The sequence below is a fragment of the Streptomyces sp. NPDC002776 genome (assembly GCF_053592195.1).
The window spans coordinates 1-55,532 of the sequence record NZ_JBSFVG010000027.1; the positions used below are offsets into that span (position 1 = coordinate 1).

Annotated in this window: 56 protein-coding genes and 2 pseudogenes (1 of these 58 running past the window's edge); 33 read left to right on the top strand and 25 right to left on the bottom strand. The window is 72.0% G+C overall.

Features of this window, described 5'->3' with window-relative positions; translation table 11 throughout:
- Both ACWD11_RS32920 and ACWD11_RS32925 read right to left on the bottom strand, forming a co-directional pair.
- Window positions 1-237, bottom strand: a pseudogene (locus ACWD11_RS32920) (hypothetical protein); the annotation flags it as partial.
- A gap of 67 nt (window positions 238-304) precedes the next feature.
- Complete coding sequence (locus ACWD11_RS32925) at window positions 305-757, bottom strand: flavodoxin family protein (RefSeq protein WP_389420329.1); 453 nt, start codon at window positions 755-757, stop codon at window positions 305-307.
- A gap of 254 nt (window positions 758-1,011) precedes the next feature.
- Here ACWD11_RS32925 and ACWD11_RS32930 point away from each other — a divergent pair, with 254 nt between their 5' ends.
- Window positions 1,012-2,154, top strand: coding sequence for an acyltransferase family protein (locus tag ACWD11_RS32930; RefSeq protein WP_451287564.1), 1,143 nt, complete (start codon window positions 1,012-1,014; stop codon window positions 2,152-2,154).
- Window positions 2,155-2,184: 30 nt separating this feature from the next.
- On the opposite strand, the gene ACWD11_RS32935 is transcribed toward ACWD11_RS32930, so the two are convergent.
- On the bottom strand, window positions 2,185-2,370 hold the full coding sequence (locus ACWD11_RS32935) for a CsbD family protein (protein ID WP_389420328.1): 186 nt from the start codon (window positions 2,368-2,370) through the stop codon (window positions 2,185-2,187).
- A gap of 76 nt (window positions 2,371-2,446) precedes the next feature.
- Window positions 2,447-3,133, bottom strand: a complete 687-nt coding sequence (locus ACWD11_RS32940; protein WP_389420327.1) for an ANTAR domain-containing protein — start codon at window positions 3,131-3,133, stop codon at window positions 2,447-2,449.
- A gap of 129 nt (window positions 3,134-3,262) precedes the next feature.
- On the opposite strand from ACWD11_RS32940, the gene ACWD11_RS32945 reads away from it, so the two are divergent.
- Window positions 3,263-3,613 carry a MarR family transcriptional regulator gene (locus tag ACWD11_RS32945; RefSeq protein WP_389420326.1) on the top strand — a complete coding sequence of 117 codons (351 nt, stop codon included), beginning with the start codon at window positions 3,263-3,265 and terminating at the stop codon, window positions 3,611-3,613.
- Here the strand turns inward: ACWD11_RS32945 and ACWD11_RS32950 are convergent.
- Entirely contained in the window at window positions 3,580-4,062 is a 483-nt protein-coding gene (locus ACWD11_RS32950; RefSeq protein ID WP_451287496.1) for an N-acetyltransferase family protein, read from the bottom strand. The genes ACWD11_RS32945 and ACWD11_RS32950 overlap by 34 nt on opposite strands.
- Window positions 4,059-4,577 carry a hypothetical protein gene (locus ACWD11_RS32955; RefSeq protein WP_389420324.1) on the bottom strand — a complete coding sequence of 173 codons (519 nt, stop codon included), beginning with the start codon at window positions 4,575-4,577 and terminating at the stop codon, window positions 4,059-4,061. Before ACWD11_RS32955 ends, ACWD11_RS32950 begins: the two co-directional genes overlap by 4 nt.
- A 102-nt stretch (window positions 4,578-4,679) precedes the next feature.
- Between ACWD11_RS32955 and ACWD11_RS32960 the strand changes: the two genes are divergently transcribed.
- From ACWD11_RS32960 to ACWD11_RS33005, 10 genes are all read left to right on the top strand, one after another.
- Window positions 4,680-5,324: a lipoprotein gene (locus ACWD11_RS32960; RefSeq protein ID WP_389420323.1), complete on the top strand. Its 645-nt coding sequence runs from the start codon at window positions 4,680-4,682 to the stop codon at window positions 5,322-5,324.
- A gap of 384 nt (window positions 5,325-5,708) precedes the next feature.
- On the top strand, window positions 5,709-7,832 hold the full coding sequence (locus ACWD11_RS32965; RefSeq protein ID WP_451287499.1) for a hypothetical protein: 2,124 nt from the start codon (window positions 5,709-5,711) through the stop codon (window positions 7,830-7,832).
- An 84-nt stretch (window positions 7,833-7,916) separates the two neighbouring features.
- On the top strand, window positions 7,917-9,407 hold the full coding sequence (gene pelF / locus ACWD11_RS32970; RefSeq protein ID WP_451287501.1) for a GT4 family glycosyltransferase PelF: 1,491 nt from the start codon (window positions 7,917-7,919) through the stop codon (window positions 9,405-9,407).
- Window positions 9,404-10,759, top strand: a complete 1,356-nt coding sequence (locus tag ACWD11_RS32975; RefSeq protein WP_389420320.1) for a hypothetical protein — start codon at window positions 9,404-9,406, stop codon at window positions 10,757-10,759. Before pelF ends, ACWD11_RS32975 begins: the two co-directional genes overlap by 4 nt.
- A 42-nt stretch (window positions 10,760-10,801) precedes the next feature.
- Window positions 10,802-11,803 (top strand): GDP-mannose 4,6-dehydratase, encoded by a 1,002-nt coding sequence (locus tag ACWD11_RS32980; RefSeq protein WP_451287503.1) that lies wholly within the window; start codon window positions 10,802-10,804, stop codon window positions 11,801-11,803.
- Window positions 11,804-11,841: 38 nt separating this feature from the next.
- Window positions 11,842-12,555 (top strand): nucleotidyltransferase family protein, encoded by a 714-nt coding sequence (locus ACWD11_RS32985; protein ID WP_451287505.1) that lies wholly within the window; start codon window positions 11,842-11,844, stop codon window positions 12,553-12,555.
- 7 nt (window positions 12,556-12,562) lie between these two features.
- Window positions 12,563-13,444, top strand: a complete 882-nt coding sequence (locus ACWD11_RS32990; RefSeq protein WP_451287507.1) for an NAD-dependent epimerase/dehydratase family protein — start codon at window positions 12,563-12,565, stop codon at window positions 13,442-13,444.
- A complete protein-coding gene (locus ACWD11_RS32995) occupies window positions 13,441-14,103 on the top strand; it encodes a spherulation-specific family 4 protein (protein ID WP_451287509.1) in 663 nt (220 codons plus the stop codon). The genes ACWD11_RS32990 and ACWD11_RS32995 overlap by 4 nt, the downstream gene beginning before the upstream one ends.
- Window positions 14,100-14,885 carry an endo alpha-1,4 polygalactosaminidase gene (locus ACWD11_RS33000; RefSeq protein ID WP_451287511.1) on the top strand — a complete coding sequence of 262 codons (786 nt, stop codon included), beginning with the start codon at window positions 14,100-14,102 and terminating at the stop codon, window positions 14,883-14,885. The genes ACWD11_RS32995 and ACWD11_RS33000 overlap by 4 nt, the downstream gene beginning before the upstream one ends.
- Before the next feature lie 28 nt (window positions 14,886-14,913).
- Window positions 14,914-15,402: a molybdenum cofactor biosysynthesis protein gene (locus ACWD11_RS33005; RefSeq protein WP_389420314.1), complete on the top strand. Its 489-nt coding sequence runs from the start codon at window positions 14,914-14,916 to the stop codon at window positions 15,400-15,402.
- A 41-nt stretch (window positions 15,403-15,443) separates the two neighbouring features.
- On the opposite strand, the gene ACWD11_RS33010 is transcribed toward ACWD11_RS33005, so the two are convergent.
- From ACWD11_RS33010 to ACWD11_RS33025, 4 genes are all read right to left on the bottom strand, one after another.
- Window positions 15,444-16,817, bottom strand: a complete 1,374-nt coding sequence (locus ACWD11_RS33010) for an endo-1,4-beta-xylanase (protein ID WP_451287513.1) — start codon at window positions 16,815-16,817, stop codon at window positions 15,444-15,446.
- A gap of 192 nt (window positions 16,818-17,009) precedes the next feature.
- On the bottom strand, window positions 17,010-17,654 hold the full coding sequence (locus tag ACWD11_RS33015; RefSeq protein WP_389420312.1) for an SRPBCC family protein: 645 nt from the start codon (window positions 17,652-17,654) through the stop codon (window positions 17,010-17,012).
- Entirely contained in the window at window positions 17,647-18,000 is a 354-nt protein-coding gene (locus ACWD11_RS33020) for an ArsR/SmtB family transcription factor (protein ID WP_389420311.1), read from the bottom strand. Before ACWD11_RS33020 ends, ACWD11_RS33015 begins: the two co-directional genes overlap by 8 nt.
- A 121-nt stretch (window positions 18,001-18,121) precedes the next feature.
- Window positions 18,122-18,358, bottom strand: coding sequence for a hypothetical protein (locus tag ACWD11_RS33025; protein WP_389420310.1), 237 nt, complete (start codon window positions 18,356-18,358; stop codon window positions 18,122-18,124).
- Between the two features lie 320 nt (window positions 18,359-18,678).
- On the opposite strand from ACWD11_RS33025, the gene ACWD11_RS33030 reads away from it, so the two are divergent.
- From ACWD11_RS33030 to ACWD11_RS33055, 6 genes are read left to right on the top strand one after another with little or no spacing between them, the layout of a single operon-like run.
- On the top strand, window positions 18,679-20,034 hold the full coding sequence (locus tag ACWD11_RS33030) for an ATP-binding protein (RefSeq protein ID WP_451287516.1): 1,356 nt from the start codon (window positions 18,679-18,681) through the stop codon (window positions 20,032-20,034).
- Window positions 20,031-20,453: a roadblock/LC7 domain-containing protein gene (locus tag ACWD11_RS33035; RefSeq protein WP_389420308.1), complete on the top strand. Its 423-nt coding sequence runs from the start codon at window positions 20,031-20,033 to the stop codon at window positions 20,451-20,453. The genes ACWD11_RS33030 and ACWD11_RS33035 overlap by 4 nt, the downstream gene beginning before the upstream one ends.
- Window positions 20,450-20,812, top strand: a complete 363-nt coding sequence (locus ACWD11_RS33040) for a DUF742 domain-containing protein (RefSeq protein ID WP_250076951.1) — start codon at window positions 20,450-20,452, stop codon at window positions 20,810-20,812. The genes ACWD11_RS33035 and ACWD11_RS33040 overlap by 4 nt, the downstream gene beginning before the upstream one ends.
- Entirely contained in the window at window positions 20,784-21,392 is a 609-nt protein-coding gene (locus ACWD11_RS33045; RefSeq protein WP_351985524.1) for a GTP-binding protein, read from the top strand. The genes ACWD11_RS33040 and ACWD11_RS33045 overlap by 29 nt, the downstream gene beginning before the upstream one ends.
- Window positions 21,389-22,627 (top strand): cytochrome P450 family protein, encoded by a 1,239-nt coding sequence (locus tag ACWD11_RS33050; RefSeq protein ID WP_389420307.1) that lies wholly within the window; start codon window positions 21,389-21,391, stop codon window positions 22,625-22,627. The genes ACWD11_RS33045 and ACWD11_RS33050 overlap by 4 nt, the downstream gene beginning before the upstream one ends.
- Window positions 22,624-23,859 (top strand): cytochrome P450 family protein, encoded by a 1,236-nt coding sequence (locus ACWD11_RS33055; RefSeq protein ID WP_389420306.1) that lies wholly within the window; start codon window positions 22,624-22,626, stop codon window positions 23,857-23,859. Before ACWD11_RS33050 ends, ACWD11_RS33055 begins: the two co-directional genes overlap by 4 nt.
- Window positions 23,860-23,987: 128 nt before the next feature.
- Here the strand turns inward: ACWD11_RS33055 and ACWD11_RS33060 are convergent, their stop codons facing one another.
- A complete protein-coding gene (locus ACWD11_RS33060) occupies window positions 23,988-25,496 on the bottom strand; it encodes a helix-turn-helix domain-containing protein (RefSeq protein WP_451287520.1) in 1,509 nt (502 codons plus the stop codon).
- A gap of 199 nt (window positions 25,497-25,695) precedes the next feature.
- Between ACWD11_RS33060 and ACWD11_RS33065 the strand changes: the two genes are divergently transcribed.
- The 3 genes from ACWD11_RS33065 (at window position 25,696) to ACWD11_RS33075 (ending at window position 28,081) form a co-directional block, all read left to right on the top strand.
- Window positions 25,696-26,316: an L-threonylcarbamoyladenylate synthase gene (locus tag ACWD11_RS33065; protein WP_389420304.1), complete on the top strand. Its 621-nt coding sequence runs from the start codon at window positions 25,696-25,698 to the stop codon at window positions 26,314-26,316.
- 111 nt (window positions 26,317-26,427) lie between these two features.
- Window positions 26,428-27,192, top strand: a complete 765-nt coding sequence (locus ACWD11_RS33070) for a dienelactone hydrolase family protein (protein ID WP_451287522.1) — start codon at window positions 26,428-26,430, stop codon at window positions 27,190-27,192.
- A 109-nt stretch (window positions 27,193-27,301) separates the two neighbouring features.
- Window positions 27,302-28,081 carry an SDR family NAD(P)-dependent oxidoreductase gene (locus ACWD11_RS33075; RefSeq protein WP_451287524.1) on the top strand — a complete coding sequence of 260 codons (780 nt, stop codon included), beginning with the start codon at window positions 27,302-27,304 and terminating at the stop codon, window positions 28,079-28,081.
- 4 nt (window positions 28,082-28,085) lie between these two features.
- Here the strand turns inward: ACWD11_RS33075 and ACWD11_RS33080 are convergent, their stop codons facing one another.
- Window positions 28,086-30,479, bottom strand: coding sequence for an ATP-binding cassette domain-containing protein (locus tag ACWD11_RS33080; protein WP_451287526.1), 2,394 nt, complete (start codon window positions 30,477-30,479; stop codon window positions 28,086-28,088).
- Between the two features lie 178 nt (window positions 30,480-30,657).
- A complete protein-coding gene (locus ACWD11_RS33085) occupies window positions 30,658-31,092 on the bottom strand; it encodes an Lrp/AsnC family transcriptional regulator (protein WP_389420300.1) in 435 nt (144 codons plus the stop codon).
- A 96-nt stretch (window positions 31,093-31,188) separates the two neighbouring features.
- Between ACWD11_RS33085 and ACWD11_RS33090 the strand changes: the two genes are divergently transcribed.
- Both ACWD11_RS33090 and nadE read left to right on the top strand, forming a co-directional pair.
- On the top strand, window positions 31,189-32,127 hold the full coding sequence (locus ACWD11_RS33090) for an SMP-30/gluconolactonase/LRE family protein (RefSeq protein WP_451287528.1): 939 nt from the start codon (window positions 31,189-31,191) through the stop codon (window positions 32,125-32,127).
- Entirely contained in the window at window positions 32,124-32,936 is an 813-nt protein-coding gene (gene nadE / locus ACWD11_RS33095) for an ammonia-dependent NAD(+) synthetase (RefSeq protein ID WP_451287530.1), read from the top strand. The genes ACWD11_RS33090 and nadE overlap by 4 nt, the downstream gene beginning before the upstream one ends.
- Here the strand turns inward: nadE and ACWD11_RS33100 are convergent, their stop codons facing one another.
- Window positions 32,937-33,878 carry a DMT family transporter gene (locus ACWD11_RS33100; RefSeq protein WP_451287532.1) on the bottom strand — a complete coding sequence of 314 codons (942 nt, stop codon included), beginning with the start codon at window positions 33,876-33,878 and terminating at the stop codon, window positions 32,937-32,939.
- A gap of 350 nt (window positions 33,879-34,228) precedes the next feature.
- Window positions 34,229-35,671: an argininosuccinate synthase gene (argG, locus tag ACWD11_RS33105; RefSeq protein ID WP_389420296.1), complete on the bottom strand. Its 1,443-nt coding sequence runs from the start codon at window positions 35,669-35,671 to the stop codon at window positions 34,229-34,231.
- 210 nt (window positions 35,672-35,881) lie between these two features.
- Here argG and ACWD11_RS33110 point away from each other — a divergent pair, with 210 nt between their 5' ends.
- Window positions 35,882-37,384, top strand: a complete 1,503-nt coding sequence (locus ACWD11_RS33110; RefSeq protein WP_389420295.1) for a metallophosphoesterase family protein — start codon at window positions 35,882-35,884, stop codon at window positions 37,382-37,384.
- A gap of 29 nt (window positions 37,385-37,413) precedes the next feature.
- On the opposite strand, the gene ACWD11_RS33115 is transcribed toward ACWD11_RS33110, so the two are convergent.
- Window positions 37,414-38,604: an erythromycin esterase family protein gene (locus ACWD11_RS33115; protein ID WP_451287535.1), complete on the bottom strand. Its 1,191-nt coding sequence runs from the start codon at window positions 38,602-38,604 to the stop codon at window positions 37,414-37,416.
- Window positions 38,605-38,662: 58 nt separating this feature from the next.
- Between ACWD11_RS33115 and ACWD11_RS33120 the strand changes: the two genes are divergently transcribed.
- Entirely contained in the window at window positions 38,663-39,391 is a 729-nt protein-coding gene (locus ACWD11_RS33120; protein WP_389420293.1) for a TioE family transcriptional regulator, read from the top strand.
- Between the two features lie 85 nt (window positions 39,392-39,476).
- On the opposite strand, the gene ACWD11_RS33125 is transcribed toward ACWD11_RS33120, so the two are convergent.
- Window positions 39,477-40,829: a phosphatase PAP2 family protein gene (locus tag ACWD11_RS33125; RefSeq protein WP_451287537.1), complete on the bottom strand. Its 1,353-nt coding sequence runs from the start codon at window positions 40,827-40,829 to the stop codon at window positions 39,477-39,479.
- A gap of 138 nt (window positions 40,830-40,967) precedes the next feature.
- The gene (locus ACWD11_RS33130; protein ID WP_451287539.1) at window positions 40,968-41,942 is read right to left on the bottom strand and encodes a TauD/TfdA dioxygenase family protein; all 975 of its coding nucleotides are present in this window, start codon (window positions 41,940-41,942) and stop codon (window positions 40,968-40,970) included.
- A 217-nt stretch (window positions 41,943-42,159) separates the two neighbouring features.
- Here ACWD11_RS33130 and ACWD11_RS33135 point away from each other — a divergent pair, with 217 nt between their 5' ends.
- The gene (locus ACWD11_RS33135) at window positions 42,160-42,600 is read left to right on the top strand and encodes a cupin domain-containing protein (protein WP_451287566.1); all 441 of its coding nucleotides are present in this window, start codon (window positions 42,160-42,162) and stop codon (window positions 42,598-42,600) included.
- A 6-nt stretch (window positions 42,601-42,606) separates the two neighbouring features.
- Here the strand turns inward: ACWD11_RS33135 and ACWD11_RS33140 are convergent, their stop codons facing one another.
- The gene (locus tag ACWD11_RS33140; protein ID WP_451287541.1) at window positions 42,607-43,074 is read right to left on the bottom strand and encodes a peroxiredoxin; all 468 of its coding nucleotides are present in this window, start codon (window positions 43,072-43,074) and stop codon (window positions 42,607-42,609) included.
- A gap of 92 nt (window positions 43,075-43,166) precedes the next feature.
- Window positions 43,167-43,413, bottom strand: a pseudogene (locus tag ACWD11_RS33145) (hypothetical protein); the annotation flags it as partial.
- 183 nt (window positions 43,414-43,596) lie between these two features.
- Here ACWD11_RS33145 and ACWD11_RS33150 point away from each other — a divergent pair.
- From ACWD11_RS33150 to ACWD11_RS33160, 3 genes are all read left to right on the top strand, one after another.
- On the top strand, window positions 43,597-44,577 hold the full coding sequence (locus ACWD11_RS33150) for an ATP-dependent DNA ligase (protein ID WP_451287543.1): 981 nt from the start codon (window positions 43,597-43,599) through the stop codon (window positions 44,575-44,577).
- A 130-nt stretch (window positions 44,578-44,707) separates the two neighbouring features.
- Window positions 44,708-45,484, top strand: coding sequence for an NPP1 family protein (locus tag ACWD11_RS33155; protein ID WP_451287545.1), 777 nt, complete (start codon window positions 44,708-44,710; stop codon window positions 45,482-45,484).
- A 93-nt stretch (window positions 45,485-45,577) separates the two neighbouring features.
- Window positions 45,578-46,597, top strand: a complete 1,020-nt coding sequence (locus ACWD11_RS33160) for a questin oxidase family protein (protein WP_451287547.1) — start codon at window positions 45,578-45,580, stop codon at window positions 46,595-46,597.
- Here the strand turns inward: ACWD11_RS33160 and ACWD11_RS33165 are convergent.
- Window positions 46,575-47,573, bottom strand: a complete 999-nt coding sequence (locus ACWD11_RS33165; protein ID WP_451287549.1) for a DUF5937 family protein — start codon at window positions 47,571-47,573, stop codon at window positions 46,575-46,577. The two genes, ACWD11_RS33160 and ACWD11_RS33165, sit on opposite strands and share 23 nt — an antisense overlap.
- A 74-nt stretch (window positions 47,574-47,647) precedes the next feature.
- Between ACWD11_RS33165 and ACWD11_RS33170 the strand changes: the two genes are divergently transcribed.
- Together ACWD11_RS33170 and hemC are read left to right on the top strand one after the other, a co-directional pair.
- On the top strand, window positions 47,648-48,835 hold the full coding sequence (locus tag ACWD11_RS33170; RefSeq protein WP_451287551.1) for an MFS transporter: 1,188 nt from the start codon (window positions 47,648-47,650) through the stop codon (window positions 48,833-48,835).
- A 124-nt stretch (window positions 48,836-48,959) separates the two neighbouring features.
- Window positions 48,960-49,895: a hydroxymethylbilane synthase gene (gene hemC, locus ACWD11_RS33175; protein ID WP_451287553.1), complete on the top strand. Its 936-nt coding sequence runs from the start codon at window positions 48,960-48,962 to the stop codon at window positions 49,893-49,895.
- A gap of 14 nt (window positions 49,896-49,909) precedes the next feature.
- Here the strand turns inward: hemC and ACWD11_RS33180 are convergent, their stop codons facing one another.
- Entirely contained in the window at window positions 49,910-50,425 is a 516-nt protein-coding gene (locus ACWD11_RS33180) for a hypothetical protein (RefSeq protein WP_451287555.1), read from the bottom strand.
- 426 nt (window positions 50,426-50,851) lie between these two features.
- Here ACWD11_RS33180 and ACWD11_RS33185 point away from each other — a divergent pair, with 426 nt between their 5' ends.
- Window positions 50,852-51,670: an RNA polymerase sigma factor SigF gene (locus tag ACWD11_RS33185; RefSeq protein WP_451287557.1), complete on the top strand. Its 819-nt coding sequence runs from the start codon at window positions 50,852-50,854 to the stop codon at window positions 51,668-51,670.
- On the opposite strand, the gene ACWD11_RS33190 is transcribed toward ACWD11_RS33185, so the two are convergent.
- Window positions 51,667-52,017, bottom strand: coding sequence for an ANTAR domain-containing protein (locus tag ACWD11_RS33190; protein WP_389420281.1), 351 nt, complete (start codon window positions 52,015-52,017; stop codon window positions 51,667-51,669). The genes ACWD11_RS33185 and ACWD11_RS33190 overlap by 4 nt on opposite strands.
- 165 nt (window positions 52,018-52,182) lie before the next feature.
- Between ACWD11_RS33190 and ACWD11_RS33195 the strand changes: the two genes are divergently transcribed.
- Entirely contained in the window at window positions 52,183-52,986 is an 804-nt protein-coding gene (locus ACWD11_RS33195; protein ID WP_389420280.1) for a VOC family protein, read from the top strand.
- On the opposite strand, the gene glgX is transcribed toward ACWD11_RS33195, so the two are convergent.
- Window positions 52,983-55,127, bottom strand: coding sequence for a glycogen debranching protein GlgX (gene glgX, locus ACWD11_RS33200; RefSeq protein ID WP_389420279.1), 2,145 nt, complete (start codon window positions 55,125-55,127; stop codon window positions 52,983-52,985). The two genes, ACWD11_RS33195 and glgX, sit on opposite strands and share 4 nt — an antisense overlap.
- On the bottom strand, window positions 55,124-55,532 hold the 3' portion of the coding sequence (locus ACWD11_RS33205; protein ID WP_451287560.1) for a pep a2. Its footprint extends 104 nt past the window's final position; only the last 409 of its 513 coding nucleotides appear in the window; its start codon lies off the right edge, out of view; it ends in the stop codon at window positions 55,124-55,126. Before ACWD11_RS33205 ends, glgX begins: the two co-directional genes overlap by 4 nt.

Genomic DNA, 55,532 nt, shown 5'->3' on the forward strand with positions numbered 1-55,532 from the left:
CTCGCCGCCGCCCTCCACGCCGGTGATCCAGTCCAGCCGGACCGAGCCCCCGGAGCCGGCCATGCCCGCCAGAGCGGCATCCGTCGGCGTCGGGAAGCGCAGCCAGGCCGCGACCGTCACGGCCTGGCGCGCCTGTACGTCGCAGAGGGCGGCGGCGAGCGCGCCGCCGTTGGGCGGGAAGGCGCTCGTCAGCCAGCGGGCGGTCGCCGCGATGAGCGAGGAGAAGTCCGAGAGCACGGGCAGGCCGTCCCAGGTCTACGCGAGGGGACAAGGGGTACCGCACACACGGTAGCTTCCCGCTTTGTCAGTCCATCAGTCCGGCGGCGAGCGTGGCAGCCAGCTCCCAGCACGCTTCGATGTCCTTTTTGGTCGGTTCGCCGGTTACCGTCACGGCCTCGGCGGCGCGCCGCCAGCCGAGCCCGGTGGTGACGGTCTCGATGGAGCGCACCGCGCCGGTGACGTCGTTGCCGCCGTGCACGTAGTAGCCGAAGGGCCGCCCGCGGGTGGCGTCCAGGCACGGGTAGTAGACCTGGTCGAAGAAGTGCTTGAGGGCGCCGGACATGTAGCCGAGGTTGGCCGGGGTGCCGAGCAGGAAGGCGTCGGCGTCCAGGACGTCGGAGGCAGTGGCGGACAGGGCCGCGCGCCGGACGACACGGACGTGCTCGATCTCGGGCGCGGTCGCCCCGGAGACGGCGGCCTCGAGCATCGCCTGGCAGTGCGGCGAGGGCGTGTGGTGCACGATCAGCAGAGTTGCCACCCGACCGACCCTGCCGTGCCGTCACGTACCCCCGCAACTTCGGAGGAGGTACGTCCGGTTATGCACCGGTGCACCTGTCCCGAAGTGGTGCGTTCACCTCACGCGGCCGGTGGTACCCGCACGACTGCGGCCGTAAAAGATACGGCGGTCACATCATGACCGTCCGGGTTTACGCGGCTGTGGTTGCGTGACTACGGTGTCCGGGGTGTCGGCACAAGGGCCACACAGGTAACTCTCCTAAGAGGTGTTTCGCTCTGTCTGGGTTCCGTCGGGATGGGATCGCGCAGCAAACGCTGCCCACGCGCAGCCTCGGACAGGCCCAGGCGCCACCGGACGGTGACGCCTCCGCGCCGACCGGACGGCCCGCTCGGTCGGTCAAGGAGCGGGACGCGTTCTTCGACAACGCCAAGTACCTGGCCATCGTGCTGGTGGCGATGGGGCACGCCTGGGAGCCGCTGCGGGACGACAGCCGGACGGTGACCGCGCTGTACATGGTGGTCTACGCCTTCCACATGCCGGCGTTCATCGTCATCTCCGGTTACTTCTCGCGGAACTTCGACGCGAGCCCGGGCCGTATCAAGCGGCTGGTGACCGGCGTTGCCGTCCCCTATGTCGTGTTCGAGGTGGCCTACACCTTCTTCACCAGGTGGACGGACAACGAGCCGGACCGCGACATCAGCCTGCTGAATCCGCTGTATCTGACGTGGTTCCTCGCCGCGTTGTTCATCTGGCGGCTGACCACGCCGTTCTGGCGGATCGTCCGGTGGCCGCTGCCGCTGGCGCTGGTGGTCGCGATGCTGGCCACGCTGTCGCCGTCCATCGGCAACGACCTCGACCTCCAGCGCGCGTTGCAGTTCCTGCCGTACTTCGTGCTGGGTCTGGTGCTGAAGCCGGAGCACTTCGCGCTGGTGCGCCGCCGCGAGGTGCGAATGCTGGCGGTGCCCGTGTTCCTGTGCGCGGTCGTGGTGGCGTACTGGGCGGTCCCGCGGATGAACTACGCGTGGTTCTTCCACCGCACCAGTGCCGAGGAACTGGCCGCGCCCGCCTGGTACGGGCCGGTGATGACGCTGGTGCTGTTCGCCTGCTCGGCGGTCCTGGTCACGTGCTTCCTGGCGCTGGTGCCCAGGCGCGGCATGTGGTTCACGGCCCTCGGCGCGGGCACGCTGTACGGCTATCTCCTGCACGGTTTCGTGATCCAGGCGGCCAATCACTGGCACTGGTCCCACATCGACGCGGTGCACGAGCCGCTCGGGAAGATCGCCGCGACGCTGGTCGCCGGGGCGGTCGTGACGGCCCTGTGCACGGCGCCGGTGCGGCGGGTGTTCCGGTTCGTGATGGAGCCGAAGATGGACTGGGCGTTCAAGCGTGATCCGGCGGAGGCCGCCCGGTCCCGCTGAGACCGGGCGGCCCGCCGCTCGCCGCGCCGATCAGTGGCGGGTGGCGTCCTTCGCGGCGTCCTTGACCTTCTCCTTGGCCTGGCGGGCGTCGCCCTTGGCCTGTGCCGCCTGGCCTTCGGCCGTCATCCGCTCATTGCCCACCGCGCGGCCTGCCGCTTCCTTGGCCTTGCCCTTGGCCTGCTCCATCTTGGCCTTGTTCTTCTGCTGTCGCGCCATGACGCGTCACCCCACACCGTGCTCGGGAAACTTCTGCTCCGCTACGGGTGAACCGGCACGGGCAACGTAAACCGGGCTACCGCGAAGCGGCCCCCGCGCGCTCGCCGACAGCGGCGACCGCGGCGGACACCTGCTTCTGCAGCGGTTCGCTCAGCGGCTCTCCGCCGACCGTGGCCACCAGGTCGCGGGCCAGGTGATGGAGCTTGGTGTTGGTGTTCTGGGAGGCCATGACCAGGACCTCCCAGGCATCCTCGGCCTTCAAGCCGAAGGTGGCCATCAGGATGCCCCGGGCGAGATCGATGGTGGGGCGGGTCTGCATGGCCCGCCTCAGCTGGACGACCTCGATCCGCAGATCTTGCAGCATGCTCTCGTCCTCGGTCTCGTGGTGCGACGGGGACGGCTCGAAGTCCTCGGCGTCCTCGTCCGCGGGGGCGAACAGCGACAGCATTCCGGTCAGGGTGAGGAGCCGTTCGGCGCTGCGTCCGGCGGAGCGCAGGACGACCGTCTTGCCCTCGCGCAACGCACGGTGCCGTATGCCGAGCATGATGTTGAGCGCGGAGCAGTCGCAGAACGGCACGCCGCTCAGGTCCAGGTCGATGCCGTGGATCGAGCGGGTGAGGGCCTCGCGCAGGGCACCCTCGAACGCCGGGGCGCCGTCGAGGTCCAGCTCGCCTCGGACGACCACCGTCATGCGGTCGCCGTCGGGGCGGAGATGGATCTCCGGCGAGTATGCCGACCGCACCGCCGACACCGCCTCTGCCATGACCGCCTCCCCGGTCATCACTGCCGTCTGTCGCTACCAGCGTCACCGGGAAGCGCTCACACGTCAAGCGATACATGAAATCCAGTTCGTGTTTTTGATTACGTGAATGCCCAACCGTACAATCGCGCCATGGAGGGAGTTCCGGAACCACACGCAGGATGGACGTTCCTGACCAATCACGCTCGGGTCCTGGCCACCATCGCCGACGACCGCAATGCCCGCATCCGCGATATCGCTGTGCGCTGCCGACTCACCGAGCGGGCCGTGCAGAAGATCATCGCCGACCTGGAGCAAGCGGGATATCTCTCGCACACCCGGGAGGGCCGCAGCAACACGTACCGCATCGATCCCAGCATGGTTCTGCGCCATCCGGCGGAGGCGGGCGTGACGGTGGCGTCGCTGCTCTCGCTGCTGGTCCAGGACGAGGCAGACCGTGCCGGGACGCCTCAGTCGGCCTCGACGTCCAGGAGCAGGGAGTAGCGCAGCTTCTCCGTGGCCCGGGCGCCGAGCCGGTCGTAGAACCTGATCGCGTCGGTGTTCCACGAGGGCGTCTGCCACTGGATCCGGTCGAGTCCCCGGGTCCGTGCGTCCGCGACCACGGCGGCCATGAGCATCGGGCCGATGCCCAGGCCGCGGTGGCCGGACCGGAGGAACAGGCAGTCCATGTGGAGGTACTCGTCGCCGTCCCAGGTGGACACCTCGGGGGCGCAGGAGGCGTACCCGACGAGGTCGTCGCCGAGTTCCGCGACGAACACGGACAGGCGCGGCGGATCCGCCTGCCCGAACAGCAGCTTCTCCAGCCGCTGGGGCAGGTCGGCGGGCGGCTCCACCGCCTTTTCGTAGGCGGCGTGTTCGGCCGCGAGGGCGGCGATGCCGGGCAGGTCCGCGGGCCGTGCGTGCCGCACGCGTGCGGAGGCGGTGGCGGTCAACGGACCTCGCCCGCCAGCACATCGGCGCGCCAGGCCGCCAGCCGGGCCTCGATGTCGTCCTCTCCGTCCAGCACGTGACGGCTGAAGGCGTCCCGCTCATGGGCCAGCACGGCGGCCTCCCACACGCAGGGCGCGAGGCCCGTACGGCCGGGCCGCAGCGCGTCGATGTCCCCGGCGGGGCCGGTGAAGACGGCGAGGTCGGACATGTGGCCCTCGATCCAGGTGTGCACGAGGACGTAGTCGCCGTCACCGCCGGCATGCAGCAGGAGCACGGACAGGCCCAGGGAGCCGCGCAGTTGTGCCGCCGCCAGATGACCGGCGGCGATCCGCAGCGCCGCGCGTGCGTCCTGTTCCGTCACCGCGCGTCCGGGCGCCTCGATCGCGTACGCCTTCACGGCGTGCCCGGCGACCTCGTGACTGCCCAGCGGGCGCACGGTGCGGGCGTGGTGGCCCTCGGCCAGGGCGAGCAACTCGGCCGCGTGGCCAGGGATCAGCTTTACATCGGTGTCCGTCACCACATCATCATGCCTTGCCTCTGGTCCCACCAGAAGTGGCCCGGTCAGTGGGGGTGCGGCCTCGGTTACTCTGTGCCGCCGGGCCGGTGAGGGGAGAGCGAAGTGGTGGGGCGTCGAGCGGTGTGTGCTGCGGTGCTGGCCGTGCTGGTGGCGGGTTGTTCGTCGGGGGCGGGGGACAACGGCTCGCGGCCGTCGGACGGTTCGTCCGCGACCCGGGCGGCGGCAGCCGCCGTGCGCAGCGGGGGCTCCGTCGGAGGTGCGGGTTCGCCCTGCGCGTTGCCGGTCACGTTCGACATCGCCGAGGAGTGGACGGCGGAGGCCGTCGGCGACGACGACGAGGTGTCGCAGGAGATCGCCGACGCGGTGCTGCGGCAGGGGCCGGTCGCCCTGGTCTGCGAGGTCGACGCCAAACCGGCGGGCAGCATCGGCTTCCTGCGGGCGTGGACCGGCGAACCCGGCGACGACGACGCCCGTACCGTCCTGGAGGCCTTCGTGGCCGCCCAGAGCGGGGTGAGCAAGGAGAAGTACGGCACCTTCACCGCGGGCGGTCTCGCCGGTGCGGAAGTGACGTACCGGTACAGCGACGAGTTCCTGGAGGAAAGCAAGGAGGAGAGGGCCCTTGCCGTCACCACCGCCCAGGGGCCGGTCGTCCTGCACCTCGGCGGGCTGGACACCGAGGAGCACCGGGCGATGCTGCCCGCTTACGAGCTGGCCAGGAAGACCCTGCGGCCGGGCCGGGCCGAGTAGGTCCCGCCCTGATGACCGGAACCGGTCTGCGCTCGACATCCCCGAGTGGTCCAGACCTCCGGCAGTGGCCCGGGCGGACCCGGTCGGCCCGCCGGAGTGCCGTGCAGGCCCCCGGCCAGCACTCGAGCCACTTCCCACCCCGGCAGCACCACTCCTCCAGCCACCCCCGGGGCGTCATAATCCGCTCGTTCGCGACCAGTTGGACACCTGCGCTTTTCCGTCATGTTTCGCAAGGCGACCGCTGAAGCTACACAGAGGCACCACCATGTGACGCGACGGATGCGTCGGCGACCGGCTACTGAGGGGGGCACGGCGTCGCGCAAGGGGGTGCGTCCGCTCCGTGCGAGCAGCACTCACCCCTGCCCGGGGAGGGGACAAAGCCGCATGAAGCGGATCTTATGCACCACCGTGGCGACGGTGGGCGCGCTCATCGCCGCGCTCGGCCCGCCGGCCGGAGCGGCCCACGCCGACAGCGCGCCCCGCGTCGATCTGCGGGTGCTGGTCGTCAGCGACGGCGGTCCGTCGACGGACGCGATCGCCGCCGAACTGGAGGTGTCGGGGACGCCGTACACCGAGATCGACCTGACCCGGGCGGACCGCCCGGTCATCGACGCGGACTTGCTCGCCGACACCGTCGACGGGCGGCCGCGGGCCAAGTTCCAGGCGGTCGTGCTGCCCAGCGACAACCCGTTCGCGGCCGGCTCCGCCGAGATGGCGGCGCTGGCCGCCTATGAGCGGACGTACCGCATTCCCCAGGTCGACGCCTACACCTACGCGCGTCCGGAGGCCGGTCTCCAGTACCCGGTCGAGGGCGGCTACGCCGGGAGCCTGGACGGGGTACGGGCGCAGGTCACGGACGCCGGGCGCGCTGGGCCCTTCGGCTATCTCGACGGCGCGGTACCCTTCGAGGACAACTCCCCCACCGTCGGGGAGAGTTACGCCTATCTCGCCACGCCCGTCGCGGGCGCCGACTTCACTCCGTACGTCGACGCGGCCATCCCCGGCACCTCCCGGCGCGGCTCCCTGGTGGGTGAGTACCGGCACGACGGGCGGCGCGAGCTCGTCGTCACCTTCGTCTACAACCAGCACCAGCAGCAGTTCCGGCTGCTGGCCCGCGGGATCGTGGAGTGGATGACGGGCGGGGTACACCTGGGCGCGTCGAAGCACTACTTCGCCGTGCACGTGGACGACGTGTTCGCCGCCGACGACCGCTGGAACACGGAGCTGAACTGCACGCCCGGGGACGTCGACTGTCCCGAAGGGGCGGGCACCCCCGATCCGATCCGGATGACCCCCGCGGACGTCACCCACGCCACCGACTGGCAGGACGGCCACGGCTTCACCCTGGACCTGGCCTACAACGGCGCCGGCAGCGTCGAGCACCGTGAGGACAACGGCGGCGCCGATCCGCTCACCGACCGGTTCCTCGCCGACCGCGCCCGGTTCCGCTGGATCAACCACACCTACACGCATGCCTTCCTCGGCTGCGAGCAGGACACCACGGTCGTGCCCTGGCGGTGCGCCACGGAGGCCGACGGCACCGTCCGCTGGGTCGGCCGCACCACCGTCGCCGACGAGATCGCCACCAACCGGGTCTGGGGCACCGGCGCCGGACTGCCCCTGGAGAACGGCGAGTTGGTGACCGGCGAGCACTCGGGGACGCGAGTGCTGCCGCAGCAGACCGCCGACAACCCCCACCTCGCGCCCGCCCTCGCCGACACCGGCGTCGCCTGGCTCGCCTCGGACAACTCCCGTGAGCCGCAGCAGCGGCAGGTCGGCCCGGCCGCCACCGTGCCCCGCCACCCGATGAACGTCTTCTACAACGCGGGCCGGACCACCGAGCAGGTCGACGAGTACAACTGGATCTACACCAGCCGCGCCCAGGGCGGCAGCGGCATGTGCGAGGACGATCCGGCGACGTCCACCTGCCTCACCGAGCCGCTGGACACGGCCACCGGTTACGCGCGGTACATCGTGCCGCTGGAGACCCGGACGGCCCTCGGCCATGTCCTCGCGGGCGACCCGCGACCGCACTTCATCCACCAGTCCAACCTCGCCGAGGACCGCATCGCCTATCCGGTGCTCAGCGGCGTACTCGACGGCTACGAGGCGCTGTTCGCCGCCGACACCCCCGTCCTGAACCCGCGGATGAAGGAGGTCGGCGTCGAACTCCAGCGCCGCGCCGCCTGGCGGGCCGCGCTCGGCGACGGCCGGGTGACCGCCTACCGCATCGGCGAGACGGTGACCGTCGAGGCACCGGACGGGGTCGCGGTCACCGCGACCCTGCCCACCGGCACCACCCTGGCCGGCGCCGCCTTCGGCGAGCCCTACGCAAGCGGGCGCTCCGGCTGGACGCCCTCCACGGGCACCGCCCTCACCCTCGCCCTGCCGGTGCCCGCCGCCACCCCGGCCGGCACCGGCGCCCCGGCACCGGTCACGGACCCGGCGCCCGGCACCGAGGTCCCGGCGGGGGTCAGGGAGCAGGTCCCGTACGCCCCGGCGACCTGACGGCGTACCGATCGAAGGTCCCGGCCGCCCGTCCGCGGCCGGGGCCGGCACGACCACCCCACACTTCGGCCGTGGAGCACACCGATGCACGATCCCCGCGGCGCGCGACGCTCGGACGCGACGCGCGTCACCCTGCTCACCGAGGGCACCTACCCGCACAGCCACGGAGGCGTGAGCGTCTGGTGCGACCAGCTCGTCACCGGCATGCCCGACCTGGACTTCGACGTCATCGCCGTCACCGGCACCGGTCACGAACCCCTGGTGTGGGAGCTGCCCGCCCACGTGTCCCAGCTCTGGTCGGTCCCGATGTGGGGCGCCCCGCCGCAGGGCGACCCGCCCCGCGGACGCGCCCGCCGCCGCCTCGCCGCCGCCTACGAGCGGTTCCTCACCGCGCTCGTCGACCCCTGCGCCGAGGACGGCTTCGCACCGGCGCTGTACACGATGGCGCGGGCCGCCGCGGACGGCACGCTCAGCCCTTTCCTCCGCGGTGACCGGGCGGTTGCCGTGCTGGCCTCCGTGTGGAACCGGCCCGGCCTCGTCGTACGGGAGGCCCGGCCCTCCCTGCAGGACGCGCTCACCGCCACCGCGCTGCTGGAGCACGCGCTGCGCCCGCTGACCGCTCCGGTGCCGAGCGGCGGGGTCACCCACGCGGTGAGCGGAGGCGTCGCCGTGCTGCCCGGACTGGCCGCGCTGGAACGTTACGGCGTGCCGCTGCTGCTGACCGAGCACGGCGTCTATCTGCGCGAGCGCTACCTCGGCTACCGCACCGCCCCCTACCGCTGGCCGGTGAAGGCGGTCGTGCTGGGCTTCTTCCGGCTGCTGGCGGAGGAGGCCTACCGCCGGGCGGCCCTGATCACACCGGGCAACCGCTACAACCGGCTGTGGGAGGAGCAGGGCGGTGCGGCGCCGGAGTCGATCCGGACCGTCTACAACGGCGTGGACCCGGCGGCCTTCCCGCCCGCCGGGCCTGAACCGGAAGGGCTCACCCTCAGCTGGGCGGGCCGCGTGGACCCGATCAAGGACCTGGAGACCCTCATCCGGGCCTTCTCCCTCGTACGCGCCCAACTGCCCGCCGCCCGGCTGCGGTTGTTCGGCGGTACGCCCCGTGGTGGCGAGGCGTACCGGGAGCGGTGCGAGGCGCTGGCCGCCGAGTTGGGGCACGCGGACGCGGTCACCTTCGAGGGGCGCGTCGACGACATCAAGGACGCCTACGCAGCGGGGACCGTGGTGATGCTGTCCAGCATCAGCGAGGGCTTCCCGTTCACGCTGATCGAGGCGATGTCGTGCGGCCGGGCGACCGTCTCCACCGATGTGGGCGGGGTGCGGGAGGCCGTCGGCGACACCGGGCTCGTGGTACCGCCGCGGGACCCGGCGGCGATGGCCGCCGCCGCGCTGGAGCTGCTGCGCGCCCCGCAGCGACGGGCGGCGATGGGAGAGGCGGCGCGGCTGCGGGTGATCGAGCAGTTCACCCTGCGCCGCACCATCGACACCTTCCGCGCCATCTACCAGGAACTGCCCGATGCGGGACGGGCTTTGACGCCCGCCCCGGAACCGGTACGGAGCCTGGCGCTGTGAGCGGGCCCATGGCACTCGAACCGGGCGGCACGGAGCAGGACACCCTCGCGCTGCGCCTGGCCGCCGACACCACGCTCGCACTGCGCCTCCCGGACCGCGGGACGCGGCGCGGCGAGGTCGACGGGCTGGCGGCCGAGCTCGCCGACCGCATCGGGCCCGCGGTCCATCCGTACGAGGTGGCCGCGCTGCTGGAGTCGGAGGGCCTGACCGCCGCGGTGGTGAAGGAGCGGTACGGGCATCCGGACATCTTCTCGCTCGCCTCGGCCCTGTACGAGCGGGTCCCCCGGGTCTTCCCCGAGCCCGCGCCGACGTCCGACCCCTGGCGCCCGGACCATGTGCGCTGCCTGCTGCGCGGGGTGCTCTTCGCGCTGCCGGGGCTCGCTTATCTGCTCGCCGCCCCTCTGTGGCACGCCACCGCTCACGCCTACGCGCTGATCGTGGCCGGGCTGGTCTCCTGGGCGTGGGGACAGGCCCTGGGCCACCGGGCCCATCTGCGCCGGGCGACCGGCCGTCGGGAGGCGGGCCGCACGCTGCTCCTGGGCGCCCCGCTGGGCGCGCTCGGGGCGACGGCCTGCGCCGCGGTGCCCGCGCAGGGCGGACCGGTGACCCTGGTGGCGGCCGCGCAGTCGGCCTATCTGGCCGCGGCGGGCGTGCTGCTGGTCCTCGGCGCGGAGTGGCTGCTGCTGGCCGCGCTCTCCCCGCTGGTCGCCGGGTCCGCGGTGCTGCCCTGGTGGGAGCCGGGCCCGGAGCTGCGCGCCGGGCTGCCCCTGCTGGCGCTGCTCGCCACGCTCGCCGTCACCGCGCACACCCTGCGCACCGCCCTCGCCACGCCACCCGGCCCCGCCACTCCCCCGCCGCCGGCGCACCGGTCCCTGCCCTACGGCCTGTTCGGCCTCGCCGCCGCGATCCTGGTGCTGTCGGCGGGACGGCAGCACCCGTACGCGGTGATCGCGCTGACCGTCTCCATGGGTCCCGCCGAGTGGCTGCTGTACCGCTACCGGGGACTGTCCGTCGGCGCGCTGCGGGCCGCCGCGACCCCGGCCGCGTTCCAGTGGCGCTCGGCCGGTGTCCTCGGCCTGTGCCTGCTCGCCTACCTCCTGCCCCTGGCGCCCGCCGCCCTGCTCACCGGCAGCGATCCGGCGGCGCTGCTGCCGCTCGCGGCCGCCTTGTGGACGGCGCTGCTGCTCCAGGCGTTCGGCATCGCCTGGCCGCCCGCGGTGATCTGCCTGACCGCGGCGGCCTGCGCCGGCGCCGCGCCCCCGCAGCACCTCCCCCTGGCCTACGGCTCGGCCGCCCTGTGTCTCACGGTCTGCGTGCTGTGGACGCTCGGCCGACCCGCCCCGCATGTCTGAACCCACCGCGGCTCGCCGCAACCCACCGGAAGGACCCACGAGTTGACCTCCGCACCGCTCGCCGCCGTCACCGGAGCCGAAGGCTTCATCGGCTCCCACCTCACCGAGGCGCTCGTCGCCACCGGCCACCGGGTCAGGGCGATGGCCCAGTACAACTCCTTCTCCTCCTACGGCTGGCTGGAGACCCTGCCGCCGGACGTCCTGGACCACGTCGAGATCGTCCTCGGCGACGTCCGCGACCCCGGCTCCGTGCGCGGCCTGCTGGAGGGCGCCGACTGCGCCTACCACCTGGCCGCGCTCATCGCGATCCCGTACTCCTACCAGGCGCCGCACAGTTACGTGGACACGAACGTGACCGGCACCCTCAACGTGCTGGAGGCCGTCCGCACCCTGGGCACACCCCGGCTGGTGCACACCTCCACCAGCGAGACCTACGGCACCGCGCGGACCGTGCCGATCACCGAGGACCACCCGATCAACACCCAGTCGCCGTACGCCGCTTCGAAGGCGGGCGGGGACCGGCTCGCCGACAGCTACCACGCGAGTTTCAGCACCCCCGTGGTGACCCTGCGCCCGTTCAACACCTTCGGCCCCCGGCAGTCGATGCGGGCGGTGATTCCCACCGTGATCGGTCAAGTGGCCGCCGGAGAACGGACGATCACCCTCGGCGATCTGCGACCCACCCGCGACTTCACCTACGTCAAGGACACCGCCCAGGCGTTCCTCACGGTGGGCACCGCGCCCGCCGGGCAGGTGGTGGGGCGCACCTTCAACGCCGGTACGGGCGGCGAGATCTCGGTCGGTGACCTGGTCGCGCTGATCGGCAAGGTGATGGACACCGCCCTCGACGTCCGCGAGGACACCGAGCGGCTGCGGCCCGCCGCCTCGGAGGTGATGCGGCTGGTGGCGGACGCGTCCCGGCTCGCCGCGGCGACCGGCTGGGAGCCCGCGCACACCTTGGAGGAAGGCCTCGCCCGCACCGTGGAGTTCTTCCGCGACCCCGCCAACCTGGCCCGCTACAAGACCGGCATCTACAACATCTGACACCCTCCACCACGACGTTCCATGAAGGAGCAGTCACCATGCACGCAGTGATCCTGGCAGGTGGCAAGGGCGTCCGGCTGCTGCCCTACACCACGGCCCTGCCCAAGCCGCTCGTCCCCATCGGCGACCAGCACGCCATCCTGGAGATCGTGCTGCGCCAGCTGTCGGCCTCCGGCTTCACCCACTGCACCCTCGCCATCGGCCACCTCGGGGAGATCATCCGCGCCTATGTCGGCGACGGCACCCAGTGGGGCATGCAGGTCACCTACGCCACCGAGGAAAGCCCCCTCGGCACGATGGGCCCGCTGCTGACGCTGCGCGACCAACTGCCGGAGACCTTCCTGGTGATGAACGGCGACATCCTCACCGACCTCGACTACGCCGACGTACTGCACCGGCACCGGGACTCGGGGGCGCCGCTGACCATCGCCACCTACGCCCGCAAGGTGCTCATCGACTTCGGGGTGCTGACCACCGACGCCAGCAAGGTGGTCGCCTTCACCGAGAAGCCGAGCATGGACTACCGCGTCTCCATGGGCGTCTACGGCCTGTCCCGCGACACGCTCGACGCCTACACCCCGGGGCTGCCGCTCGGCTTCGACGAGCTCGTCCTGGATCTGCTGGCCGCGGGCCGGCCCCCGCACGCCTACGAGTTCGAGGGGTACTGGCTGGACATCGGCCGCCCCGACGACTACGACCGGGCGAACGCGGAGTTCACCAGCCGCAAGTCGCTTCTGCTCAAGGGAGCCTGAGCACCCCATGCGCATCCTCGTCCTGGGCTTCACCGGCTATCTGGGCGGCCATGTCGCCGAGCGACTGCGGGCCCTGCCGGGCACGCGGGTGCTCGGCGGCGGCCGCTCGTCCGACGCCGACCATCACATCGACCTCGCCTCGGCCGACCCCGAACGGCTGGCGAAGACCCTCGCCTCGGCGGCTCCCGACGCCGTGGTCAACTGCGCGGGCGCCGTCGCCGGCGACACCCTCACCCTCGCCGAGGTCAACACCCGGGGACCGGCCGTCCTGTGCGCGGCGCTGCGGGCGGCGGCCCCGGCCGCGCGTCTGGTCCATCTGGGCTCGGCCGCCGAGTACGGCCCCGGCGCCCCCGGCTCCCGGGTCACGGAGTCGGCCCCGACCAGCCCGGTCGGCCCCTACGGCGCGACCAAGCTCGCGGGCACCGCCGCGGTGACCGCCTCGGGGCTGGACGCGGTGGTCCTCCGGGTGGGCAACCCGGTGGGGCCCGGGGCGCCGCCGGCCGGTCTGCCCGGCCGGGTCGCCGCCCTGCTGCGCGAACCGGGCCCGGTGCTGAGGCTCGGCGACCTGTCGGCCCACCGCGACTTCGTCGACGTACGCGATGTGGCCCGGGCCGTGGCGCTCGCGGTGACCGCGGAGGGGCCCCTGCCTGGCGTGCTCAACATCGGCGGCGGAACGGCGGTCCCGGTCCGCGACCTCGTGCACGGACTGGCCGGACTGGCGGACTTCCGCGGCCGCGTCGAGGAGTCCGCGCCCAGCTCGGCCCGCTCGGCACAGGTGTCCTGGCAGTGCTCGGACATCACCGCCGCGCACCGGGTGCTCGGCTGGCGGCCGGTCCACTCGCTGGCGGATTCCCTGGGCGCCCTGTGGGAGAGCGGACGAACACCGTGAGCCTGCTCATTCCGCTGTACGTCCATCCGGCCGAGGATCCGGGCGCCTGGCACCGGCTGATCTCGGGCGCCGCCCACACCTACGCGGTGATCCTCAACCCGGCCAGCGGACCGGGCCGGGAGCCCGATCCGGCGTTCACGGCGGCGGCCGACGCGCTGCGCACCGCGGGCGCCCGGCTGCTCGGGTACGCGGACACGGCGTACGGGCGCCGCGACCCCGCCGACGTCGTCGACGACATGCGCCGGCACCGGGAGTGGTACGCGGCCGACGGCTGCTTCCTGGACCGGGTGCCGGCGGAGCGGGCCGGGCTGTCCGACTGCCGGAAGCTGGTGCGCTCGGTGCGGCGGGCGGGCGCCGGGACCGTGGTGCTCAATCCGGGCGTCCATCCGGCGCCCGGCTACACTCGCCTCGCCGATCTGACGGTCACCTTCGAGGGCCACTGGTCGACGTACGTCTCGGCCTTCACCCGCCCGGCCTGGACCACACGGCAGCCCGCCGAACGGTTCTGCCATCTGGTGTACGGGGTGCCGCAGGCGCTGGTGCCGTTGGCCGTGCGGACCGCGCACGAGCGTGGGGCGGCGGTGTCGGGCCCCGTGACGGGTGAACAGCCCAATCCCTGGGCGGGGTTGACGCCCGCGCTGTCGGGGGCGGCGGGGTGAGGCGGGCGGCCTGGGCCGTGGTGCTCGTGACGCTGGCGGCGCTCACCGGGTGCTCGGGGGCGGACGAGGACCGCGCCGGGGCGCCCCGGTGGCAGCCACGGCCCGGGCTGGCCTGGCAGTGGCAGCTCGACGGCCCCGTGGACCCGTCGGTCGACGTGCCGGTCTACGACATCGACGGCTTCGAGAACTCCGCGGCCGACGTGGCCCGGCTGCACCGCGACGGGCGCAAGGTCATCTGCTACGTCAACGTCGGCGCCTGGGAGGACTTCCGCCCCGACCGGGCGGACTTCCCCGCCTCGGTGCTCGGCCGCCCCAACGGCTGGAAGGGCGAGCGCTGGCTGGACATCCGTCGGGTGTCCGTGCTCCGGCCCCTCATGGAGCGCCGCTTCGACATGTGCCGCGACAAGGGCTTCGACGCCGTCGAGCCCGATCTGATGGAGGGGTACGGCAACGACACCGGGTTCCCGCTCACCGCGCGCGATCAGCTCCGGTACAACCGCCTGATCGCGGACCTCGCCCACCGGCGCGGCCTGTCCGTCGGGCTCAAGAACGACCTTCCCCAAATCCCCGCACTGGTGCGGCACTTCGACTTCGCGGTCAACGAGGAGTGCGCCCAGTACGACGAGTGCGGGGAGCTGACGCCGTTCATCGCGGCGGGCAAGGCCGTCTTCCATGTGGAGTACTCCGAACCGGCCGCCGCCTTCTGCCCCGACTCGCGCCGGCTGGAGCTGTCGTCGATGCGGAAGAAGCCGGAACTAGGGGTGTGGCGGGCGCCGTGCTGAGGCGGGCGGCCCTCCGTAGGGTGAGCGCATGACCGAGGTGATCGTCCATGTGGTGCAGCTGCTGGTGTCGCCCGTCCACCGGCTCGCAGGGCGCCCCGCGGACGGCGCCGGGCCTGAACCGGCCGGGGAACTCGTCCGGCGGGCGGAGGTCCGCGAGGGGCTCGGACTGGTCGGCGACCGGTACTACGGGCAGCGGGCCCACCGGAACGCCTCGGTGACCCTGATGGCCGAGGAGAACCTGCCGGCCGGCACCGACCTGCGGCACACCCGCCGCAACGTCCTGCTGCGGGGCGTCGACATCGACTCCCTCGCCGGCTCGGTCATCAGCCTCGACTGCGGTACGGGCCCGGTGACCTTCGCCCTGAAGCGCCCCGCCCGGCCGTGCGCCTGGATGGACGTCACGATCGGCCCGGGGGCCCAGCGGGCGCTGCGCGGCAAGGGCGGGGTGCGGGGCACTCCGCTGTCGGACGGTGTGCTGGAGGTCGGGGAGGCGGTCTTGCGGGTGCTGGACGAGTAGCCCGGCGCGGAGGTGCCGCGCCGGGCTCGTGGTGCCGTCCGTCAGGACGCCGTGCAGGGACCCAGCACGGGCGCGGCGTTGCTGCCGTTCTTCATGACGGTGAAGCCGAAGCTCGTCGAGGTCCCGGCGGCGAGAGCGCCGTTGCCGTTCGGGCGCATCGTCATGACGTTGCCGGAACTGTCCCAGGTGGGCGAGCCGTTCCAGGTGGTGGCGATCTTCTGCGGTGAGGTGACCGTGACGGTGGTGCTCCAGCCGGTGATCGCGGAGCTGCCCGCGGTGACGGTCACCCTGCCGTTGAAGCGGTCGCTCCACTCCTCCTGCTTGCTGTACGTCACGGAGCAGGACGCGCTGCCCCCGCCGCCACCGCCGCCCGATCCGGATCCGCCGAGCGCGGTCAGTACGGCCGTGTAGGCGGGCTTCTTGTTGTAGTTGCCGTCGAACAGCAGGGGTGTTCCGGAGGCGCGCCAGGAGTACTTGTCGGTGACGCCCCAGACGGTGATGCCGGTGCAGCGGGTGACCGCGAGACAGGCCCTCACGACGTTGCCGTAGCTGGTGGCCTGGGCGGTGCCGGAGCCCTCGATGTCGAGCTCGGTGATCTGCACGTCGACGCCGAGGTCGGCGAAGCGCTGCAGGTTCGCCTGGTAGTCGGACGGCACGGGCGAGGCGCTGTTGAAGTGGGACTGGAAGCCGACGCAGTCGATCGGCACACCGCGGGCCTTGAAGTCGCGGACCATGTTGTAGACGGCATTGCTCTTCGCGTTGACGCCGTCGGTGTTGTAGTCGTTGTAGCAGAGCTTGGCGGCCGGGTCGGCCGCGCGGGCGGTGCGGAACGCCTCCTCGATGAAGCCGTTGCCGAGCTTGTCCTGGAAGGGCGAGCTGCGCCGGGCTCCGCTGGAGCCGTCCTGGAAGGCCTCGTTGACGACGTCCCAGGAGTGGATCTTGCCCTTCCAGTGGGTCATCACCTGGGTGATGTGGTTGTTCATCGCCGTTCTGAGGTCGCCGGCCCCCAATGAGCCGACCCAGCCGGGGAGTTGGGAGTGCCAGACCAGGGTGTGGCCGCGGACCTTCATGCCCCGGTTCAGGGCGTGGTTGACGATCTGGTCGGCGGAGCCGTAGCTGAAGGAGCCGCGGCTGGGCTCCAGGGCGTCCCACTTCATCTCGTTCTCGGGCGTCACCGAGTTGAACTCGGTGTTGAGCGTGGACACGTACGGGGCTTCGCCGAGGCGGTTCGCGGCGACGGCGGTGCCGAAGTAGCGGCCCTTCTCGGCCGCCGCGGCGCCGAGGGTGCTCGCGGCGTGCGCCGGGCCCGACAGGGCGGTGAGGCCGGCGGTGGCCAGCAGGCCCGCGAGGCCGAGGACCAGGGCGGTGCGAGCGGTGCGTTCGGGGGCCTTGCGGATGGACGTGCGGGTAACCATCTCGTCCCCTTCTTCCGGTGACTGGACGCCGGAACCGCGCGCCGAAAGTTTCGGTCACGGTTCCGAATGGCGCGGCAGACCATACGGGTGCCCTGATGCACCGTCAACGGGTTGCGTAGCGATGCTTTGCAGTTGGCTCAAGAAGAGCAGCTAGGGCACCCGTCACATCCAGCCCTCGAAAGTTTCGAGGATTCAGGAAGGTGTTTCGGTGCCGGTGTAGAAGGCGATCGTCGCCCGGGTGGTGGACTCGACGGTCTCCGCGTCCGCCCCGGAGTCGGTGTACGCGGCGCCCCACAGCTCGCCCGAGCGCGTCATGCACGCCTTGCCCTCGTCGGACATCGCCCACTCCTGCGCCTGCTCCGGGCTGAGCCCGCCGCCCGTGAGGTGCAGGCCGAGCCCGAGAAGGACCATGTCCCAGCCGACGCCGGTCGCGCCGGGCCCGTACTGCCCCCAGAACTCCTCCGGGACGACCGCCACGTGCTCGAGCTCCAACAGGGTGCGCTCCTCGCCCTCCGGGGTGAGGCGCAGCAGGACCTCGCTGAAGCCCGGGTCGGGGCCGAACAGCCAGCTCACCCGGAGCAGGTTCGGCTCGTCGCACTGGAGGATCTCGCCGCCGGCCTGACCTTCCAGCTGATAGCGTCCGCCGACCTGGAACTCGCCGCTGACCGGCAGGAACCAGCGCGCGATGCGCTCGGGAGAGGTCACCGCGTCCCACACGTCGGCGACCTCGGCGTCGTAGGAGCGCCGCAGCACCACCGTACGAGCCTCGCCCGCCTCGACTCGCCGGGTGCCCACCTCGCGGTGCAGCCGGTTGATCTCGTCGACGATCTCAGTCATCCCTGTTCACTTCCTCTTGCTGCCTGCGCTCGCGCTTGCCGCGCGCGAGCTCCGTACCGAGCGCGTCGAGCCGCTGCTCCCAGAACCCCCGGAACCGTTCCAGCCAGTCGTCCACCTGGCGCAGGGGCGCGGCGTCCACGGCGTACAGCCGCCGGGTGCCCTCCGCCCGCACGGAGGCGAAGCCGTTCTCCCGCAGCACTCTGAGGTGCTGGGAGACGGCCGGCTGCGAGATCCCGAATTCCTCCTGGATGGCGGCGCCTATCTCACCCGACGCCCGCTCACCCGTGGCGAGCAGTTCCAATATCCGGCGTCTGACCGGGTCCCCGAGAACATCGAAGGCGTGCACGGCACCGACTATGCCACCCGCAGCTTATATAAGGCAACTCTTAAATAAGGCCGCCGGAGCACGCGAAAGCCCGGACATCGCGTGCGGGGCGATGTCCGGGCCGGTGTGCGGGGCGCGTGGGTCAGCTGTCGCCGAGGCGGGCGCGCAGGAGCTTCTTGCCCAGTTCCGCGCCCTTGCGGCTGTCGGCCTGCGCCTTGCGGAACAGGTCCGCGACCTCGGTGTCCTTCTCGCGCTCCGCGTCCTGGATGTACGACTCCAGACGCAGCGCGTTGCTCAGGCACGCCTCGACGTACCAGACCAGGTTGTAGTCCTTGTCCTGCGTACCGGTCACACCGCCGGTCTCGGCACTGCTGGCCATGGGGAGCTCCTTCCTCGTCGGTACGGGGCTCGGTGGGCCCCGTCTGTCGTTGCGCGCCGAGTACCCGCACCGACCGCGGCCAGTCAGCCGATCCGCACCTTTCGCATAGATCCCGCACCCCGGCCGCCGTCGGCGTCAACTCGCTTGTTCCATGCGGCAATTCAGACAGTTGGCACAGAAGCGAACAGAGAGCAGGCGGATTCGGAGCGAAGTACGCATCGACCGTGCGAGAGCGGTCGATGACGGTGTGTACTGTGCTGCGAGCGCCTCGTCAGGGGTTCTCGCACCCACCCCTGCCCACTTCTCTGGATACCGATTCGATGATCGAACTACCGGACCTGGCCGCCGGCGGTCTGGCCGTCGGCACACTGTCCGCGCTCGCTCTCAGCGGCGGTCTGCTCCGGTCGCGGCGGCAACGGGCCGTGCAGCGCGACGAGATCGCCGCCCTGCGCGCCCATCTCGACGGCGTGGTGCAGACGTTCGCCGCCGAGATCGAGCATCTGGCGGCCAAGCGCATCCCGGCCGCCGCCCGCCGTCTGTCCCATCCTCATGTCACGGTACCGGGTCCCCTCCAGCTCCGGGCTGCCGGATCCTCCCTCGGCGTCGCCATGGAGAACGTGCTGGACCAGCTGCGCGTCGAGCTGACCGCCCAGCACCTGCGCGTCGACGCCACCGCACAGGCCGGGATGCGCGGGGCGACCCGGGAGATCCAGGCCGCCCTGTACCGCCTCCAGGACGCCCTGCGGGGTCTGCAACAGCAGTACGACGACCCCGAGTTGACACAGACGCTGTTCGAACTGGACCACGAGAACGAGCAGTCGCTGCGACGCGCCCAGGTCGCCGCCGTGGTGTGCGGGGCCTGGGTGGGGCTGGCCCGCGAGGAATCCCACGTGGTGGACGCGGTGACCGGCGGCCAGGCCCGGCTCGCGGGCTACCACCGGGTCCGGGTCAACAACCACCTCGAACCCGGCACCGCCCTGGTCTCGCACGCCGTCGAACCGGTCGCGATCATCGTCGCCGAGCTGCTGGACAACGCCCTGCGGCACTCCGCGCCGGACACCGACGTGGTGGTCAACCTGGAACACGTCCACCACGGCGTCTGCGTCACCGTCGACGACGCCGGCCTCGGCATGACCCAGGACGAACGCGCCCGCGCCCAGCGGATGGTGGCCGGCACCGAGCCGATCCTCCTCACCGACCTCGGCGATCCCCCGCGCATGGGCCTCGCCGCGATCGGCCAGCTGACCCGGCAGTTCGACCTGAGCGTGGACCTCTCCTCGCCCTCCCCCTACGGCGGAGTCCGGGGCGTCCTGCGCGTCGACAGCCACCTGCTGACCCGGATCGACCCCGACGCACGGCCCCCGGCCGCCAGCGCCCCGCGCCCGACGCGCCGGACCCAGGAGGACGAGCCGGCGCGCGGCACCTCGCACGACTACGTGCCCGAGCCGGAGACCCACGGCCCGCGGCCCACCGCCGAAGGGCTGCCCCAGCGCCGCCGCCGCACCAGGGCGACCACCGACCGGCCGGCCGTGGCCGAACAGCGGCCGACCGCACGGCGTCCCGAGGAGGCGGCCGCCGCGCTCGGCGGGCTCCAGGCCGCCACCGCCGCCGCGCGCTCCGAGACCGCCGAGCACGACACCGAACGCGACGACCACGAAGGGGGCACGGCCCGATGACCGGCCGCGACACAGGAGACACCGCGTGGGTTCTGGATCCGATTCTCGAGGTGCCGCATGTCGTGGCCGCCGTCCTGCTCACCCGGGACGGGCTCGTCAAAGGCTGGACGGACGCGCTCTCCCAGCCGTCGGCCGAGCGGGTGGCCGCCATCACCAGCACCGTGCAGGGGGCCTGCCGTACCGCCGCGGCCGCGTTCGCGGACCGGGAGGGGGCCGAGGTGCGGCAGGTGGTCATCGAATCGGACCACGGCTATGTGCTGATCGTGCCGACCGACCACGGCACCTGCGTCGCCGCCTACGGTGACGGCGAGACGCGCCTGGATCTGCTCGCCCACCGGGTGCACTCCCAGGTGGCACGGCTCGGCGAGAAGGCGATGGCCGCCGCGCCCCGAGGCACCGACGGCGGCGCGCCGGCATGACAGCACGCCCGGGCGGCCGACCGCTGGTCCCGGCGTATCTCTCGACCGGCGGCGTGGCCCGGCCCAGCCGCCCCCAGCTGGAGCGGCTCTCGGTGCTCACCGGCAGCGGTGAGCCCGCGCCGGCCGGCCTGCCCGCCGCCGAACTCGCCCTGCTCGAAGCCCTGGACGGCGGATCCCTGACGGTGGTGGAGGCAGCGGCGCACCTGCGCCTGCCGGTCTCCGCCGTGCGGGTCCTGGCCGGCGCGCTCCTGGACCGCGAGCTGGTCCTCGCCCGCGCCCCCGTCCCGCCCGCCGAGCGCTTCGACCCCGACCTGCTGAAGAGAGTGGCCGATGGCCTTCGCGCCCTCAAGCACGACTAGCGGCATCCACCTGCCGGACACCGCCCGCGACCTGGTGAAGATCCTGGTCACGGGCCCTTTCGGGGTGGGCAAGACCACACTGATCGACTCCGTCTCCGAGATCCGGCCGCTGCACACCGAGGAGCGGCTCAGCGAGGCGTCCGCCCCGGTGGACGATCTGGCGGGGGTACGGGAGAAGTCGACGACCACCGTCGCCATCGACTTCGGCCGGATCAGCCTCGACCACGGCATCGTGCTCTACCTCTTCGGCACGCCCGGCCAGGAGCGGTTCCGCGCCCTGTGGGACGACATCGCCTACGGGGCGCTCGGCGCGCTGGTGCTGGTCGACAGCCGCCGGATCGACGCCTCCTTCGACGTCCTCGGCCTGGTCGAGGAGAGCGGGCTGCCGTACGCCGTCGCCTTCAACGCCTTCCCGGACGCGCCGAACCACTACACCGAGGCGCAGTTGCGCGCCGCGCTGGACCTGGAGGCGGGCACGCCGATGGTGACCTGCGACGCGCGCGACCCCAACTCCTCCATCGACGCCCTGCTCGCCCTGGTCCAGCATCTGATCGACCGCCACCCTCCGGAGAACCGGTGACCACCTACCCCGCCGCCCAGCAGACCTTCTCCCGCTCCGCGCCCGTGCGGCTGTGGGAGGACGGCTTCGCGCTCGACCCCTATCGCTACTACGAGGACCTGCGGGCCCAGGGCCCGGTCGGCTGGGCCGAGTTGGCGCCGGGCGTACCGGCGTACGTCGTCACCGACCGGCGAGCGGCCCTGGACCTGCTGCACGACACGGAGACGTTCTCGCACGACCCGCGGCCGTGGGAGGCGACGGTCGCCGACGACTCGCCGGTGCTCGGCATGATGCGCTGGCGGCCCAACACCCTGTTCGCCGACGGCGCTGATCACGTCCGCTACCGCACCACGCTGATCGACACCTTCGACCGGATCGAGCCGCACGACCTGCGCGCCCGGGTGCACCGCGCGGTGCGGCTGCTGGTCGGCCGGATCGGGCCGCGCGGCCACGCGGACCTGGTCGGTGACTTCGCCCGGCCGCTGATGGCGCTGGTGTTCAACAACCTCTTCGGACTGCCCGACAGCGCGAGCGACCGGCTCAACGCGGCGCTGGGCAAGATGATGGAGGGCGGTTCCGAAGCCGCCGAGGGCGAGGCGGAGTTCGGCGGCTACGTGCTGGAGCTGATCGCCGCCAAGGCCGAGCGGCGCGGCGAGGACCTGCCGAGCTGGCTGCTGGACCACCCCGCCGGGCTCACCCCGGAGGAGGTCACCTGGCAGGTGTTCCTCACCCTCGGCGCCGGACACGAACCGACGGCGAACCTGGTCTCCAACGCCCTCTCCCGCATCCTCGGCAACCCCTCCTACTACTCCACCCTCACCAGCGGCGCCCGCCCGGTGATGGACGCCGTGGTGGAGGTGCTGCACCACGAGACACCGCTGGCGAACTACGGCATCCACTACGCCCGCCGGCCGCTGACCTTCCACGGCGCGTGGATCAGGGCCGCGGTCCCCGTCGTCATCTCCTACGGGGCACTCGCGCACGCCGCCGAGCAGAGCACCGGCGGCCACCGGCACCCGGGGGACGCCTCACACCTGTCCTGGTCGGCGGGGCCGCACGCCTGCCCGGTCAAGCAGCACACGCTGCTGATCGCGACGGAGGCGATCGAGCGGCTCACGCAGTGGCTGCCCGACCTCGAACCGGTCCTGCCGCGCGAGCGGCTGACCTGGCGGCCGGGCCCCTTCCACCGTTCGCTGACCTCCCTGCCCGTGCGGTTCAGCCCTCGCTCCCCCGATCTGCCTGGAGGCCCGTCGTGACCGTCACCGACCGCACCGAACGCTTCGCCCTCGACCCGTTCGGCTCCGACATCGCCGCCGAGTCCGCCCGGTTGCGCGCCCTCGGCCCGGTCGTGCCCGTCGAGCTGCCCGGCGGGATCCCGGCCTGGGCGCCCACCGGCTACGACACCCTCAAGCAGCTGATCCTCGACCCCAGGGTCAGCAAGGACCCCCGCAAACACTGGACGTTGTGGCCCGAGATCTCCGAACACCCCTCCTGGGGCTGGATCCTCGGCTGGGTCGGCGTGGTCAACATGCTCTCCACCTACGGCCCCGACCACGCCCGGCTGCGCAAGCTGGTCGCCCCCAGCTTCACCCAGCGCCGCACCCAGGCCATGCGCGCCCGGGTCGAGGCGATCACCACGGAGCTGCTCGACCAGGTGGCCGCTGCCGACGCCGAGCCGGTGGACATCAAGGCGGCGTTCGCCCATCCCCTCCCGCTGCGGATCATCTGCGAACTGTTCGGCGTGCCGGACGAGTTGGTGCCCGACACCACCCGGCTGATCGCGGCCATCATGGACACCTCGGACCCCTCCCCCGAGCACGCCGCGTCCGTGCAGCGGCAGATCGGCACGGTGCTGCCCGCCCTGATCGCCCACCGCAGCGAGCACCCCGGGGACGATCTGACGACCGAGCTGATCCGGGTCCGCGACGAGGACGGCGACCGGCTCAGCGACGAGGAGCTGCTGTACACGCTGCTGCTGGTGATCGGCGCCGGGTTCGAGACGACGGTAAACCTCATCGGCAACGCCGTCGTCGCCCTGCTGCGCCGCCCCGAGCAGCTGGCGGCGGTGCGGGCTGGGCAGATCGGCTGGGACGCCGTCGTCGACGAGACCCTGCGGGTCCACCCGTCCATCGCCTCGCTGCCGCTGCGGTTCGCGGTCACCGACGTGGAGGTCGCGGGCGTCACGATCCCGGCCGGGGACGCCATCATCACGACGTACGCCGCCGCGGGCCTGGATCCGGCGCACTACGGCCCGGACGCGGACACCTTCGACGCGGCACGCGGCGCCGACGACCATCTGGCGTTCGGCATCGGCGTGCACCGCTGCATCGGCGCTCCCCTGGCCCGGGTGGAGGCACTCACCGCCCTGCCGGCCCTGTTCGACCGGTTCCCCGGCCTGCGGCTCGCGGTCGACGCGGACGACCTGCGTCAGGTGCCGTCGTTCATCGCCTTCGGCTGGCGGGAGATTCCGGTACTGCTGGGCGAGTGACCCGGAGACAGCCGCGCGAGGGCCGACCGGTCCCCCGTTCCGGTCGCGCCCCCCGCGGCTCGTTGAACCTACGTCCGTCGCGGGCCCCTTGGGAACCGCGTCGATGCCCGCTGTCGGGAGCGCGGGGCTCACCTGTGCACAAGTGAGTCCGGTTCGCCCTGCTTGGCCCCGTGCAGGGTGGGCGGATCGAGGTCGCCCGCCGCCAGGTGGGCGAGCACGACCTCGTACAGGTCGCCGCCGCCGGCCAGGAGCTGCCGTTCCAGGACGGGCTCCGCGGCACGGACGTGCTCGCGCACGGTCTGCGCGTGGACGCCCAGCGCCTGCGCGGCGCGCTCGGCGTTGCCGCCGGCCGCGATCCAGGTGCGCAGGGTGCGGCGCAGGTCGCGGGCGTCGGCGTCCAGGCGGGCCAGCAGGTCGTGCGCCCAGGCGCGCATCGCGGGTCCGGTGAGCAGCTCGCCGAGGTCGGCGGACACGGGGGCCCGGTCGTCCGCACCATGGGCCAGGCTCTCCTGGCTGTTGAGCGCGAGATGGACGACGGCACGGGCCGTGAGGTCGGAGAAGTCGGTGCCCAGCAGGGCCTCGACGCGTTCCATCCGGGCCCGGACGGTGTTGCGGCTGACGCCGAGCACCTTGGCGGCGCTGACCGCGGTGAACTCAAGGCCCAGACGGGTGGTGGCGAGCAGTTCCGTGTGGGTGTGATGGGGCAGGCCGGCGAGCGGGCCGAGCACCCGCAGCGTCCAGCCGCGCAGGGCGTCGGGGGCCATCAGGCGCTCGGGGTGGGTGCGTTCGGCGTACACCGCGGCCTTGTCCGGCCGGAAGTGCGCCACGGCCAGCGCGCTGACGGCCTGTCCGTAGGCGGTGGCGGTCCTGGCCAGGCTCTGCCGGGCGCTGCCGCCGAGGAAGACCCGCGGGCGGGGGCCGATCAGCGAGCGCAGGGCACCGGCCACCGCCTCCCTGGGGGTGACGACGATGACGTGCTCGTCCCTCGCGGGGCACCGCACGACCAGCGCCTGCTCCCCCGTCGCGTCCCGGCACTCCTCGGCGAGCCCGTCGCGTTCCTCGGGACGGCTCTCGACGACGTACACACAGGCGGTGTCCGTGTCGAGCAGCCCGGGCCACAGTCCCGCGGCGACCCGGCGGGCGGCGACGGTGTCCTCGACCATCAGCAGCTGCAGGATGGCCAGGCGCAGGTCGGACGTGGCGCGTTCGAGCCGGTGCACGGCGACCGCCGACTCATGGGCCCTGAGCAGCACATCGAGCACCTGGACGGTGTGGGTGACGATCTCGGAGGCCCGCCGGTCGAACGGAACCGGGCGGGAGACGGTCAGCACACCCGCCGACGCCGCCACCCGGACCAGCCGCAGATGACGCCCCGGCCCCTCCCACGCGGCGGAGGCGATCCGGCCGGCGACCATGTCGTCGAACAGGTCCTCGAACGGGCCGCTGTCCAGCGAGGTCCCCGCGAGGACGGCTCCGGATCCGTCGTACAGACAGGCCGTGCCGCCGACGGCGTCGGCGAGCCAGGCGACGACCTGCCGGACGCGCTGCCCGCCCGGCCGCAGCAGCTCCAGCAACTCCCGTTCCCACGCCGCGCCCCGCACCTCCGCACGACGGCTCGCATCCGCTCGGCCTGTCACGATCGGCCTTCCTCGTCTTTCGTCCCGTTTCCGGCGTACCGGTCCGGGACGTTACCTCACACCCACCGAACCGGCCGCCGACGTTCCCGGCGGGGACGGGTTCCCAAAACGGGCCGCTTCAGGCGCCGGGCACCGGGCCTGGCGCGTGCGCGGGCCTGCCCTGCGTGTCCCGGCCCGGGGCAGGGCTTAGGCTCGGCGGATGGCGAAGTACTTCGATGTGCACCCCGACAACCCCCAGCCGCGTGTCGTCTCCCAGGTCGCCGACAGCGTCCGGGCCGACGCGCTGATCGCGTACCCGACGGACTCCTGCTACGCCCTCGGCTGCCGGCTGGGCAGCCGTGACGGGGTGGAGCGGATCCGGTCCATCCGCCGGCTGGACGACCGGCACCACTTCACCCTGGTGTGCCAGGACTTCGCGCAGCTCGGCCAGTTCGTGCGGATCGACAACGACGTGTTCCGCGCCATCAAGGCCTCCACGCCGGGCAGTTACACCTTCATCCTGCCCGCGACCCGCGAGGTGCCGCGCATGCTCCAGCACCCGAAGAAGAAGACCGTCGGCGTGCGCATCCCCGACCATGTCGTCACCCAGGCGCTCCTCGCCGAGCTGGGCGAGCCGCTGCTGTCCAGCACCCTGCTCCTGCCCGACGAGGACGAGCCGATGACACAGGGCTGGGAGATCAAGGACCGGCTGGACCATGTGCTGGACGCGGTCGTCGACTCCGGGGAGTGCGGTACCGAGCCGACGACGGTCATCGACTTCTCTGGCGGGGAGGCCGAGATCGTACGGCGCGGCGCCGGTGACGTCTCACGCTTCGAGTGAGGCCGGGGCGGCCGTGTGGCCTGCGGTGACGCGTGGAACGATGGCCCCGACCCGGCCCCGCCCAGGGGCGGGCCGTCGCCCGCTCCCTCCGCAGAGAGGCACGACCGCGCCATGACCGTCGTACAGGGAACCGCCGTCGGCATCGCCACCGGGGACGGCACCGCCGACGCCTACCTCGCCCACCCCGGTGACGGCGCCCCGCACCCCGCCGTCCTGCTCTACATGGACGCCTTCGGGCTCCGGCCGCGGCTGCGGGCCATGGCCGACCGGCTCGCGGGGGCCGGTTACACGGTCCTGGTGCCGAACGTGTTCTACCGTCACGGCCGCGCCCCCGTCGTGGAGTTGCCCGAGTTCATCGACCCGTCGGCGCGTCCGGAGATCTTCGAGCGGCTCGGGCCGGTCATGCGGGCCCTGACGCCCGAGCTCGCGATGCGGGACGCCGGTGCCTGTCTGGCCTGGCTCGCCGAGAGCCCGGTGGCCGCCGAGGGCCCGGTGGGGCTGACCGGCTACTGCATGGGTGCCCGGCTGGCGCTGCTCACCGCCGGGACCTACCCGGAGCGGATCGCCGCGGCGGCCGGTTTCCACGGCGGGCGCCTCGCCACCGGCACCCCCGACAGCCCGCACCTGCTCGCCGGACGCATCACCGCCGAGCTGTACTTCGGCCACGCGGACCAGGACCCCGCCCTGCCCGAGGACCAGCAGGAGCGTCTTCAGCAGGCGCTGGCCGCGGCCGGCGTCCGCCATCGCTGCGAGGTCTATCCGGGCGCCCACCACGGCTTCACCCAGGCCGACACCGCGGCCTACAGCCAGGAGGCGGACGAGCGGCACTGGGCGGCGCTGCTCGATCTGCTGAAGCGAAATCTGGTGGGCGCCTGACACGTGCTCGATCTACCGAAGCGCAACCTGGCGGGCGGCTGACACCTGCTCGCTCCGCTGGAGGGAAACCTGATGGGCGGCTGACACCTGCCCGATCTAAGGTGCGGCCATGACCTCGCAGCCCTATCTCTCCGAACTGTTCTCCCTCGACGGCCACGTCGCCCTGGTGACCGGCGGCAGCTCCGGCATCGGGCGGGCCATCGCCGGTGCCCTCGCCCGCGCCGGGGCGAGTGTCGTGGTCCTCGCCCGCAAGGAGGCGGAACTGACCGCGACGGTCGAGGAGTTGACCGGTGACGGCTGCCGAGCCGGCTGGGTGAGCGCCGATCTGGGCACGCGTACGGGCGTGCGGGCGGGGGCCGAGGAGGCGGCCGGGGTGTTCGGGGAGCCCGACATCCTGGTGAACTGCGCCGGGATCAATCTGCGGCCCCCCATGACCGAGCTGGACGAGGACGTCTGGGACACCACGATGGCCGTGAACCTGGAGGCGCCCTTTCTGCTGGGCCGGCGGTTCGGGCCGGGGATGGCCGAGCGCGGCTTCGGGCGGATCATCCACGTCACCTCGCAGCAGGCGCACCGGGCGTTCGTGCAGAGCGGCGCCTACGGCGTCTCCAAGGGGGCGCTGGAGTCGCTGGCCCGGTCACAGGCGGAGGCCTGGTCGCCGTACGGCGTCACCTGCAACACGCTGGTGCCGGGGTTCGTGATGACACCGCTGAACCGGCGGCTGTCCTCCGACCCGGAGAAGGTGGCGGCGCTGGCCGCCCGCACGATGATCGGACGCAACGGCCTGGCCGAGGACTTCGCGGGGGCGGCGGTGTTCCTCGCGAGCCGCGCCTCCGCCTATGTCACCGGCCAGGCCCTGTTCGTCGACGGCGGTCTCTCCGTCCACTGACCGGTCAGGCGCCGACGTACTCCGCCAGGTGCCGGCCGGTGAGGGTGGCGCGGTCGGCGACCAGGTCGGCGGGGGTGCCCTCGAAGACGATCCTGCCGCCGTCGTGGCCGGCGCCGGGGCCCAGGTCGATGATCCAGTCGGCGTGGGCCATGACGGCCTGGTGGTGCTCGATGACGATGACGGACTTGCCGGAGTCCACGAGCCGGTCCAGCAGCCCGAGCAGCTGCTCGACGTCGGCGAGGTGGAGGCCGGTGGTCGGTTCGTCAAGGACGTAGATGCCGCCCTTGTCGGCCATGTGCGTGGCCAGCTTCAGCCGCTGCCGCTCGCCGCCGGACAGCGTGGTCAGCGGCTGGCCGAGAGTGAGGTAGCCGAGGCCGACGTCGGCGAGGCGGCTGAGGATGGCGTGCGCGGCCGGGGTGCGCGCGTCGCCGGAGCCGAAGAACTCCTCCGCCTCGGTCACCGACATCCCGAGCACCTCGCTGATGTCGCGGCCGCCGAGGTGGTACTCCAGCACCGCGGCCTGGAACCGCTTGCCCTCGCATTCCTCGCAGGACGTGGCGACGCTCTGCATGATGGCCAGGTCGGTGTAGATGACGCCGGCGCCGTTGCAGGTGGGGCAGGCGCCCTCGGAGTTGGCGCTGAACAGGGCCGGCTTCACGCCGTTGGCCTTGGCGAAGGCCTTGCGGATCGGGTCGAGCAGTCCGGTGTACGTCGCCGGGTTGCTGCGCCGCGAGCCGCGGATCGGGCTCTGGTCGACCGAGACCACGCCCTCGGCGGCCGGGACGGATCCGTGGATCAGCGAGCTCTTGCCGGAGCCCGCGACGCCGGTGACGACGGTCAGCACCCCGAGCGGGATGTCGACGTCCACGTTCCGCAGGTTGTTGGCGCTCGCGCCGCGGATCTCCAGGGCGCCGGTGGACTTGCGGACCGTGTCCTTCAGGGCGGCCCGGTCGTCGAGGTGGCGGCCGGTGACGGTGCCGGAGGCGCGCAGGCCGTCGAGGGTGCCGGCGAAGCAGATGGTGCCGCCGGCCGTACCGGCGCCGGGGCCGAGGTCGACGACGTGGTCGGCGATCGCGATGGCCTCGGGCTTGTGCTCCACGACGAGCACGGTGTTGCCCTTGTCCCGCAGCCTGAGCAGCAGGTTGTTCATCCGCTGGATGTCATGGGGGTGCAGGCCGATGGTGGGCTCGTCGAAGACGTAGGTGACGTCGGTGAGCGCGGAGCCGAGGTGGCGGATCATCTTGACGCGCTGGGCCTCGCCGCCGGACAGGGTGCCGGCCGGCCGGTCGAGGGCGAGGTAGCCGAGGCCGATCTCCACGAAGGAGTCCAGGGTCTGCTGGAGGGCGGTGAGCAGCGGTGCCACCGACGGCTCCTCGATGCCGCGGACCCACTCGGCCAGGTCGCGGATCTCCATCGCGCAGGCGTCGGCGATGCTGACCTTCTTGATCTTCGAGGACCGGGCGCCCTCGCTGAGCCGGCTGCCGTCGCACTCGGGACAGACGGTGAAGGTGACGGCGCGCTCCACGAAGGCCCGGATGTGCGGCTGCATCGCCTCCTTGTCCTTGGACAGGAAGGACTTCTGGATCTTCGGGATGAGACCTTCGTAGGTGAGGTTGACGCCGTTGACCTTCACCTTTGTGGGCTCGCCGTAGAGGAAGGCGTGCATCTCCTTCTTGGTGAACCGGCGGATCGGCTTGTCCGGGTCGAGGAAGCCGGACTGGGCGTAGAGGCCGACGGTCCAGACGTTGTCCGACTTCCAGCCGGGGATGGTGAAGGCGCCCTCGGAGATCGATTTGGAGTCGTCGTAGAGCTGGGTGAGGTCGATGTCGGAGACCTTGCCGCGGCCCTCGCAGCGGGTGCACATGCCGCCGGTGCGCTCGAAGGTCGCCTTCTCGGCCTTGGTCTTGTCGCCGCGCTGCACGGTGATCGCGCCGCTCGCCTTCACCGAGGCCGTGTTGAAGGAGTACGCGCTGGGCGGGCCGATGTGCGGCTTGCCCAGGCGGCTGAAGAGGATGCGCAGCAAGGCGTTGGCGTCGGTGGCGGTGCCGACGGTGGAGCGCGGGTCGGCGCCCATGCGCTGCTGGTCGACGCTGATCACGGTGGTCAGACCGTCGAGCACATCGACCTCGGGGCGGGCGAGGTTCGCCATGAAGCCCTGCACGAAGGCGGGGTAGGTCTCGTTGATCAGCCGCTGCGACTCGGCGGCGATCGTGTCGAACACCAGGGAGCTCTTGCCGGAGCCGGACACGCCGGTGAAGACCGTCAGCCGGCGCTTGGGCAGCTCGATGCTGACGTCCTTGAGGTTGTTCTCGCGGGCCCCGTGCACGCGGATCATGTCGTGGCTGTCGGCGATGTGCGGCGCAGGCGACTGCGTGTCTTTTCTGGTGGCCCTGGTCATCGTCTCTCCGTCTTCTGGGTCGCCTGGCCGGATCTGACCGGCTTCGACCAGTACGTCAGGTGCTACGCGATCGCCGCGGGAAGCGGTGCCGGATCAGCGCTCGGCCGATCCCGATCAACCCTCCACGCTAGCCGCGGCGCCGGGCGGGCGCTTCTCCATTTCTGACCGACCGGTTCCGTCACGGGGGCACGGGCCGCTCGAAGAAGGTCTCCAGGACGACGGTGGCGTGGGTGCCGCTCACGCCGTCGATCGCGTAGATACGGCGCAGCACGTCCTGGAGCCCCTCGGTGGTGGCGGTCCTGATCTTGACCAGGACCGAGGCGCTGCCCGCGATGACATGCGCCTCCTGGATCTCCGGGATGGCGGCGAACCGGTCACCGGAGTCGCCCACCCACCGCGTGGAGTCCACCATCACGAAGGCGAGCACGCCCTTTCCCACCGCCGCCGGATCGACCTCGACGGCGGTCCGCCGGATGACGCCCCGCTCGCGCAGCTTGCGGACGCGTTCATGGGTCGCGCCCGCGGACAGTCCGACGGCCTGTCCCAGCGCGGCGTACGACTGTGCGGCGTCCTGCTGGAGGAGGACCAGCAACTGCCGATCGACGTCGTCCACCGATTCTCCTTCTGGGTTTTGCTTGATCTACCGAATGTCATTCTGCATAGTCTTGGTTCTGCACACCAGTGTTCGACGATACGTAAGGGCGGCGACATGGCCAGCGAGCGACCGCAGTTGTACGAGATCCTCGATGAGCGCTTCCGCACGGGCCGCTGCCACGCGGGCGATTCCAAGCTGGAGACCCTGTACGAGGGCTGCCGCTGGGCCGAGGGCCCGGTGTACGTCCCGGCCGGCCGGTACCTGCTGTGGAGCGACATCCCCAACGACCGGCTGCTGCGCTGGGACGAGACCACCGGCACGGTCGGCGTCTTCCGCTCCCCGGCCGGTCACCCCAACGGCAACACCCTGGACGGCGAGGGCCGGCTGATCACCTGCGAGCAGGGCAACCGCCGGGTCACCCGCACCGAGCACGACGGGTCGGTCACCGTGCTCGCCGACCGCTTCCGGGGCAAGCGGTTCAACAGCCCGAACGACGCCGCCGTACGCTCCGACGGCTCGATCTGGTTCTCCGACCCCGACTTCGGGATCACCAGCGACTACGAGGGCAATCGCGCCGAGAGCGAGATCGGCGCCTGCAACGTCTACCGGCTGGACCCCGCCACCGGCGAGGTACGGCTGGTCGCCGACGGGTTCGCCGGGCCGAACGGTCTGGTGTTCTCGCTGGACGAGCGGCAACTGTTCGTCTCGGACAGCCGGGCCAACCACATCCGCGTCTTCGACGTCCGCGACGACGACACCCTCTCCGACGGGGACGTCTTCGCCGAGTGCAAGATGGGCAACTTCGACAACATCCGCTTCGACGACGGCGGCCGGCTCTGGGCCGCGGCGATGGACGGCGGGGTGCACTGCTACGACCCGGACGGCACCCTCCTCGGCCGCCTGCTGATCCCCGATGTCGTCGCCAACATCCGCTTCGGCGGCGCCCGGCGCAACCGCCTGTTCATCGCCGCCGACACCGCCCTGTACTCCCTCGTCATGGGGGTCACCGGCGCCCCCGCACTGCCGACCGCCCTCCGGAAGGACCAGCCGTGACCGAGCAGCAGGACATCGCCGGGGACCTCCAGGTGCCCGCGGACTTCGACGCGACGCGGGAGATCGAGCGCCGGGTCGCCTTCCTCGCCGACCGGTTGACCTCCACGGGCCTGCGCGCGCTGGTGCTCGGCATCAGCGGCGGCGTCGACTCCACTACCGCGGGCCGGCTGTGTCAGCTCGCGGTGGAGCGGGTCCGCGCGACCGGACGGGACGCGGCCTTCTTCGCGATGCGTCTGCCGTACGGCGTCCAGGCCGACGAGGAGGACGCGCGCCGTGCGCTGGAGTTCATCCGGCCCGACCGGCTGCTGACGGTCGATGTGCGGCCCGCGAGCGACGCCTTGATGGAGGCGCTGTCGGCCGGCGGCACCGTCTTCCCCGACGCGCACGGCCAGGACTTCGCGCTCGGCAACATCAAGGCCCGGCAGCGCATGATCGCCCAGTACGCGGTGGCCGGTGCGCACGGCGGCCTGGTCGTCGGCACCGACCACGCCGCCGAGGCGGTCTCCGGGTTCTTCACCAAGTTCGGCGACGGCGCGGCGGACGTGGTCCCGCTCACCGGTCTCACCAAGCGGCGGGTGCGGGCCGTGGCGGAAGCGCTGGGCGCACCCGCGGAGTTGGTCCACAAGACCCCGACCGCCGACCTGGAGACCCTCGCCCCCGGCCGGCCGGACGAGGAAGCCCTCGGTGTCACCTACGACGACATCGACGACTTCCTCGAAGGCAAACCGGTCGACGAGGCGGCGCACGCCACCATCGTCCGCCGCTACCATCTCACCGCGCACAAACGGCAGTTGCCGATCGCGCCCTGACTACACGGGCAGCGTCAGCAGCACCAGGCCGGCCGCCAGCACCACCAACCCGCCCCAGGACAGCGCCGGAAGCCGCTCGCCGAGGACCGCTACCGCCATGACGGCCGCCACGGCGGGCTCGCCCAGCGTCAGCGACGTGGCCACCGACGCGGAGGCGCGGCGCAGGCCGTACCCGAACATGCGGTACGCCAAGTAGACGGTGAACAAAGCGAGATACCCGGCCACCGCCGCACCCCGCGCGGTGCCGAGCCAGTGCATGTCGACGCAGAGCAGCAGCGGCACCACGAGCAGCCCGGCGGCGCCGAACAGCACGCCCATGACCGCGTCCGACGAGTGCCCGCGCCTGATCAGCCCGCCGCCGATCAGCGCGTACACGGCGTAGGACAGTCCACCCGCCGCGGCGAGCAGGACACCGGTGGGATCGACCGGCGTGCCGTGTCCGCTGAGCCCGGGACCCATCACCAGGAGGGTGCAGCCCAGGACGGTGGCCACGGTGGCGCCGCTCCAGCGTGCGGTCGGCCGGGCCTGTCCGGTGATCCAGGCGAGCAGCCCGGCGAGGACCGGGGCACTGCCCAACGCGATCACCGTGGCGACGGCCACGCCGGTGCGGGCCACCGCCGGGTAGAACGCCACCGGGTATCCGGCCACCGCCAGCGCGCCGAGGACGAGCAGCAGGCGCTCGCGGCGGGTGCAGGCGGCCGGCAGGGTGCGGGCGGCGGGAGAGGTGAGGAACAGCAGGAGCCCGCCGAGGGTGAGTCCGGCGCAGCCGATGGCCGCCGCCGGGGCACCGGCCGGTGCCAGGGAACTCACCGTGCCGGTCGTGCCCCACAGCACGGTCGAGGCGAGGATCGGCGCGGGCCCGCCGAGGAGACGGGAACGGGAGGTGCGCGGGGCCGAGGCGGCCGGGCGCACGGAGGTCAGGGGAGAAGTACGGTTCGGCACTGTCGTGAGCTTCCGTCGTCGAATGCGTCTGGGACTCGATCCGAAACGGGCGCACGACACAGACCCCTGACCGCCCAGAGGGCCGGTCGGGGCCGGGAATCACACCGGGATGTCCGCGCCCGTCAGGCGCAGAGCGGCGGCAGAACGACGTGCCAGTAGGAGTTCACCCGATGATCGTACACAGCCGGGTGGCTCTCACTGATGATCAAGCAGAATCGACGACACCCTGCTGACCCGGGTCCTGGCAGCCCCAGTCACTTCAGCCACCGGTTTCAGCGGCGTACGGGGCAGCGCAAATGCGCGGCGGGTGGGTCCCTGAGGGAGCCCACCCGCCGCGCATTTGCGCACCGTCAGTCGGTGCCGAACTCCATGGCCGCGCTGTCGAGCAGCTCGTCGCTGTCGGGGCCCTTGCCGCCGGACGCGATGGCCTCGGCGCCGCCCTCGGTCAGCGCGCCGATCAGGCTGGTCGGCCCGGTGGCCTCGACCGACGCCGACCGGGGGCCGCCGACCATGCCGAGACCGGCGTACAGCTCCAGCTTCGTGCGCGAGTCGGCGATGTCGAGGTTGCGCATCGTGAGCTGGCCGATCCGGTCCACCGGACCGAACGCCGCGTCCTCGGTGCGCTCCATGGACAGCTTGTCCGGGTGGTAGCTGAACATCGGGCCCGTGGTGTCGAGGATCGAGTAGTCCTCGCCGCGCCGCAGCCGCAGCGTCACCTCGCCGGTGACGGCCTGGCCGACCCAGCGCTGCAGCGACTCGCGGATCATCAGCGCCTGCGGATCCAGCCAGCGGCCCTCGTACATCAGCCGGCCGAGGCGACGGCCCTCGTTGTGGTACTGGGCGAGGGTGTCCTCGTTGTGGATGGCGTTCACGAGCCGCTCGTACGCCGCGTGCAGCAGGGCCATGCCGGGCGCCTCGTAGATGCCGCGGCTCTTGGCCTCGATGATCCGGTTCTCGATCTGGTCCGACATGCCGAGACCGTGCCGGCCGCCGATGGCGTTGGCCTCCATCACTAGGTCGACGGCGGAGGCGAACTCCTTGCCGTTGACGGTGACCGGGCGGCCCTGCTCGAAGCCGATCGTCACGTCCTCGGTGGCGATCTCCACCGCGGGGTCCCAGAACCGCACGCCCATGATCGGCTGCACGGTCTCCAGGCTGGTGTCCAGGTGCTCCAGGGTCTTGGCCTCGTGCGTGGCACCCCAGATGTTGGCGTCCGTGGAGTACGCCTTCTCCGTCGAGTCCCGGTAGGGAAGGTCGTGGGCGGCCAGCCACTCCGACATCTCCTTGCGGCCGCCCAGCTCGGTCACGAAGTCCGCGTCGAGCCAGGGCTTGTAGATCCGCAGGTGGGGGTTGGCGAGCAGGCCGTAGCGGTAGAACCGCTCGATGTCGTTGCCCTTGAAGGTCGAGCCGTCGCCCCAGATCTGGACGTCGTCCTCGAGCATCGCCCGGACCAGCAGGGTGCCGGTGACGGCACGGCCGAGGGGCGTGGTGTTGAAGTACGCCCGTCCGCCCGAGCGGATGTGGAACGCACCGCAGGTCAGTGCGGCCAGGCCCTCCTCGACCAGCGCCGCGCGGCAGTCGACCAGGCGCGCGATCTCGGCGCCGTAGGTCTTCGCGCGACCGGGCACCGACGCGATGTCGGGCTCGTCGTACTGGCCGATGTCGGCGGTGTACGTGCAGGGCACGGCACCCTTGTCGCGCATCCAGGCGACCGCCACGGAGGTGTCGAGGCCCCCGGAGAAGGCGATCCCGACGCGCGAGCCGACGGGGAGGGAGGTAAGCACTTTGGACATAGCAGAAGTATGCACGACAACGCATGAACATGCAACGCATGGTGCTGGGGAACGGCGAGGGGAACCGGCAGGCCGGGGCGGACAGCGAAGGCGAAGGCGCAGACGTCGCCGGACCCGGGCCCCAACGACCTTGCCCGTAAAGCCCATTGACTCGCAGCTTCCTCGGAATTCACCGCGAACCCTGCCCTAGATCATTGTTACGGTGCACCGGTGTCTGACTCTTCACGCGATACCGCCGAAGGCGCCGGCTGGGGAACCGCGGAACGCGGCGCGTACCAGCGGCTGATGCCCACCGACGTCCGCAAGATCTCCTGGCTGGACCCGAGGATGCTGTGGGCGGCCCGCAACGGCGTGCTGGCCTCCTGGTTCGGGGATCCGACGGGCCGGACCCGCAGCCGTTGGGTGGCCCAGCGGGCCGCGGCCGGAGCACCGGCCGACAAAGTGATCGGACGAACGGACCCCGACCGCTTCTCCTTCCTGGTCATCGGGGACACCGGCGAGGGTGACGACCCCCAATACGCGGTCGTGCCGGGGATGTTGCAGGCGGGTCGGGACACCAGCTTCGCGGTGCTGGCCAGTGACGTGATCTACCCGGCGGGCAGCGCGGACGACTACGGCGCGAAGTTCTTCCGCCCGTACCAGGACTACCGGGCGCCGATCTACGCGATACCCGGCAACCACGACTGGTACGAGGACCTGGGCGCCTTCATGCGCGTCTTCTGCGGCGACGCCCCGCCGCTCGCGCCCGAGCCGAGACCGCGTGCGCTGACCAGGGCCTGGCTGCGGTCGTTGCTGTGGCACCGGCCGAGCCGGACGGACGGCCAACACCTCGACGAGGCCCGTAAGTTGCGCTCGGAGCCGGCCCAGCAGGCGGTCCAGCCGGGCCCGTACTGGGCCGTCGACGCGGGACCGATCCGGATCATAGGCATCGACACCGGGCTGCTGGGCACCCTCGACGCCGAACAGGGCGACTGGCTGCGCGAGGTCTCCCGCGACCCCCGCCCGAAGATCCTGATCACCGGCTCGCCGCTGTACGTCGACGGCGAGTACCACCCCTGCGCGATCGAGGGCGGCGGCACGGTGGACGACCTCGTCCGCGACCCGGCGCATCGCTATGTCGCGGCGATAGGCGGCGACATCCACAACTACCAGCGCTATCCGGTGCGGGTCGAGGGACGGACGATCCAGTACGTCGTCTCGGGCGGCGGAGGCGCGTTCATGCACGCCACGCACACCATCCCCCGGGTCGACGTGGCGAACGTGACCGAACAGGACTTCCGCTGCTACCCGCTGCGCGGTGACTCCCTCGCCTTCTACAGCAGGCTCTACGGCCGCCGGCTGCGGCTGCGCCGCTTCTTCACGCTGACCGAGGCCGAGGCCGCGGCGGTGGTCGCGGAGCGTCTGGGCATCCCGCTCACCCGCACCCGGGCGGGGACGCCGCACATCACACGGCGCACCCGCCTGGTGGCCTCCCTGCTGGGCGCGGGCCGCCGCCCCGACCGCACCGCCCGCTTCCGGCTCCCCGTGCGCAAGATCTACACGTCGCTGTTCTCACCAAGCTCGGCGACGTACAGTCCGCCGTTCTTCAAGTGCTTCCTGCGGGTGGACGTCTCGCCCGAGTCCATCCGGCTGCGCTGTTACGCGGCGACCGGCAACCGGGCGCAGGAGATCGACCCGCCGGTGGAGGACGAGGTGACGATCCCGCTGGGGTGAGCCGGGTCCCGTGCGCCCGCGCGAGGGCGCTACCTCTGCTCGACGTCCTTGACGAACACGATCCCGTCCATGCCCGCGAGCCGGGCCGGGTCCAGCGGGGAGTAGCCGAACCACGGGGAGACACGTGAGGTGAGGTTCAGGCCGGCCAGTCGGCGGGCGTCCAGGACGCAGTGGTTCTCCGGGAGGGAGTACAGGAGTCCTTCGACCGTGTCCGGGGGCGGGGTGTTCACCCCCCGGTGCCCGATCGTGCCGAGGGCCGTGGCCAGGAAGGCGTACTCGTCGCCCAGGTGCGCGTCCAGGAGCGCCCCCGCGCTCCACCACTCCACCCGCAGGTCGCCCAGGTGCATGACGCTCTTGTGGCGCTGCAGATGGCCGTTGTGGGCGAAGAGCAGGGCCGGACCCCGGTCGGCGACGGCGTGGAGGTTGTCGGCCATCATCCGGGCCCGCAGGCCGACCAGGCGCGTCATGCGGGCCGGTGAGGTGTCGGCCATCCAGTGGTGGTAGCGCAGCAGGCCGGTCGCGGTGCGGCCGTGCAGGCGCGCCCGGTCCCAGTCGTCCCACGACGTCGCCGCGATCAGGTGGGGGGGCTCCGTGTCGAGCAGCGCCGCCAGGTCGTCGGCCAGCAGGCGCAGCTCACCGGCCTCGGCCGACCGGCCCACGGACCGGGTGGGGTCCATCATCGCCGCGGGTTCGGTCCAGCGGTCGTCGGTGCCGAGCAGGCGGTCGAGCGTGTCCGCCGTGCAGGGCAGCAGGTCCGCGTCCAGGTGCGCCGCGAGGTAGCCGTGGAGTGCGGTGAGGGCCTGCCGGGGGCTCGCCGCGCCGGTGATCTCCAGCGGGCCGTCGAAACCGGCGAAGCGCAGCTGCTCGGACGCGGGCCGGCCGGCGTTGTGGGCCCGCATCCAGCTCACCAGGTCGCGGTTGGCCGTGGACGCGCCGAATCCGTGGCTGAATCCGCGCGCCATGACGTCGTCCAGGGTGCCCGTGCCGGAGGTGACGTAGTCGTCCACCACCAGGCCCGTCAGACAGTCGCTCTCGATCGCGATCGTCCGGTAGCCCTGCCGCTCGACTAGCTGCCGGAAGAGCTCGTTGCGCAGGTCGAGCAGGGCGTCCTCGCCATGGGTGGGCTCGCCCAGGGCGAGCAGGCGGGGGCGGTGCGGGAGCAGCTTCATGACCGCGGCAGCGTCGACGGCATGCGCGGCGTCCTCGATGTCAGTCGCCATGCCCTCAACGCTATCGTTGAAGCTTCCGTGGAGACTTTCGCGCGATATCGGCAGGGGCATGGGGAAAAAGCTTCAAACCGGGGAACGGCTCAGGCCCGTCGATCTGGCCCGCGGGCACGGTCTGTCCACGCAGGCGGTCAGGAATTACGAGGAGGCCGGAATCCTCCCGCCCGCGGCCCGTACACCCCACGGGTACCGCACCTATACGCCCGTGCACGCGGCGGCCCTGCGCGCCTTCGTGGCGCTGGTGCCCGGCCACGGCCACCGGACGGCGACGGAGATCATGCGGGCGGTGAACGAGGGCGCGGTGAACGAGGGCGCGGCCGAGGAGGCGTTCCGCCTCATCGACGAGAGTCACGCCCAGCTCCTCGAAGACCGCCGCACCCTGCACGCCGTCGAGCGCGCCCTGCGCGACCTGGAGCCCACGACAGCGGCCGAGTCCGGCGGCACCTTCATCGGCCCCCTGGCCGGGAAGCTCGGTATCCGGCCCGCCACCCTGCGCACCTGGGAGCGCGCCGGACTGGTGCACCCGGGCCGCGATCCCCGGACCGGATACCGCGTCTACGACGAAGCCGCGGTACGGGACGCCCGGCTCGTCCACCAACTCCGCCGCGGCGGTTACCTGCTGGAGCAGATCGCCCCGCTGATCACCCAGGTGCGGGCGGTCGGCGGTCCGGAACCGCTGGAGGCGGCCCTGCGGGACTGGCGCGGCCGGCTGTCCGCCCGCGCACGAGCGATGCTGACCGGCGCGGCCGAGCTGGAGGCATACCTGCGCGAGCGCGGCTGACGCTTCGGTCGCTCCCCTCGGGACAGAAGGAAACCCCAGGCCAATGGCCTGGGGTCGGTTCGGTGCGATACGGCCGTCGGACGGCTCAGATCAGTTCGAGCTGCCGTTCCGGCTGCCGCGTCGGCACGGTCTTGGCGTCCCAGGGTCCGACGGTGCGGACATAGCCGTAGATCACGGAGGCCATCGCCAGCAGGAGCAGCGGCCCGTACAGCCACGGATGCCTCGCCATCTCCAGCGGCAGCCAGCGATACGACAGCAGGAGCGCGGCGAACACCGTCGCGCCGTAGGCGACGAACCGGATCCCCGAGCGGTCCCAGCCCCGGTCGAAGGTGCGCAGTGCCGCCTCGATGGTGAGCGTGAAGACCACGCCGGCGATGAGGTCGGCGCCGTAGTGGTAGCCGAACCCCAGGGTCGCGGCGAGCGTGGCGACGAGCCAAAACGTTCCTGCCCAGCGCAGGGTCCTCGGGCCCTTGCGGGAGTGGATGAAGATGGCCAGTGCCCATGCCGTGTGCAGGCTGGGCATGCAGTTCCGGGGGGTGACGCCGTCGAACGGCATGTGCTGCGGAGGGCTGATCGGAGGCAGCGTCTGGGGCCAGATATTGGTGACCGCCCACTGCACGCTGGGCGTCGATTCCGGCGCCCACAGGCTGACCGCCGCCCATTGTTCGGTGCCGGTGCCGTAGGCGAAGAGCGGTCCGACCACCGGGTAGATCATGTAGAAGGCCGGTCCGACGAGGCCGATCACCAGAAAGGTGCGCACCAGGTGGTGGCGGGGAAAGCACCGGTCCGCCGCCACGCCGCGGAGTTGATACAGCGCGACGACGACCGCGGCCACCGGGAGCTGGCCGTAGACGAAGTCGAGGATGTTGAACCCGACGGGGCCGCTCGCCTCGACGACCCACCCCACCAGCCAGGACGGGTTGCCGAGCGCCTGGTCGGCGGTCGCCACGTACTGGTCGAGCACCGACGGCCGGGTCTGCGAGGTGATGAACAGCCAGGTGTCGCCGGTCTTACGGCCGGCCATCAGCAGCAGGGCCAGTCCGACGCCCTTCAGCAGCAGGAGGCGTTCCCGGCCGGTGCGGCGCGTGACGGCGATGACCGCGCAGCCCAGGATCACCCACAGCGCGCCATTTCCGAAGGGGTGCCCTTCGGTGATCTTGATGTCGAACGTCCAACGGACCAGCAGAAAGGCGAGGTCGACAGCGATCGCGGCGCCGACCGCGAGGAAGCGTTGCCGCCAGGTGAGGACCACCATCATCAACGCCATCGAGGCGTACAGCAGGCCACCCGATTTGGGGGCGAAGAGCACCTCTCGCGCCTGGTTGGTGATCGGTCCCGGCAGGCCGTAATGGCGCGAGGCGAATTCCAGCGCGATGAGGAAGGCGAGGGCCACGACGCCCGCCGCGGCCCAGAGTCCCGTCCGTGGTCGACGCCACACGGACGGTGTGGCCCCGCCGCTTATTCGCGGAGGTATGAGTGCTGGTCTGTTGCTCAATTTTCGGCCGATTTGTTAGGTGTTGGGAATCCCTGGAATCCCTGATCAGGGCCGCCGATCATACAAACAACGGCCCACCCCTCACCAGCGCCCTGCCTCACTCCCCACGATCGGCTCCGATTCCTTCCCGTCCACCCCCACCGGCACCTCACCGGCCAGCATCACCCGGTGCATGATCCGGGGGTGACCGAGGTGGGCGTTGTCGCTCGGGGCCAGATGGATCGTGGCGCGGTTGTCCCAGAAGGCCACGCTGCCCGGTTCCCAGCGGAAGCGGACCGTGTACTCGGGGCGGACCGCCTGGTCCAGGAGCAGGTCCAGCAAAGCCTGGCTCTCGGGCCGGGAGAGACCGGCGATCTGCTCCACGTAGTAGCCGTTGACGCACAGGATCCGCTCCCCCGTCTCCGGGTGGACCCGTACCAGCGGGTGGAGCGTCGCCACCTGGTGGTCGAGCAGGTGGCGGACGTAGGCGTCGTCACCGGGGCGGGGCTGGTAGCCGACGCCCAGGCGGTGTTCCGCCCTCAGCCTCGACACGAACTCCCGCATCGGGGCCGACAGTCCGGCGTACGCCGCCGCGAGGTTCGACCAGGTCGTGTCGCCGCCGTACGGCGGAACCGTCTCCGCGCGCAGGATCGTCGCCGCGGGCGGGTCGACGCGGGCACCGTGGTCGCAGTGCCAGCCGCGCAGCAAGGTGTGCCGGCGGCGGCGCAGCCACTCGTCGTGGTCCATGCCGAAACGGCCGCCCAGTTCCAGCCGGTCCGCGGTCGTCTCCACCTCCGGGAAGTCCGGCGGCGACGCCTTCCCGCGGCGCGGCAGCACGACCGGGGAGCCGAAGCGGCGGGCGAACGCCACATGTCCGGCGTGGTCGAGCCGCTGGTCCCGGAAGAACACCACCTTCCAGCGCAGCACCGCCGCCCGGATCGCGGCGACCACCGCGTCGTCGGGGCCGGCCGCCAGGTCCACGCCCGTGATCTCCGCGCCGATGTGCCCGGCGACCGGTCTCACCTCGATCCCCGCGGCCCGCTCCGTTTCTTCCGCGGTGGCCCTGTCCCTCGTCATGCGCGCTCCGTCGGTCGTCGGCACCGGCTCCGGTCCCCGCCGGTTCCCCGCAAGATCGTGACAGCAAACGGCACGCCTGACGAGGACTGCGTCCCCTGCGTGGTGCTTCAGGAGCGGGCGAGCCGGGCGGATCCGCGGGTTCCGCCCCCAACTGCGCGCCGATGCCTCTATGTTCACGGCGAAGTCGACGCTGTCCGATCTCGGCCGGGAGGCCCTTATGCGCTTCGCGCTCCGCTCCGCCGTCACCGCGGCGGTGGCCGCCGCCACCTTCTTCGTGGGCGGTGCCGGTACCGCCCAGGCCACTCCCCCGGGGCCAGGAGTCACCGGCCGGGTCATCAGCCAGAAGACGATCGGCGGCACCGACTACATCCTGCGGGAGATCACCATTCCGCCCGGTCAGGGCACCGGATGGCACTACCACGACGGTCCGCTGTACGCCTTCGTCCAGGAGGGCACGCTGAGTCATTTCGACTCGTCCTGCGCCTCCGACGGGGTCTATCCGCAGGGGAGCTTCATCGAGGAGCCGGCCGGTCCGGGCAACGTGCACATCGGGCGCAACCTCGGTGACACGGCCATAGTCCTCGATGTGCTGTACGTCCTGCCGCACGGGGCGCCGTTCTCGCAGGACGCCCCGAACCCGGGCTGCCCCTTCCAGTGATCCGCGTCAGCCGTTCCGGCCGCGCAGCGCCTGCAGGGCCCGGTCGGCGTGGGTGTTCATGCGCAGTTCGCTGCGCACCACTTCCAGCACCGTGCGGTCCTGCCCTATGACGAAGGTGGTCCGCTTGGTCGGCGCCATCGAGAAACCGCGCTTCACGCCGAACCGGTCACGGACCGTGCCGTCGGTGTCGGAGAGCAGCAGCATGCCCAGCGTGTGCCGCTCGGCGAACTCCTGCTGGCGCTCCACGGGATCACCGCTGACGCCGACGGGCCGGGCGCCGACGGCGGCGAACTCGGTGGCCAGGTCGCGGAAGTGGCAGGCCTGCGCGGTGCAGCCGGGGGTCAGGGCGGCGGGGTAGAAGAAGAGCACCACCGGCCCCTCGGTGAGGAGTTCGGACAGCTTGCGGGTGGTGCCGGTCTCGTCGGGGAGGGCGAAGTCCTCGACCGTGTCCCCGATCTCCACGCGTGCGCTCACTGGTGACCCCTCCGTCGTCCGGGCTCGGTCGGCCGTCTGCCGCGTGATGTTACCGGAGCGTAGAGCGGTGGCTTCCGGTCAGGCCGGGCCGGGCGCCGCACGGCTCGCGGCGATGGTGCCGCGGCCGGGGTGACATAGCCGGGCTTCCCCAGCTGCTGCACGGTACGCGTGACGCAGGAGGCGTCCACCCCGAGGCGGGCCGCCGCTGTCGGCGATCTGCCGCGGCAGCGCCACGGCGGCGCGGTCCAACGGTACGTCTGCGAGCGCCATCAGGCGTTCGTTGCGCGCCTGTGTACCCCGGGGCGGCTCACATCCCGCAGTAGCCGGCGTCCGCCACATGTGACCAGACCCGTGGCGGCGTCCGGCCGGTCGGAGCGGTCCGGCGCGGTCCCCTCGGCCACCGCGGTCCGCCGCTCGGACTGCTCCAGCAACGGAAGCCTACGCAACGACGGCGTCCCGCCGTTCAGGCGAAACCCGGGGTCCGGGGGCGTGCCGGGCCGCCGGGCCGTCGAGAACTCCCCCGTGAACCTGCCGCTGATCCCCCCGATGCTCGCCACGCCCGGCACCCTCCCGTCCGCCGCGCAGGACGCGCGCTGGGCGTACGAGACCAAGCAGGACGGCCAGCGGGTGGTGGTCTACCTCACCGGCGACGGCGGCTTGGTCCTGCGGGCCCGGTCCGGGGAGGAGGTCACGGCCGCCTACCCCGAGCTGCGCCCACTGGGCGGGGCGCTCGGCAGCACGCCCGCCGTGCTGGACGGGGAGGTGATGGCCCTCGACGAGTGGGGGCGCGCCGACTTCCAGCTGCTCCAGTCGCGGATGGGGCTCGCCCACGCCCCGGCACGGGCTGCGCGCCGGGCCGCCCAGGCGCCCGTGCACCTGGTGCTGTTCGACGTGATGCACCTGGCCGGACGGCCCCTGGTCCGGCTCCCCTATGCCGAGCGCCGCGAGCGGCTGGAAGGGCTCGGGCTCGACGGGCCGCACTGGTCGACGCCCGCGGCCCTAGTCGGCCACGGCGAGCAGGCGCTGCGGGCCACCCGGGAGCACGGTCTGGAGGGGCTGGTCTGCAAGCGGCTGGACTCCGTGTACGAGCCCGGGGTTCGCTCCCGGGCCTGGATCAAGATCCGCAACATGCACAGCGAGGACGTCGTGGTGGGCGGCTGGCTGCCCGGCAAGGGACGGCTCACGGGCCTGCCGGGGGCACTGCTGGTGGGCCAGCGGGCCGGCGGGCGGCTGCGGTACGTCGGCGGGGTGGGCACCGGCTGGAGCCGGCGGGAGCGGGACGAGCTCGCCGGGCTGCTGGCGGCCGCCGCGACGGACGTATGCCCCTTCGATCCCGTGCCCGCGGCGCCCGGTGCGCGCTGGGTGGTGCCGCGGCTGGTCGGGGAGGTGCGGTTCAGCACCCGCACCCGGGCCGGGATGCTGCGGCAGCCGTCGTGGCTGCGGCTGCGGCCTGATCTCACGCCGGAGGAGTCCTCGGCGGACCTGCCCGACCCACCGCCATGATCCAAATATTGGGGTGCCCGTAACCGCTCGGACGCCCACCTCCTCTTGGCGCGGACATGAAAAGTCGGGAAGCTGAACTCCCCCTTCCCCCACAGCCGTTGGGCTGCGCCCGCATCATGAGGAGGACGCAGTGTCGTCATCGTCGTCGAAGAAGCACCGCAGGAGATGGCTCACCGGTCTCGCCGGTGCCGCCGCCCTCGTCATCGCCTTCCCCTCCGTCGCCTTCGCGGCCCCGCCGTCGGCGCTGCCCGCCAACGCCGAGTCCGCGGAGTTCACCTACCAGCCGGCCTTCGACTACGACACGGACGGCTGCTATTCCACCCCCGCGATCGGCCCCGACGGGACCGTCAACGGCGGCCTCAACCCCACCGGTGCCCTCAACGACAACTGCCGGGACGCCTCCGACCTGGACAACACCAACAGCTACTCGCGCTACAAGTGCAACAACGGCTGGTGCGCCTACCTGTACGGCCTGTACTTCGAGAAGGACCAGGCCCTCGCGGGCAGCAGCATCGGCGGGCACCGGCACGACTGGGAGCACGTCGTCATCTGGGTGCAGAGCGGTGCCGTGAAGTATGTCTCGACGTCCAACCACGGCTCTTTTACCGTGAGTTCGGCCTCCTCCGTCCGCTTCGAGGGCACCCACGCGAAGATCGTGTACCACAAGGACGGCATCAGCACCCACTGCTTCCGCCTGGCCAACGCCAACGACGAGCCGCCGGAGAACCACAAGCGCACGTGGCAGTACCCGCCGCTGGTCGGCTGGCACGGCTACCCCTCGGGCGTGCGCGACAAGCTGGTCGCGTACAACTTCGGCAGCGCCAACTTCGGCCTGAAGGACGCCTCCTTCGGCAACCACCTCTCCTCCGCGAAGCCGTCGGGGATCACCTTCGACCCGTACGCGTGACGCCGTAGGGCCCGGGGCGTAGGACCAGCGCCGCCTCCCGCCTCCGCCCCGGGCCCGATCCGTTGGCTCCGGCCGCTGTCTAGCGTGATCGCCATGGACGCCACCGACACGAGCGGACAGCTCGAAGAAGCCCTGGAACGCCTGCACTCCGCCGGTCCGGAACGCGAGGGCTGGCTCAGCAACCACGCACCCATGGTCGTCGAGGCCCTCGCCGCGCACGGACACGCGGGCGCGGTGCACCGCTGGGTGGACCTGTACCAGGACCGCCTCGAGGACTTCCCCGACCGCCTGGCCCCCGTCACGGACGACAACTGGCGTACGGCGCTGGGCGATCCGCGGCGGATCGCGGACTGGACCGACCACTTCTCCCGCACCCTCGCCGACCGCCCCTGGCGGGACGTCCTCGCCGAGTGGTGGCCGCGGCTGCTGCCCGGGATGTACGGCGGCGCCACGCATGTCGTCATCCGGGCCGGCCACGCCGTACGCGCCCTCGAAGCCGGTGAGAGCGCGCCGAGGCTCGCCGAACTCGCCCACGCGCTGGGCTACTGGGCAGCCCGGCACCAGCCCGTGACCGGCTTCGCCGTACTGCCGGGCGCGCCCACCGCCGGGGCGTCCCTGGACGCCGTGCCCCCGATCGGCGAGGGCGCCCTGGGATTCCGCAACCGCCTGGCCGCCGTGCGCCGGCTGCCCGCGTGGGCGGAGGACGTGACCGACCCGGACGTCGCGCGCGACCGGCTCACCGAACTCGTCCGCGCCACGACCCACCGCTACGCCACCCACGGCCACGGCGAGCCGACCATGCTCGTGCACGCGGCCACCGCCCCCAACGCGGTTCTGCGCACGCTCGATTCGCTGCCGCGCGAGCTGTGGGCGCCCAGCCTGCACGCCGCCTGGACCGCATCCGCCGTCGTCACCGCGATCTACACCCCCGACGAGCCGGTGGCCTACGAGCCGCCCGTCCGGCTCACCGCCGAGGAGGTCATGGAGCGGGCCCTCGCCCACGGCGACGAGCACGTCATCAAGCTCACCGACACGGCCCTGGACGTCGGTGACGACCTCGCGCTCGCCGCGGCCCAGCGGGCGATCGAACTCAGCCCGCCCCTGGTCTCCTGACCAGGACCTCACCCAACTCGGTCCGCCCGTACAGGACATGCGGCCCCGCACGCCGCGAGGCCAGCAGACCCGCTTCCCGCAGGACCGACAGATGCGCCGAGACGGTCGACGGCGCGAGGCCGTGCCGGGCGGCGAGTTCGGTGGTCGAGGCGGGGGTGGCCAGACCGGTGAGGAGCGCGGCACGGTGGTGGCCGAGGAGCCGGGCCATGGCCTGTGAAGGGCTCGGCGGGCCGCTGTCGTGCAGGCGGCCCATCCCCCGCGCCGGGTAGATGACGGTGGGCTGCCAGGGACGGGCGAAACCGCTGACGACATCCGGCCACACGAACACACTCGGCATCAGCAGCACACCCCGGCCATCGGCGCGTTGGGCGTCGGCGACCTCGCCGTACATGCGCAGGGTCAGGGTGTGTCCCGCCCAGCCGATGCCGGGGTGCAGGCCGGTGAGCAGCGCGTCGAGGCCGCCGTCCGCCGCCTGCCGGGAGCGGTGGGCGACGTCGCCCTCCAGGACGGCACGGTGACGTGGCCAGTCCGGGGCAAGCAGGGCGTGCCAGGCCCGCTCGGTGAGGTCGGCGAGGCGCCGGACGGTGGCGGCGGGATCGGCGAGCGCCGCGCGCCCCTCGGACGACGCGGCGAGTCCCGGCGTACCGGCGAGGGAGCGGGCCATCTCGGCGTGGGCGAGCGCCGGGTCGGTGGCGCGCATCCGCGCCAGTTCGTCCTCGATCGAGGGGTACGGCTCGTCCGGGGGCGGGCCGAGGAAGTCGGGGGTGTAGCCGCCCGCGGGCGGGATGAACAGCCACAGCGGGGACAGGTCGAGCCCGGCGACGGTACGGCGGACGCGGCGCGGCCAGCCGCGGTGGTAGCCGTGCCGGGCGGGGCGGCGCAGCAGCCGTAGCGCCTCGTGGGTCTGGCACAGCGGCGAGATCGCGAACCGGCAGCGCGTCAGGTCCTCGGTGCCCAGGTCCAGGGTCAGGGGCAAGGCGGTCTCCGTGGGTGATTCGGCCCAGGACGAAAGAGTAGAGGTGCCCCGCCGGGCCCAGCACCCTGACCCCGATGACCGACTACCGATCAACAGCCGCCGAGCACACCGCCGTCGGGCCCGCCTGGCGCCGGGGCGCCGTCGTCGCGGCGCTGATGCTGGCCGCGTTCACCTTCAACACCACCGAGAACCTCCCCGTCGGCCTGCTCCCGCTCATGGCGGACGACCTCGGTGTCTCCCTCCCGGCCGTGGGCGTCCTGGTCACCGGGTACGCGCTCACCGTGGTCGTGGTGTCGCTGCCCCTCGCCCACGTCACCCGCGCGATCCCCCGCCGCCATCTGCTGACCGTGCTGCTCGGCCTGCTCGCCGCCGCGAGCTGGGTCTCGGCGCTCGACGCCGTCTCCTACGGCCCGTTGCTCGCCGCCCGCGCGACGACGGCGCTCGCGCAGGCGCTGTACTGGTCGGTGACGGGCCCGGTCGCGGTCGGCCTGTACCCGCCCGAGCGGCGGGGCCGGATCATCGGGCTGCTGTCGGTCGGGGGCTCGCTGGCCACGGTGCTCGGCGTGCCGGCCGGCACCTGGCTCGGCGGGCAGGCCGGCTGGCGGACCCCGTTCGCGGTGCTCGGCGCGCTCGCGCTGGTGTCGCTGGTCGCGGTGGCCGTCCTGCTGCCGACGTCGCGCCCCCAGGAGAGCCACTCGGCCTACGGAGTCGCCCCGGACCGACGGCGCTTCCTGATCGTCGTCACCACCACCGCCCTGTCGGTGACGGGCGTGTTCACCGCGTTCACCTACGTCGTCGTCTTCCTCGACGAGGTCGGCGGGTTCGGCGAGGCCGCGGTCGGCGCCGTGCTACTGGCGTTCGGGGCGGCGGGACTGGCCGGGGTCACGGTGACCGGGCCGCTCCTGGACCGCTTCCCGCGCGCCACCCTCGCCGTACCGGTCACGACCCAGACCGTCGCCCTGCTCGGCCTGTACGCGGCGGGGGACGGCCAAGTGGCGGCCGTGGCCCTGCTGATGCTGCTGGGGGCGTCCGTCGGTCCGGCGTTCATGGCCTCGCAGAGCCAGGTGCTCCACGTGGCCCCGGGCCGCACCGAGTCGGCCCTCGCCGCCAACTCGGTCGCCTTCAACGCGGGCGTGGCCGCCGGCGCCCTCCTCGGCGGCGGCCTGCTCACGGCCGTCGGCGTGCGCGGGACCTTTCTCGCCGGAGGTCTGCTCACGGCCGGGGCGCTCGCCGTGCTCGCGCGGGACCGCACAGCGCGGTGAGGCGGGTGGAGCGTGGGCGCTCGCGGCCCTGACCGTGCGCCTGTTGCGGCCGACGCCGGTCCCGGGCGACGGGAATCGAGCGGTAGCGCACGGCCGTTGTGATCGGAAGGTCTATCGTGTCGGCATGTCCGTCCCCGAACTGATCCGCATCGTCTCCCGCGACTCGCCCATGGCGCTCGCCCAAGTGGAGCGTGTCCGCGCCGAGTTGACGGCCCTGCGTCCCGGGGTGCGGACCGAGGTCGTGCCGGTGCGGACGACCGGCGACAAGTGGCTGGGCGACCTGTCGAAGGTCGACGGCAAGGGGGCGTTCACCAAGGAGGTGGACGCCGCCCTGCTGGCCGGTGAGGCCGATCTCGCGGTGCACTGCGTCAAGGACGTGCCCGCCGACCGGCCGCTCCCCGCGGGCACCGTCTTCGCCGCCTTCCTCGAACGGGACGACATCCGCGACGCGCTGATCCATCCGGACGGTCTCACCCTGGACGAACTGCCGGACGGCACCCGCATCGGCACCTCCTCGGTGCGCCGGATCGCCCAGCTCGCCGCGACCCACCCGCATCTGCGGTGCGTGCCCTTCCGGGGCAACGCCAACCGGCGGCTGGAGAAGCTGCGGGCCGGCGAGGTGGACGCGCTGCTGCTCGCGGTGTCCGGTCTGGAGCGGATCGGTCGGCGGGACGTGATCAGCGAGGTCCTCTCCCCCGAGACGATGATGCCGCCGATCGGCGCGGGCATCCTCGCCCTGCAGTGCCGGGAGGGCGACGACGGGCTCATCGACGCCGTCAGCGGCCTCGGCGATCCGGACACCCACCGGGAGGCCACCGCCGAGCGGATGTTCCTGCATGTCCTGCAGGGGCACTGCAACAGCCCGATCGCCGGGTACGCGCGCGTGGATCACGGCGGGGAACTGTCCCTGCGGGCGTGCGTGTTCACCCCGGACGGCAAGACCCGGCTCAACGCCCACGAGTGGGCGGGGCGGCTGGATCCGGCCACGTTGGGCACCTCGGTCGCCGTGGCGCTGCTGCGTCAGGGCGCGCGCGAGATCATCGACGGCATCCCGCACTGAGCTTCGGCACCGCGTCAGGCGGTGCCCTCTTCGGCCTGGTCGCGCAGGAAGTTGCTCACCTGGTGGGCGAGGCACTCGCGCCCCGCCCCGGCGTGCGCCGAGCCCTCGTGCAGGCCGATGCCGCCCGCCCACAGGCGGCGCTCGGTCCACTCCTCCTCGACCCGCAGCTGGATCTGCACGTCGACCTGGCTCAGGCTCGCCTCGGGACCGGCCGCGTACAGCACGGCGGTGGCCCGGCGCAGCGGGTAGACGTCGAAGCCCTCGATGAACTGGGAATTGCGCCAGTCGATGAAGGCGCTCTCCCCCTCGGACCCGATCCGGACGTCGATCTGGCCGTCCTCCAGGTGGATGCCGTAGTGCCGCTCACCGCGGTTCTCGACCGTCACGCGCAGGCTGAAGTAGGTCAGCCCTTCGGCGGCGTCGTCACGTCCCCGCGGAGGCTCGTTCTGCTCCAGACGGTGGACGCGGACGCGCAGACCGGCATGCTCGTCGCACTCCTGCCAGTCCCCGACCACGTTCGGCTCGCACACACTGCACCTCTTCGACCTCAGAGAGCTGCTTCCTATCTGTGTGCTCAGCGCACTGTCAAATGAGCGGAATGGGCTCTGGCCAGCGCATTCACCCGCTTTGATCGCTGATCAAGCGCTGCGCAGGCACAATCGCCCGGCCGGCCCGGCGGGCGGGTGCGCCAGCGTGCCGCACATCACGTCCGCCGTCTCGATCTGTGGGCGCCCTCACACACCGGGTTCGACCAGTGTCGAAATATGCAGCAAATTCCCCGAAACCGGGTCAATTGTTTCAGAAGCGCCTTGTCGGGGAATTCTTACCGAAGTGCTTCGGACAGGAGGCACGTCCGTGGGAGCCCGGCTTCGGTTCCTGGATGTGCTCCGCGTACTTCGACGCCGCGCCTCCCACGGTGACTGTCCCATCAGGCACCTTTGAGGGAGGTGCGCTTCATGCCCGTCACCGGCAGATCGAAGCAGCACCCGCACGACGACGCCCCCGACACCGCGGCCGACTTCCAGCGGCTCGCACGGCTGCCCGAGGGGCCGGAGCGCAAAGCGCTCCGCGACGAACTGGTCCGGGTCTGGCTTCCCATGGCGGAGCGCATCGCGGTCCGCTTCAAGGGGCGCGGCGAGGCCCTCGAAGACCTCTACCAGGTCGCCGCGCTCGGCCTCGTCAAGGCGGTCGACCACTACGACCCGGCCCGTGGCTGCGCCTTCGAGGCGTACGCCGTGCCGACCGTCACCGGCGAGATCAAGCGCCACTTCCGCGACCACATGTGGACGCTGCACGTACCCCGCCGGGTCCAGGACCTGCGCAACCGGGTACGGCAGGCCAACAAGGAGCTGTCGCAGACCAGCACGGGCCGCGCGCCCACCGTCCAGGAGATCGCCGAGCACACCGAGCTGACCGAGGCCGAGGTCCGCGCCGGTATGGAGGCCCTGGACTGCTTCTCCGCGCTGTCACTGGAGGCGGAGATGCCCGGCACCGACGGATACGCCCTCGGCGACTCGATCGGCGGGCCCGATCCGGGGTTCGACATCATCGTCGACCGGGTCGCCGTCCGGCCGTGCCTGGAGAAGCTGCCCGAGCGCGAGCGCACCATCCTGTATCTGCGGTTCTTCCAGGGCATGACGCAGAGCCGCATCGCCGAGCAGCTGGGGATCTCCCAGATGCACGTCTCGCGACTGCTCAGCGGCTGCTTCGCCCAGCTGCGGGAGGAGCTGGGTGAATCCCGGCTGCGCGAGGAGCTGCTCGTCCAGCACCGCTAGGAGCCAGGGCCCTGCGGGGCCCCTGGCGTCCCCGGGATCTGCGTCGGACCGTGCCGGTCGAGCGCGTCCTCCAGCTCGGCGCGGATCTCCGGGGGCATCCGACCGTCGCGGCCCCAGATCAGGATCAGGTCCGCGACATTGCGGAGCTTGATGTTGGTGTGCTGGGAGACGTCCTTCAGGACCGCCCAGCCCTGGGCCGGGGCGACCCGTCCCAGGGCCACGATCATCCCGATCGCCTGGTCCACGACGGCGTGCGAGGCGACGGCCTCCTTCAGCTGCTCTACCTCCCGCTGCAGCTCGGAGATCCGTCGGGACTGTTCGTCGGGCTCGCGGGGTACCTGGGTCACGCATCCATCCTCATCACTCGGGCAGCGGTATGCCACTGGGCAAAGGGTGGAATCATCATTGTTTCAGCGCGGCGGCCGGGGTACTCGGCAGGCGCCGTCAGAGGTACCGGCCGGACACTGGGAACAGACGCCGGTGGCCGCCGGCCCGGCGAGACCAGGACAGCCATGAACCACCACACGCAGACCCCCAGCGGTACGAAGGACCTCGTCTCCACCCATTCCGTGTTCGGCGCACCCTGCTGGGTGAGCCTGACCAGCCGTGACCTGGAGAGCACCGAGGACTTCTACAGTGCCGTCCTCGGCTGGCGCTGGCGCACCGGCAAGCTCGGCGAGCACTTCCGGATCGCACTGGCCGACGGCGTGCCCGTCGCCGGGATCGCCGCCGTCGCGACGATGTGGCAGATGGCGGTCGCGTGGACGCCGTACTTCGCCGTGCACAGCGCGGACGAGGCCGTCTCCCGGGTCCAGGAGCGCGGGGGTACGGCCGCGGTCGGGCCGATCTCCTTCCCGCCCGGGCGCGCGGCACTGCTCGCCGACCGGGACGGCGCGACCTTCGGCATCTGGGAGGGCGAGCTGGTCGGCGACTGGGACACCTGGCGCCGCTCCACCCCCGCGTTCATCCGCCTGCACACCCGCGACGCCTTCGACTCCGCGATCTTCTACGGCGAGGTGCTGGACTGGGCCTCGGAGCGCCCCGGCTGCTGCGAGGTGAACTACGAGGGCGACGAGGTCGTGCTGCGCAGCGGCGGCGACGTGGTCGCCAAGATCGAGTCGGGGGCGCTCGGTGCCGCCCCCGATCCCACCATCCGGCCGCACTGGCAGGTCCACTTCGCCGTCCCCGACGTGGCGGCCTGCGCCCGGGCCGCGGAGCAGCACGGCGGCAGCGTCCTGTCGAAGGACGAGGACGAGGCCGTGCTGCGCGACTCCGACGGCGCCCAGTTCACCGTGACCTCCCGCCGCGGGCGTTAGTTCCCCGCGGTACGGGACGGGCGGGACAGCAGGACGAGACTGCGGGCGGTGACCGTCATCGTGGTGGCCGCCTTGTGCTCGGTCTCGTCCGGGGCCCCCGGTTCCGCGGTGTCGATCAGGGTGGTCCAGCGTTCGCCGTAGGTGGCGTCCGGGAGCTGGAACTCCACCGGCTCCCAGTAGCTGTTGAGCAGGAGCAGGAAGGAGTCGTCCACGACGGGCCGGCCGCACGGGTCGGGCTCGGCGATGGCGTCGCCGTTGAGGAACACGCCGACGCAGTGGGCGTCGGAGCGCAGCCAGTCCTCCTCCGCCATCTCGCGGGCGTCCGGCAGCAGCCAGACCAGGTCGGGCAGCGGCTGGCCCGCGTGCGTCACCGTCTCACCGCGGAAGAAGCGACGCCGGCGCAGTACGGGGTGGGCGCGGCGCAGTCCGATCACGTGCCGGGTGAAGTCGGCGAGGGAGCGCTGCTCCTCGGTCAGCCGCCAGTCGATCCAGGAGACCTCGTTGTCCTGGCAGTAGGCGTTGTTGTTGCCGCGCTGGGTGCGGCCGAGCTCGTCGCCGTGGCAGAGCATCGGGATGCCCTGGGACAGCAGCAGCGTGGCGAGGAAGTTGCGCTGCTGGCGGGCGCGCAGCTCCAGCACGGCCGGATCGCGGGTCTCGCCCTCCGCACCGCAGTTCCAGGACCGGTTGTCGCTCTCGCCGTCCTGGTTGTCCTCGCCGTTGGCCTCGTTGTGCTTGTCGTTGTACGAGACGAGGTCGCGCAGCGTGAAACCGTCGTGCGCGGTGACGAAGTTGACGCTGGCGCGCGGCCGCCGCCTGCTGTGCTGGTACAGGTCGGAGGAGCCCGTCAGCCGGGAGGCGAAGTCGCCGAGGGTGTGTTCGCCGCCGCGCCAGAAGTCGCGCACGGTGTCGCGGTACATGCCGTTCCACTCCGACCACAGCGGCGGGAAGTTGCCCACCTGGTAGCCGCCCTCGCCGACGTCCCACGGCTCGGCGATCAACTTGACGCGGCTGATCACCGGGTCCTGCTGGATCAGGTCGAAGAACGCCGAGAGCCGGTCCACCTCGTGGAACTGGCGGGCCAGGGTCGCCGCGAGGTCGAAGCGGAAGCCGTCGACATGCATCTCGGTGACCCAGTAGCGCAGCGAGTCCATGATCAGCTGGAGCACGTAGGGGTGCCGCATCAGCAGGCTGTTCCCGGTGCCGGTGGTGTCGTAGTAGTGCGACCAGTCGCCGTCCACCAGCCGGTAGTAGGAGGCGTTGTCGATGCCCCGGAAGGACAGCGTGGGGCCCTTCTCGTTGCCCTCGGCGGTGTGGTTGTAGACCACGTCGAGGATCACTTCGAGCCCGGCCTCGTGCAGCGCCTTCACCATCGCCTTGAACTCGGAGACCTGCTGGCCCCGGGTGCCGTGGGCGGCGTAGGCGTTGTGCGGCGCGAAGAAGCCGATGGTGTTGTAGCCCCAGTAGTTCGACAGGCCCCGGTCGGTCAGCACGCCGTCCTGGACGAACTGGTGCACGGGCATCAGCTCGACGGCCGTGACCCCGAGCGAGGTCAGATGCTCGACGACGGCCGGGTGCGCGAGGCCGGCGTACGTCCCGCGCAGTTCGGGGGGCACGTCCGGGTGGGTGCGGCTCAGGCCGCGGACGTGGGCCTCGTAGATGACGGTGTCCGCGTACGGCCGTCTGGGTGGACGGTCGTCGCCCCAGTCGAAGTAGGGGTCGGTCACCACGCCGAGCATGGTGTGCCCGGCGCTGTCCGCCGGGGCGGGGCCCTCGGGGGCGCGCTCGAAGAGCGAGGCGTGGTTGTCCATCTGCCCGTCCACCGCCTGCGTGTACGGGTCCAGCAGCAGCTTCGCCGGGTTGCACCGGTGGCCGACGGACGGGGCCCAGGGACCGTGCACCCGGTAGCCGTACCGCTGGCCGGGGCCCACACCGGGCAGGTAGCCGTGCCAGACGAAACCGTCGACCTCGGTCAGTTCGACGCCGGTGTGCTTGCCCGCGTCGTCGACCAGGATCAGCTCGACCCGCTCGGCGACCTCGCTGAACAGGGCGAAGTTCGTGCCCTGGCCGTCGTAGGCGGCACCCAGCGGGTAGGGGTGCCCGCTCCAGGCGTGCACCCCTGCACCATGCTTGCGCGCGGTCACCGCGCCTCCTCCAGCACTCGCTCCGGAGTGCTCGCCGGGCCGGCCAGTGCGGCGGCCGGGACTTCACGGGGCACGTCGAGGCCCTCACGCAGGCTGGGCGCCGGGGCCGTCGGGACCAGCGGGACGCGCTCGCCGGCGCGGGCACGCTGCGAGAACCAGATGACCTTGCTGCCGGTGTCCGTGGCGCAGCACCCCCAGCCGTCGCTGATCGCGGCGATGTGCTCCAGGCAGGCGCGGAGATCCTGGTCCGGGCGCAGATCACGGTTGTGGTCCCCGATGGCCGTGATGAGGTGCTGTCCGTTCCACCACATCTCGATCGACGTGTTCTTGTCCGTGGCGTGCTCGTCGATGGCGTTGAGCAGCAGTTCGGCACCGCCGCACACGGGCTCCACCAGGTTCTCCAGG

Excerpts from the sequence above, each read along its gene's own strand:
- ACWD11_RS33040 (WP_250076951.1), top strand. The coding sequence starts at position 20,450 with ATGACAGCACGCCCGGGCGGCCGACCGCTGGTCCCGGCGTATCTCTCG.
- ACWD11_RS33025 (WP_389420310.1), bottom strand. The coding sequence starts at position 18,358 with ATGGCCAGCAGTGCCGAGACCGGCGGTGTGACCGGTACGCAGGACAAG.
- ACWD11_RS33170 (WP_451287551.1), top strand. The coding sequence starts at position 47,648 with ATGACCGACTACCGATCAACAGCCGCCGAGCACACCGCCGTCGGGCCC.
- ACWD11_RS32945 (WP_389420326.1), top strand. The coding sequence starts at position 3,263 with ATGGAGGGAGTTCCGGAACCACACGCAGGATGGACGTTCCTGACCAAT.
- ACWD11_RS33010 (WP_451287513.1), bottom strand. The coding sequence starts at position 16,817 with ATGGTTACCCGCACGTCCATCCGCAAGGCCCCCGAACGCACCGCTCGC.
- hemC (WP_451287553.1), top strand. The coding sequence starts at position 48,960 with ATGTCCGTCCCCGAACTGATCCGCATCGTCTCCCGCGACTCGCCCATG.
- ACWD11_RS33065 (WP_389420304.1), top strand. The coding sequence starts at position 25,696 with ATGGCGAAGTACTTCGATGTGCACCCCGACAACCCCCAGCCGCGTGTC.
- ACWD11_RS33030 (WP_451287516.1), top strand. The coding sequence starts at position 18,679 with ATGATCGAACTACCGGACCTGGCCGCCGGCGGTCTGGCCGTCGGCACA.
- ACWD11_RS33075 (WP_451287524.1), top strand. The coding sequence starts at position 27,302 with ATGACCTCGCAGCCCTATCTCTCCGAACTGTTCTCCCTCGACGGCCAC.
- ACWD11_RS33195 (WP_389420280.1), top strand. The coding sequence starts at position 52,183 with ATGAACCACCACACGCAGACCCCCAGCGGTACGAAGGACCTCGTCTCC.
- ACWD11_RS33080 (WP_451287526.1), bottom strand. The coding sequence starts at position 30,479 with ATGACCAGGGCCACCAGAAAAGACACGCAGTCGCCTGCGCCGCACATC.
- ACWD11_RS32990 (WP_451287507.1), top strand. The coding sequence starts at position 12,563 with ATGCGCATCCTCGTCCTGGGCTTCACCGGCTATCTGGGCGGCCATGTC.
- ACWD11_RS32940 (WP_389420327.1), bottom strand. The coding sequence starts at position 3,133 with ATGGCAGAGGCGGTGTCGGCGGTGCGGTCGGCATACTCGCCGGAGATC.
- ACWD11_RS33135 (WP_451287566.1), top strand. The coding sequence starts at position 42,160 with ATGCGCTTCGCGCTCCGCTCCGCCGTCACCGCGGCGGTGGCCGCCGCC.
- ACWD11_RS33120 (WP_389420293.1), top strand. The coding sequence starts at position 38,663 with ATGGGGAAAAAGCTTCAAACCGGGGAACGGCTCAGGCCCGTCGATCTG.
- ACWD11_RS33015 (WP_389420312.1), bottom strand. The coding sequence starts at position 17,654 with ATGACTGAGATCGTCGACGAGATCAACCGGCTGCACCGCGAGGTGGGC.
- ACWD11_RS33090 (WP_451287528.1), top strand. The coding sequence starts at position 31,189 with ATGGCCAGCGAGCGACCGCAGTTGTACGAGATCCTCGATGAGCGCTTC.
- ACWD11_RS33035 (WP_389420308.1), top strand. The coding sequence starts at position 20,031 with ATGACCGGCCGCGACACAGGAGACACCGCGTGGGTTCTGGATCCGATT.
- ACWD11_RS33185 (WP_451287557.1), top strand. The coding sequence starts at position 50,852 with ATGCCCGTCACCGGCAGATCGAAGCAGCACCCGCACGACGACGCCCCC.
- ACWD11_RS32985 (WP_451287505.1), top strand. The coding sequence starts at position 11,842 with ATGCACGCAGTGATCCTGGCAGGTGGCAAGGGCGTCCGGCTGCTGCCC.
- pelF (WP_451287501.1), top strand. The coding sequence starts at position 7,917 with ATGCACGATCCCCGCGGCGCGCGACGCTCGGACGCGACGCGCGTCACC.
- ACWD11_RS33115 (WP_451287535.1), bottom strand. The coding sequence starts at position 38,604 with ATGGCGACTGACATCGAGGACGCCGCGCATGCCGTCGACGCTGCCGCG.
- ACWD11_RS33130 (WP_451287539.1), bottom strand. The coding sequence starts at position 41,942 with ATGACGAGGGACAGGGCCACCGCGGAAGAAACGGAGCGGGCCGCGGGG.
- ACWD11_RS33160 (WP_451287547.1), top strand. The coding sequence starts at position 45,578 with ATGGACGCCACCGACACGAGCGGACAGCTCGAAGAAGCCCTGGAACGC.
- ACWD11_RS33045 (WP_351985524.1), top strand. The coding sequence starts at position 20,784 with ATGGCCTTCGCGCCCTCAAGCACGACTAGCGGCATCCACCTGCCGGAC.
- ACWD11_RS33005 (WP_389420314.1), top strand. The coding sequence starts at position 14,914 with ATGACCGAGGTGATCGTCCATGTGGTGCAGCTGCTGGTGTCGCCCGTC.
- ACWD11_RS33070 (WP_451287522.1), top strand. The coding sequence starts at position 26,428 with ATGACCGTCGTACAGGGAACCGCCGTCGGCATCGCCACCGGGGACGGC.
- ACWD11_RS32935 (WP_389420328.1), bottom strand. The coding sequence starts at position 2,370 with ATGGCGCGACAGCAGAAGAACAAGGCCAAGATGGAGCAGGCCAAGGGC.
- argG (WP_389420296.1), bottom strand. The coding sequence starts at position 35,671 with ATGTCCAAAGTGCTTACCTCCCTCCCCGTCGGCTCGCGCGTCGGGATC.
- ACWD11_RS32965 (WP_451287499.1), top strand. The coding sequence starts at position 5,709 with ATGAAGCGGATCTTATGCACCACCGTGGCGACGGTGGGCGCGCTCATC.